The organism is Ancylobacter polymorphus (genome assembly GCF_030813495.1).
Classification (GTDB): domain Bacteria; phylum Pseudomonadota; class Alphaproteobacteria; order Rhizobiales; family Xanthobacteraceae; genus Ancylobacter; species Ancylobacter polymorphus.
This window is the reverse complement of record NZ_JAUSUI010000008.1, coordinates 112,545-170,215: the sequence shown is the minus strand read 5'-3', so window position 1 is coordinate 170,215 and position 57,671 is coordinate 112,545. Positions and strand designations below refer to the sequence as shown.

The following is a 57,671-nucleotide window of genomic DNA, read 5'->3' as shown; positions in this document are numbered from 1 at the left end:
AGCGAACCGGGCTTCGTTGATACAACCATCTTCGCCCAGCCGAACCGGACTCGGCACCTCTGGCTCAAGCGACTGGTGGAAGGCGGGAACTGCCTTTGCCACCCCTCCGTCCTCCTGCGGCGCGAGGTCTATGCCGAATGCGGTTTCTATGACGAGTATCTGCGCCAGGTGCCCGATTATGATCTGTGGCTACGTCTGCTACAGAAGCACCCGATCCACGTAATGCCCGACCGGCTGGTCCGCTTTCGCCTGCACGGGAGCAACACGTCGGCACAGACGCCCGCAGCCGTGGAACGTGACGCGCGCGAGCGCCGGTTCATCATGCGCCGGTTCTTCGAGGAACTGAGCGTTGAGAACTTCAACGGCGCCTTTCTCGACGGATCGGGGAAGGAGGCCGCGCCGGCTTCGCCGAGCGATCATCGTGTCAATCCGCCCGATGTCTGGCGCTATCTGCTCGCCTATCGGGGCCCCCAGGAAGACCCCTTCGGGGATATCGCCCTGGAGGCGGTGTATCGCGCGCCGGCCGAACTGCGGCGGTCGGTGATCGACGCGCTGGATTTCCATCGCGCCACGGGAGCCCCGGGACGCGCTTTGCCGCCGCCGCCGCCGCCGCCGGCCCCACCGCCGCCTCGTCGGCCGCGCGGTTTCATTCGGAGCCTGCGCCGCCGGTTAGGCCTCCGCACGGCAGCGCGCCAAAGCTGAAACGCCCCTGTCACCCCTGTTTACATCTGCAAGGCTACTGCCATGGTTGATATCCGTAAACTGGCCCAGCTGGCCGAGGCCATTCCTGCGGATCTCGGCGGCGGCAGCACGCTCGACAAGCTCTATGTGATGGCCGGCCTCGCCGCCCGCCTCGATCTGAGCACCTATGTCGAAATCGGCGTCTATCGCGGGCGTAGCCTTTTGCCACTGGCCTGGTCCTTCGCCGCGCGCGGCGGTCACAGCTACGGCATCGACCCCTATGCGCGCACGGCATCTCGCCAGGCGGACATGCCGTCGGCCATTGCCGAGGAGGTGAGCGCCTTCATCGAGTCCACGGACTATGACGCGTTGCACGGCGACTTGCTGCGCCAGCGGGACGCAATGCAACTGGGCGGATCCTGCGAACTGCTTCGCGAAACCTCCACCCGGGCGGTCGAAATCCTGCGCGCGCGCGGCGTCAGGGCGGGCATGGTCCACATCGACGGTAACCACGACCGGCACCAGGTGCTCGCCGATGTCGAGGCCTATCTCACCCTCATGGACGAGGGCTCGGTCATGGTGGTCGACGACATCGACTGGCCATCGGTCGGCGATGGCTTTGCACATGCACGCGAAAAGCTGACGCCTTTGTTCGAGACTGCAACCTATGCGGTGCTCATCCGCTCAAACGACGCGGCGCACGTCCGCAACCTCGCCGCCTTCTGCGACTCGCTGGAGCGACACGCCCTGCGTTTCCTCGCGCCAGGGCCGGCTCCCAAGGTGTCGGTGCCCATCATCACCTACAATCACGAGCGATTCATCGGCCAGGCGATCGAGAGCGTTCTCGCCCAGCAGACGGATTTCGAGGTCGAGATCGTCATCGCCGAGGATTGCTCCACCGACGGAACGCTGGCGGTGTGTCGCGCCTATCGCGACCGATATCCCGACCGCATCCATCTGATCGAGCGGCCGGTGAATGTGCGCACCTCGACCAATTATCTCGAGACCTACAGGGACTGCCGGGGGGAATACGTCGCCCTTCTCGAAGGCGACGACTTCTGGATCGATCCCCACAAGCTGCGCAAGCAGGTGGCGTTTCTCGACACCCATCCCGACTATGCCATCTGCTTCCACAACGTGCTGCTGTCCGGCGACGACGGAACGCCCGGGCAACCGCTGTTCACCACGCTACCCGAAACCACCACCGCCGCCGATCTGTGCCGGGGCGATTACATCGCCACCGCCTCCTGCATGATGCGCAACCACCTCGTGGAGATACCGGCGTGGATGTACACGCTGCTCGCCTGCGACTGGCCTTTCGACATATTGAATGCCGAGCGCGGCAAGATTGGCTACATCGACGAGCCTATGGCCGTCTATCGCCGGCATGCTGGCGCCGTCTGGTCGTCCCTCTCCATGCGAGAGCAATTGATAACGTCGATGAGGCTCGGCCTCCTGCTCGATCGGCGCTTCGGCTTTCGCTACCGTGACTCCTTCACCTATTTCCTCGATGCCGTTAGGAAGGCGTTTACTGTCGAGCTCGACCGCGAGATTCGAAATGCGCCGGGGCCGATGACAGCTCTGCCTCCCCCGCCCCCGGCGAAGCAGAGACGCCGAGGGCGTGTATCGACCGCACGAAAGGCGCTTCAGCAACGCTGGCGGCAATGGCTCTCACCCGTCGACAAAACTGTCCGCGCCGGGGAGACTTCACCCGTCGAGAAAGCCGTCCGCGCCGAAGAAGCCGGCGCGACGCCCTCCGAGGTACTCGACCTTCTCATCTTGGACGATGCCTATCCGCACCCGCAATCATCCTTCCGGCGTGAGGAGTTCGACACCTATCTTGCCCTGTTCGAGCGGGCGCGCGCGTTCTCGACGGGTTCTGCGTTCTCCTTCTTCAAGGACAAGCGTTCCATCGAGGAACTGATCGCCGAGCACGGCGAAGGCGCGCCGCTTTTGCGCGGAATGGTGCGGCCCATGGCGGAGTTGCCCCCTCATCTGCGCGCCCGTTGCGGTTTCACCGTCTTCGCCAACAACAGCTGGGTGAACCTCGACTATTTCGAGGCGAACGCCATTCCGTTCGTCTTCACGCTGTATCCGGGCGGCGGCTTCCTGCTCCGGGACCCGACGTCGGACTGGCGCCTGCGCCGCATCTTCTCCAGCCCGATGTTCCGCAAGGTGATCGTGACGCAGAAGATTACGCTCGACTATCTCGTCGATAATGGCTTCTGCCCACGGGAGCGCATCGAATTCATCTATGGCGTGGTCACGCCGGCGACAAATCTAGACGCCCCCTCGCCCCTGCCCCGTTATGGCGAAGGCAAGCCGCGCCTCGACATCTGCTTTACCGCGCACAAATATACCCCGGACGGGCGCGACAAGGGGTTCGACATCTTCCTCGATGTCGCCCGCGCGCTGGCCGCGCGGTTTGACGACTGCCATTTCCATGTCGTCGGCGGCTTCGGCCCGGAGGACCGGCCCCTCAATGGGCTGGACGGACGGATCACTTTCTATGGCAATCGCGAGCCGGACTGGCTGCGTGACTTCTACCGCGACAAGGATCTGATCCTGCTGTGCAACGTGCCCTTCCTCCTTCTCCCCGGCGCCTTTGACGGCTTTCCCACCGCCTGCGGCTCGGACGCCATGCTGAGCGAGGTGGCGCTGTTCTGCACCGATCCACTGCATCTCAACGGCGCGTTCGAGGATGGCCGCGACCTCGTGCTGGTGCCGCACGACACGGCGGCGATCGTGGAAAAGCTGAGCTGGTACCGCGCCAACCCTTCGGCCTTGCGCGCACTGGCCCGCAGCGGTCGGACCAAGGCGGCGCGCGTCTACAGCTTCGAGGCGCAGCTCGCCCCGCGCCTCGCCCTTCTGCAGCGGCAGATCATCGGGGAAGAGCTGCCAGCCGACCGCGCTGTCGAACAGGCATAGCGGCGGCGGAACGGAGGGGCGCTCTTCGCGCCAGTTGTGGATCGGAACGACGCGCCGCGCGCCAGGGAGCCACCCGTGACTGGCCTGCTGCCTCCAGCTTCATGAGAACACCCTAACCGGTGTCCACGAAACCGGCAGCGGGACAGTGCACGAGGCCAACCGTAGGATCGAGGCGCCCCGCATCAATGCACGCGCCCAGTGTCAAGGCGGGGTCAGGCTTCGCACTCTGCGGATCATATAGCTGAACAGGAAGGCGCACGCCTCCCGCGCCAGCGCCGCAAGCGAAACGGCGAAACCGGGAACGACCAGGAGCGGCGCGCAGGCGAACAGGTTGCGCGCATAGAGGAGATGCACATTCACCCGGCGGATGGCTGCCGCAGCGAGAACTGCAATCTTCGGCCCGGCCGACGGCGCGACGGGATAGTGCTTGGCCGAATATTCGTCGCAGACCCAGCGGCAGCGGTCGGAATAGACGATCCGCCCCGCGCAGAGCGGGGCGATGAGGAAGACATAGCACCAGTTGCGGACAAATCCCCGGTTCGGCCAGACATAGCCCTGAAACGTGCCACGCAGCAGCGCCTCTCGTCGGAACATGCCGTAGAAGAACGCATCGTCCGCCCGCCAGATGAAGTTCATCACCCGCGGCAATCGCATTCGACCGTCATGACGGATCTGCGGGCGCAGGTAGAAATGGGTCGGCGAGAGCGCGAAAATCCACTGCCCCATGGCCCCCACCGCCGTGGCGTCGGCATCGAGGAGTGTCGCCAGATCCTCGATCCAGGTCTCCGAGACGGCGTCGTCATTGGCAAGCCACATGAAATAGGGCGTCCGCGCCTTGGCCAGAACGAAATGGGCATTGCCGAGCAGCCCGAGATTGCTGGGCTGTTCGTAAATCTCCAAGGCTGCGAAGGCGTGGGCGAATGCGTCGATCAGCGCCTGCGGAACAGGCGCGCCCGGCTCGTCATTCGAGACGATGACCTTGAAGCCACGCCCCTGTTGCTGCGCGAGGCTGGCGAGGCAAAGGCGCAGCCGGTCCATGCGCTTGTAGTTCGGAATGCCGACCGTGACGGTGAGCCGCTCATCCGGCAGCCCCGAGGCGAAGCGCGGGACGAGCGCGAGGGCGCCGGCCGGCAGGCGCCAGTCCTCCCGGCGCTGGCGTGGCAAGGGGGGCTGCGGAGAGACAGCCATAAAGAAAGGGCCTCATAATACCTTCTGCGGTACTATGATGATTTTTCCGCGGGCTTCTCAAGACCCGTAGTTACACCTACGCTGCCGGCCTTGCGCACCGGAGATGGCGGGCAGAACGTACTCACTCCACCGGCAGCGCCTGGGCGTGTTTCACCTGGCTCAGCGCGAAGCTCGACTCGATCGAGGCGACGCCGTCGAGCCGGGTCAGCGTCCGCTTGAGGAAGGCCTCATAGGCCGGCAGGTCCTTGACCACGATGCGCAGGAGATAATCCCGCTGCCCGGTCATGAGGTAGCATTCGACGATCTCCGGCCAGCGGGCGATCGCCTTGGCGAAGCGGTCGAGCTCGTCCTCGCGCTGGCGCTCCAACCGGATCGAGGCGAAGACGCTGACCGGCAGGCCGGCCTTGTCCTGATCCACGACCGCGACATAGCGCTTGATGACTCCCGAGGCTTCGAGGTTGCGCACCCGCCGGGCGCAGGGCGAGGGCGAGAGGCCCACCGCCTCGCTGAGTTTCTCCATCGTCATATGCGCGTCCTGCTGGAGAAGGGCGAGGATCTTGCGGTCGATGGCGTCGATCTTGGCTTCTAGCATAAATCATCCTGAATAGGCTTAAAATCAGCGGTTTCAGCCACGATAGATCGCCCGCACGACCCTGAATAGCTCCAACCACCTGCATCCCGTGCGTAGGCTTCTGCCATGGATGAGCCCGGAGCGCCGACCATGGCTGCAAGCGCCGAACGCCGTGCCGACGACATCGCCATTCTCGCCGAGCTGGAGCGCAAGATTCTCTGGCTGGCGACCTGGACCATCCACAACGCCAATCATGTGCGTCCCAATGCGGACGGGCTGAAGGTGGGCGGCCATCAGGCTTCCTCCGCCTCGCTCGCCACCATCATGACCGCGCTTTACCTCAAGGCGTTGCGCCCCGAAGACCGGGTGGCGGTGAAGCCGCATGCGAGCCCGATCTTCCACGCCATCCAGTATCTTTTCGGCGCGCAGACGCGCGAGAAGCTGGAGAATTTCCGCGGCTTTGGCGGTGCGCAGTCCTATCCCTCCCGCACCAAGGACATTGACGACGTCGATTTCTCCACCGGCTCGGTCGGCCTCGGCGTGGCGCAGACCTTGTTCGCCTCGCTGGTGCAGGACTATCTCGCGGCCAAGGGGATGGGGAGGGGTCCCGAGGGCAAGATGGTGGCCCTCGTCGGCGATGCGGAGATGGACGAGGGCAACATCTTCGAGGCGCTGCTGGAGGGCTGGAAGCACGGCCTGCGCAACACTTGGTGGATCGTCGACTATAACCGCCAGAGCCTCGACGCCGTGGTGCGCGAGGGGCTGTGGGAACGGTTCGAATCCATCTTCCGCAGCTTCGGCTGGGATGTGGTGATCCTGAAATACGGCCAGTTACAGCAGGCGGCGTTCAAGGAGCCCGGCGGCGCGGCGCTCAAGCGCTGGATCGACACCTGCCCCAACCCGCTCTATTCGGCGCTGACCTTCCAGGGCGGCAAGGCCTGGCGCAAAAGGCTGATGGACGAGATCGGCGACCAAAGCGAGGTCACCGCGCTGATCGAGCGGCGGACGGACGCGGAACTCGCGGCGCTGATGGGCAATCTCGGCGGCCACGATTTGCCCTCGCTGATCGAGGCTTTTGAAGCGGCGCGCACGCATGACCGGCCGGTGTGCTTCATCGCCTACACCATCAAGGGCTTCGGCCTGCCGCTCGCCGGCCACAAGGACAACCATGCCGGGCTGATGACCCCGGCGCAGCTGGAGGGCCTGCGCGCCAGCCATGGCGTGCGCGAGGGGCATGAGTGGGATCGCTTCGAGGGCCTCATCACCCCGCCGGCCCGATTGCAGTCCTTTCTCGACGCGGTGCCGTTCCGCCAGCGAAGCACGCGCCGACACCAGCCGCCAAGGATCGACGTGCCGGCGACGCTCGATGTGCCGCTGCAGCCCGCCATGTCCACCCAGCAGGGCTTCGGCCTGCTGCTCAACGAGATCGGCAAGCGCGAGGATGATTTCGCCCGCCGCGTCGTCACCACTTCGCCTGACGTGACCGTCTCGACCAATCTCGGCGCCTGGGTCAACCGGCGCAAGCTGTTCGCGCGCGAGGAACTGGCCGACACCTTCAAGAAGGAGCGGATTCCCTCGACCTATAATTGGGAATTCGGCCCCGCCGGCCAGCACATGGAACTCGGCATCGCCGAGATGAACCTGTTCACCCTGCTCTCGGCGCTCGGCCTGTCGCATTCGCTGTTCGGCGAACGGCTTCTGCCCATCGGCACGCTGTACGATCCCTTTATCGAGCGCGGGCTCGATGCGCTGAACTATGCCTGCTATCAGGATGCCCGCTTCATCCTCGCGGCGACGCCCTCCGGGGTGACGCTGGCGCCGGAGGGCGGGGCGCACCAGTCCATCGCCACGCCGCTGATCGGCATGGCGCAGGACGGGCTGGCGAGCTTCGAGCCGGCCTTTGTCGACGAGCTCGCGGTCATTCTGCGCTTCGCCTTCCAGCACGCGCAGACGGAAGATGGCGGCTCGACCTATCTGCGCCTGTCCACCCGGACCATCGAGCAGCCGCGCCGGACGATGGACGCGGCGCTGGCCGCCGACATCGTGGCCGGCGGCTACTGGCTGCGCCGGCCGGGGCCGAACGCGCAGGTGGTGATCGCCTATACGGGCGCGCTGGCGCCGGAAGCCATCGAGGCGGTGGGGCTGATCGCCGAGGACCGGCGCGATGTCGGCCTGCTCGCCGTCACCTCGGCCGACCGCCTGCATGCCGGCTGGACGGCGGCGCAGCGCGCCCGCGAAGGCGGCGATGCGGGCGCGCGCGCTCCTGTGGAGACGCTGCTCGACGCCGTGCCGCCCGGCTGCGCCATCATCTCCGCCGTTGACGGCCACCCCGCGACGTTGGGCTGGCTCGGCTCGGTGCATGGCCACCGCGCCCGGGCGCTGGGCGTGGAGCATTTCGGCCAGACCGGCACCATCGCCGATCTCTACCGGCATGTCGGCATCGACGCGCAGGGCATGGTGCGCGCGGCGCAGGCGATGGTGCCGGGCCGGCCGATCCGGCATCTGCGCGCCGTGGGCTGACGCCACCAGCCGGACATGACGCCCGGCCCGCTTCCCAAGGCCGCCCGCACAGCGTAACAAGGCGCCGGGCAATGCTGCGACCGCGATGTCGCGGCAGCGGAGGACGGGCGTGGCGCAGCGGCGCATTTTCATTACCGGCACTGCCGGCTTCATCGGTTTCCATCTCGCGCGCCTGCTGCTGGCGCAGGGCTGGCGCGTCCACGGCTATGACGGGATGACGGACTATTACGATGTCCGGCTCAAGCAGCGCCGCCACGCCATGCTGGCACAGAACGAAGGCTTCGCCGCCACCGAGGCGATGCTGGAGGATTTCGCCACGCTGAAGCGCACGGTCGAGGACTTCCAGCCGGATGTCATCGTCCATCTCGCCGCGCAGGCGGGGGTGCGTTACAGCCTGGAAAACCCGCGCGCCTATATCGACGCCAATCTCATCGGCACTTTCAACGTGATGGAATGCGCGCGGGCGGTGCCGGTGCAGCACCTGCTCATGGCCTCGACCTCCTCGGTCTATGGCGCCAATGAGGACATGCCGTTTCGGGAGACGGAAAAGGTCGACACGCCGCTGACCCTCTACGCCGCCACCAAGAAGGCGACGGAGGCGATGGGGCATTCCTATGCTCATATCTATGGCCTGCCGACGACCATGTTCCGCTTCTTCACGGTCTATGGCCCCTGGGGCCGGCCGGACATGGCGCTGTTCAAGTTCACCCGCGGCATCCTCGAAGGCACGCCGATCGACATCTACAATCACGGCGACATGTGGCGGGACTTCACCTATGTCGACGATCTGGTGCACGGCATCGGGCTGCTGATCGACGCGGTGCCGTCTTTGCCCGGCGCGCGCGACGAAGCCATACCCGGCGACAGCCTCAGTCCCGCCGCGCCCTTTCGCGTGGTCAATATTGGCAATTCGAACCAGGTGCGCCTGCTCGACTTCGTCGAGGCGATCGAGGCCGAGCTCGGCGCCAAGGCGATCCGCAACTATCTGCCGATGCAGACCGGCGACGTGCCCGCCACCTGGGCGGATGCCAGCCTTCTGCACGCGCTCACCGGCTTTCGCCCGAACACCCCCTTCCGGGAGGGGGTGGCCCGCTTCGTGGCGTGGTACCGCGACTATTACGGATAGCGATATGAGCCGCACATGCTGACCCAGACTCTCGACACGGCGCGTCTCGGCGTGATCGGCCTCGGCTATGTCGGCCTGCCGGTGGCGGTGGAGTTCGGCAAGCACCTGCCCGTGGTGGGCTTCGACATCAACTCCGCCCGCATCGAGGCGCTGCGGCGCGGTGTCGACGTGACCCGGGAGGTGAGCGCGGACGAGCTTTCGCAGGCCTCTCACCTCAGTTTCGCCCACGATCTCGACGCGCTGCGCGCCTGCACCACTTTCATCATTACCGTGCCGACGCCGATCGATGCGCATAAGCAGCCAGACCTGACGCCGCTGATGCGCGCGTCCGAGACGGTGGGCAAGGTGCTGAAGCGCGGCGATGTGGTGGTGTATGAATCCACCGTCTATCCCGGCGCCACGGAAGAGGACTGCGTGCCGGTGCTCGAGCGCGTCTCCGGGCTCAGCTTCAACCGCGACTTCTTTGTCGGCTACAGTCCCGAGCGCATCAACCCCGGCGACCGGACGCACCGCCTGACCAGCATCCGCAAGGTGACCTCGGGCTCGACGCCGGAGGCCGCCGCCTTTGTCGATGCGCTCTATGCCAGCATCATCGAAGCCGGCACCTTCCGCGCCGAAAGCATCCGCGTCGCGGAAGCGGCGAAGGTGATCGAAAACACCCAGCGCGACCTGAACATCGCCCTGATCAACGAGCTGGCGGTGATTTTCGGCCGTATGGGCATCGACACCGAAGCGGTGCTGAAAGCGGCGGAAACCAAGTGGAACTTCCTGCCGTTCCGTCCGGGACTGGTGGGGGGGCACTGCATCGGCGTCGACCCCTATTATCTCACCCACAAAGCGCAGGCGGTGGGCTACCACCCGGAAGTCATCCTTGCCGGGCGCCGGCTCAACGACGGCATGGGCGCCTATGTCGCCGCCCAACTGATCAAGGCCATGCTCCGCCGCGCCATCCAGGTGACCGGGGCGCGCATTCTGGTGATGGGACTGGCGTTCAAGGAGAACTGCCCCGATCTGCGCAATACACGCGTGATCGATGTCGTGCGCGAACTGCGCGATTTCGGCGCCGTGGTCGATGTCTGCGATCCCTGGGTCGACCCGGAAGGGGCGCGGGAGGAGTTCGGGATCGCGCTCGTCGCCGAGCCGGCCGCCGCAACTTACGACGCCATCATCGTCGCCGTTGCCCACCGCCAGTTCGCCGCGCTGGGGGCTGAGCGGATCCGCGCCCTAGGCAGGCCAGACCACGTCCTTTATGATCTTAAATATCTTTTTCCGAAGAATGCTTCGGATTTAAGACTTTAACGGTTGAGTGACGGTGCGGTAATGAAGAAGTTTGCCTTGATTGGCGCTGCCGGTTTCGTGGCACCCCGCCACATGCGGGCGATAAAGGACACGAACAACTCGCTGGTCGCAGCACTAGACCGCAGTGATTCGGTCGGCATCATCGACAGCTTCTTTCCCGAGGCAAACTTTTTCACCGAATTTGAGCGCTTCGACCGACACATCGACAAGTTGCGCCGGCAGGGGGAGGGCATCGACTATGTCGCCATCTGCTCCCCGAACTATCTGCACGACAGCCATATGCGCTTCGCCCTGCGCGCGGGCGCCGACGCCATCTGCGAGAAGCCGCTGGTGCTCAATCCGTGGAACATTGACGGGCTGAAGGAGATCGAGGAGGACACCGGGCGGCGGATCAACTCCATCCTGCAGCTGCGCCTGCACCCGGCCATTGTCGCCCTGCGTGAGCGCATGAGCGCCGCCCCCACCGACCGCAAGGTGGAGGTGGACCTCACCTACATCACCTCGCGCGGCAACTGGTATCTGCGCAGCTGGAAGGGCGAGGACGACAAATCGGGCGGCATCGCCACCAATATCGGCGTCCATTTCTACGACATGCTCCACTTCGTCTACGGCAAGCTGCAGCAGAACGTCGTGCATCTGCGCACGCCGACCAGGGCCGCGGGCTATCTCGAATATGAGCGGGCACGGGTGCGCTGGTTTCTCTCGGTCGATTTCAGCGATGTGCCGGAGGCCGAACGCGCCAAGGGCAAGCGCACCTTCCGCGCCATTACCGCCGATGGCGCGGACATCGAATTCTCCGAAGGCTTCACCGATCTGCACACGCGCTCCTATGAGGAAATCCTCGCGGGCCGCGGCTTCGGTCTGGAGGAGAACCGGGTCGCCATCGAAACCGTGGCGCATATCCGCTCGGCGCCACTCGTGAACGACAGCGACATGCATCCCTTCGCCCGGCGCGTGTCGTGACGGGTTATACGGTCCATCCGAGCGCCATCGTCGACGAAGGCGCGCAGATCGGCGACGGCAGCCGGGTGTGGCACTTCGCCCATATATGCGCGGGCGCACGCATCGGGCGCCACGTGTCGCTCGGCCAGAATGTCTTCGTCGGCAATAAAGTGTCGATCGGCGATCGCTGCAAGATCCAGAACAACGTGTCGGTCTATGACAATGTGACCCTGGAAGAGGGCGTGTTCTGTGGCCCGTCCATGGTGTTCACCAATGTGCATAACCCGCGCGCGCTGGTGGAGCGCAAGAGCGAATACCGCGACACGCGGGTCCGGCGTGGCGCGACGCTGGGCGCGAACTGTACCATCGTCTGCGGCGTCACCATCGGCGAAGGTGCCTTCATCGGAGCCGGGGCCGTCGTGACCCGCAACGTACCCGATTTCGCGCTGATGGTGGGCGTGCCTGCGCGACAGATCGGCTGGATGAGCGCTTTTGGGGAGCAGCTCGAACTGCCTCTCGCGGGCACCGGCGAAGCCGTATGCCCCCATACAGGCGACAAGTATACTTTACGTGGCTCCATTCTGACCCGCGCAGTGGCGGGAAGCTGATAGGCATCGTGCGGGCGTATTCTTTAACTTAGCACTGATGGGGTAGATGCCCCTTGATCCGAGACCAATTTCTGGACCGCCGGAAGCTGGAGTTTCCGGCCTGCTTCACGGCGGTGGGCTGGGTGCGCCGCCGGGGTTCTGCAGCGAGATCGGGGGCTTGTGGCCGATGGCGCCGTGCGGCCGATCCTCATTGCAGTATCTGAGCCAAGCCTCCATCTTTTCGGCCGCGTCCGCAAGCGTCTGGAACCAGTGCGTGTTCAGGCACTCACTCCGGAAGCGACCGTTGAATGCCTCGATGAAGGCGTTGTCGGTGGGCTTGCCGGGCCGTGAGAAGTCCAGCGTCACCCCCTTCGCATAGGCCCACCGGTCGAGGTCACGGGAGATAAATTCCGAGCCCTGATCGACCCGGATGGTCCGCGGATAACCCACCTTGGCGCAGGCCCGTTCGAGGGTGGCCACCACGTGCTCGGCCCGATAGCTGAAACGCGGATCGGCCACTGGCGAGAAGCGCGAAAAGGTGTCGACGACCGTCAGCACCCGGATCTTGCGGCCGGTGGCAACTGGTCGTGGACAAAGTCCATCGCCCAGACATCGTTCGGCCGTGTGGCCGGCGCCCGATCCTCCCGCAACTTCGCTTTCACCCGACGCTTCGGCGTCTTGTTGCGCAGTTGCAGGCCTAACTCGTTGTAGATCCGACGGGTTCGCTTCTGGTTGATCACCCAGCCCTCCCGGCGCGGCAGCACTTGCACGCGTCTGTAGCCATAGCGGACACGCGTTTCACAGATCGTCCTGATGCGGGCCGTCAATGGGGCCTGGTCGGGCCGGCAGGATCTGTGGTGGTAGGTGGACCGGTCGAACTCCAGGGCCGCACAGGCCCGGCGGATCGACACCTGCCACTCGCCACACATCATGCCGACGAGCTCGCGCTTGCGACCAGGCCTCAGATTTTTCGGCGGATAGAAGGCCGTTAAGAAATCGATCCGGTGGATCGATTATAGGCCGGATGATCCTGCAGCATCTCCCGGTCGAGGGAGAGGTCGGCGACGAGCTTGCGCAGCTTCGTGTTCTCATCCTCGACCTGCTTCAGCCGACGCATCTCGAGCGGGGCGAGCCCCTCGTATTTCTTCTTCCAGCTGAAGTACGGCGGCTGGCGCGTATCGCGAACCGCACATGCCAGCTTCGTGCTCGACGCGCTGGAGCAAGCCCTGCATGAACGACGGCCCATCCATCGCGGCGGCCTGGTGCACCATCGGCGACAGCCATAACAATGCTCTCGCCGAGACGATCAACGGGCTCTACAAGGCGGAGCTGATACACTGCCGCGGACCCTGGCGGAGCTTCGAGGCCGCCGAGTTTGCCACGCTTGCACAGGTCGACTGGTTCAACAAACACCGGCTGCTAGAGCCTGTCGGCAACATCCCGCCGGCCGAGGTCGAGGCGCGTTATTATGCCATGCTGGAGCAGGCAGCCATGGCGGCGTGCCTCAAACGAAATGGCCTCCGGGGAAACTCGGCGCGGTTCAGTTTCCAACGGACACTGCCCCAAATTCGCCAGCGGACGGGGCTCGCGTCATTGCTGATTTCATAATTCAGGGCATAAGCTCCGAGCGCGTCGAATCAGGAACCAGCATCTGCATTCGGTTCCCGGCGCTTGAGATCGCGCGCTGGCTTAACTTCAGGCTGTAGAGCGGCTTATGGCTGGGAAGCCGGGGGGCACACATAGATGCAGCGTGAATGTGTTCTGATCACCGGCGGCACGGGCTCGTTCGGCCGCACCATGCTGCAGGACCTGCTTGCCAGGGGGTGTCCAGAAATCCGCATCTTCAGCCGCGACGAGGAAAAGCAGGACATGCTGCGCAACACCCTGCGCAGCGGCAATGTGCGATTCTACATCGGCGATGTGCGCGACCGCGACAGTGTCGACCGGGCGATGGCGGGCGCGACGCGCGTCTTTCACGCGGCGGCACTCAAGCAGGTGCCTTCCTGCGAGTTCTTCCCGATGGAGGCGGTGCGGACCAACATTCTCGGCTCGGAGAATGTGGTGCGCGCGGCGGTGGCGGCGGGCGTGCGCTCGGCGGTGTTCCTCTCCACCGACAAGGCCGTGTTCCCGGTCAACGCCATGGGCATCTCCAAGGCGATGATGGAGAAGCTCGCCCTGGCCATGGCCCGCTCCATCGGCCCCGGGGCGGCGACCACGGTCTCGCTGGTGCGCTATGGCAATGTCATGGCCTCGCGCGGCTCGGTGATTCCGCTGTTCATCCGGCAGATCAAGGCCGGGACGCCGATCACCATCACCGAGCCGAGCATGACGCGCTTTCTGATGCCGCTGCGCGATTCGGTGGCGCTCGTGCATCATGCCTTCGAGAACGCGCATCAGGGCGACCTGTTCGTGCGCAAGGCGCCGGCCTCCACCATCGCCGATCTCGTCGCCGCGCTGAAGGAACTGTTCGGCCGCCCCGATCACCCGGTCGAAATCATCGGCTGGCGCCATGGCGAAAAGCTCTATGAGACGCTGGTCAGCGCCCAGGAGCTGACCCAGAGCGAGGACATGGGCGAGTATTTCCGCGTGCGGATGGACGGGCGCGATCTGAACTACCGGCCCTATTTCTCCGAGGGTGACACCGAAACGATCGGCCAGCACGATTACCACTCGCACAACACTGAGCGGCTCGGCGTCGCAGAGGTGAAGGCGCTGCTGCTGACGCTGCCGGAGGTCGTTGCCGAGCTTGAAGGCGCGATGTCGTGAGCCGCGCTGGCGCGGCGGCGCTTCGGGACAGGAGGCATCCGACTCCATGAAGGTGGTCATTCTCGGCGCGCTCGGCATGCTCGGCAATGGGGTGGCGCGGGTGCTGGCGCGCGAACCAGGGCTCGACGTGATCGCCGTGACCCGCCGGCCGGACGCGGCCGTCCAACTGCCCTTTCTCCCTCCCGGCGCCGTGCGGTGGCTGGCCGACATCCACGATCTCGACGGGTTGCGGGCCCTTCTCGCCGAGTGCGGGGCCGATGTCGTCGTCAATGCGATCGGCGTTATCAAGCAGGTGTCCGGTGCCGAGGACCCGCTCCTCGCCCTGCCGATCAACGCCGTTCTGCCGCACCAGCTGGCGCGCCTGTGTGGGGAGGCGGGCGCGCGCCTCGTGCATGTCAGCACCGACTGCGTCTTCGACGGCGTGCGCGGCCATTACAGCGAAGACGACGTGGCGAATGCCACCGATCTCTACGGGCGAAGCAAGCTGCTCGGCGAGGTCGATCAACCCCACGCGCTCACCCTGCGCACCTCGCTGGTCGGCCATGAACTCGGAAGCTATCATTCGCTGATCGACTGGTTCCTCGCACAGGAAGGACCGGTCTACGGTTTTACCCGCGCAATTTTTTCCGGGGTCACGACCGTGGAGTTTGCGCGGGTGCTGGCGCGTCATGTTCTGCCGAATGCCGGACTGCGCGGGCTGTATCACCTCTCGGCGGCGCCCATCAGCAAGCACGACCTGCTTCGTCTCGTCGCCCGCGTTTATGGCAAGTCGATCGAGATCATACCGCGGTCCGAACCGGTGATCGACCGCTCGCTGCGCTCCGATCGATTCCGCGCCGCGACCGGTTACGCGCCGCCCGACTGGCCCACGCTGCTGCAGGAACTGCACGATGTCTATGCACAGCGCGAGGAAGACGGCATCCGGCCATTCTCTGGGATAAAATAATGCTCAAGGTCATGACGATATTGGGCACACGGCCCGAGATCATCCGCCTGTCCCGCGTCATGGCGCGGCTCGACGCCTATTGCCAGCATCGCCTCGTCCATACCGGACAGAACTATGATTATGAGCTGAACGAGGTGTTCTTCGAGGATCTCGGCGTGCGCCGGCCCGACCATTTCCTCGGTACCGGCGGCGGCTCGCTCGGCGAGACGCTGGGCAAAATCCTGATCGAGAGCGAGAAGGTGCTCGCCGCCGAGCGGCCTGATGCGGTGCTGATCCTCGGCGATACCAATTCGGCCATCTCCGCCCTGATGGCGCGGCGGATGAAGATCCCCGTCTACCACATGGAGGCCGGCAACCGCTCCTTCGACGGCAATGTGCCGGAGGAGACCAACCGCCGGCTGGTCGACCACATCGCCGACTTCAACCTCGTCTATACCGAGCATGCGCGGCGCCACCTCATCGCCGAGGGGTTGCCACACCGGCGCATCTATCTCACGGGCTCACCCATGCGCGAGGTGCTGGAATATTACCGCCCGCGCATCGAGGCCTCTGACGTTCTGGAGCGGCTCGGCCTCGCGCCGCGCGGCTATTTCATCGTCTCGCTGCACCGCGAGGAGAATGTCGACCGCGCCGACCGTCTGGGCGAACTCGTCGGCACGCTGTCCGAACTGGCAATTCGCTACGACAAGCCGGTCATCGTCTCCACCCATCCGCGCACCCGCAAGCGGCTGGAGGCGGCCGGGCTGGTGGCGGATGCGCGCGTGAGCTTCATGAAGCCCTTCGGCTTCCATGACTATAACCGGCTGCAGATGAAGGCCTTCTGCGCCATTTCCGACAGCGGCACCATCGCCGAGGAAGCCTCGATTCTCGGCTTTCCCGCCGTCACGCCGCGCGACGCGATCGAGCGGCCGGAGGCGCTGGACACCGGGGCGATCCTCATGACGGGCCTTTCCGGCGCGGCCATCCTTCGCGGCGTCGATCTCGCCACCCGCCTCTTCGCCGAACGCACGGCAGCGGGCCTGCCTTATCCGGTGCCGGAGGATTACCAGGTGACCAACACGTCCGAGCGCGTCGTCAGCCTTCTCCTGGGAACCGCGCCGCTGTCCAATGCCTGGGACGGCATTCGCGGGAACGACCTCGCGTGACACAGGTGCCCCCGGTGTCGCCGGCCCGCCCGCGTCTGCTCTATGTGACGCAATGGTTCGATCCGGAGCCGACCGCCAATAAGGGCTTGGCCTTTGCCGAGCGGCTGCACGCTCTCGGCTTCGAGGTCGAGGTGGTAACGGGTTTTCCGAACTATCCCGGCGGCAAGGTCTATGAGGGCTACACGATCCGGCCGATGGACCGCCGGCAGGTGGGCAACGTCCTGCTGACGCGGCTGCCGCTCTATCCCAGCCACGACAGCAGCCGCATCGGCCGCAGCCTCAACTATCTCAGCTTCTTCGCCTCTGTCCTCGTCTACCTCACCTGCTTCGCCCGCCGCAGCGATGTCATCCTCGCCTATCATCCCCCGATCATGGTCGCGGTCGCGGCGGCGCTGGCGGGGTTTGTCCGCCGCATCCCGGTCGTGGTCGATGTTCAGGACATGTGGCCGGACACGCTACGCGCCACGGGAATGATCAGCAGCGAGCGGCTTCTCGCGCTGATCGGCCGGGTCTGCCGCTGGACCTGGCGGCGGATGGACCGGGTCATCGCCCAGTCGGAAGGGTTTCGCCGGCTGCTGATCGAGCGCGGCGTCGCGCCTGCGCGCGTCCGGGTGATCCATAATTGGGGCGACCACATCGAGACCGGCGGGGTTGCCCCCGCGCCGCCCGCCGCCTTTGCCGAGCCGGGTCCGTTCCGCGTGCTGTTCGCCGGCAATCTCGGCCGGGCGCAGGGGCTGGACACGGTGCTCGATGCGGCGGCGCATCTCGCGCAAGCGCATCCGCGGATCGCGTTCTGCCTCCTCGGCGACGGGCTGGAGACGGAGCGGCTGAAGCAGGCGGCCGCCGCGCGCGGGCTGGCCAATGTCCAATTCTTGCCGCGCGTGGCGAAGGCGGAGGTGGGCCCGTGGCTGGCGGCGGCGGATGTGCTGCTGGTCCATCTCAAGGACGATCCGCTGTTCGCCATCACCGTGCCGTCGAAGACGCAGGCCTATCTCGCTGCCGGCCGGCCGATCCTCATGGCCGTGGCGGGCGATGGGGCTGACATGCTGCGGGCGTCCGGCGCCGGCCTCGCCGTGCCGCCGGAGGATTCCGCGGCGCTGGCGGCGGCCGTGCTGCAACTCGCCGCTCTCGACCCCGCCGAGCGTGCGCTGATGGGCGAACGCGGGCGGGCCTTCTATGAGCGGGAACTGTCCTTCGACAAGGGAACGCAGGCTTTTGCCGAGGTCCTCTACGCCGCCATCGCCGACTATGGCAAAGACATGTAGCCAGGAGGGGCAACGTCAGACACCTTCTCGCGCTTCTCGCCGGCGGTCGATCCCCGCTTCAGCTATCGGGCCGATCATGTGGTCGCGACCCAGGAAATGGTCTGATCTTCCCCTGAAAAAGTGGACCGGGTTAGCCAGCCCTCGCCTGTGGGAATGTAGGTGAGCTACGCCAGCCAGACCTGGTTCGGGGCCTGGGTCATGAAGTTGCGGGCGAGCCCCTTGGGAGCGATCGGAAAGCAATGGCGGCTGGCGGTCGTCCGCGTGCGCCGTGGCAAGGCCGCCAGCCCGCGGATACTGGCGCGGCGCATCAGCCGCTCGACCCGGGAACGGCCCACGCGCCGACCGTGCCCCCGCAGCACCGCATGGATCAGGCGGGTGTCATCGGTGAGTGCCCGGTTGGTCTGCGCGCGCGAACTCTCCGGCCGGGCGCGCCAGGCATAATAGCCGCTGGCGGACAGCCCCAGGGCTTCGCACATCACACGGACTGGCCACACAACGCGATGCTCATCGACGAGCCCGAACGTCATCGGGAGGCCGCTCCGAAGATGAGCGCGGCTTTTTTAGGATATCGCGCTCCATCCGCAGGCACTCATTCTCCCGCCTGAGCCGGGCATTCGCCGCCGCTAGGTCGGCCGGCGACGGGACCGCCACCTGCGGGATCGGGCGCCGCGCCGGCCCCGTCGCCTGAGGGGCGAGGTCTCTCACCCACCGCCGCAGAACCGTCTCGTGCCACCCCAGCTCCCGCACCACCTGTAAGGTGGAAACCCGCTGAAGGCCACCCGCTCAACGGCCTCCCGCTTGAACGCCTCCGGAAACACCCGACGCCGTGTGCCCAACGAACACTCCTGTGAAGCTCGCAAAAGCTAACATGGGTGTCCACTGAACGGGGGAGGATCGGATCGAGGCGCACTATGACGCTGTGGTGGCGGCACCCGGCCCGGGTCAGAACGCCACGATCAACGACGTTCGCGCGAGCCTGGCGAAGCAGGGTCTGGCCTTCGCGTCGGCACGATCCAACGCTTCTTCGCTCGGCACGCCATCACGCGCAAAAAGACCGCACACACCGCCGAACAGGACCGCGTGGAGGTCCTCATTCTGCGCGAACGACGGTTCGAGGATCAGCTGGACCTTGAACCCGACTGACTGGTGTTCATCGACGAGACCTGGGCCTCGACCGACATGGCGCGCCGCCATGGGCGCTGCCGGAGCGGCGAGCCGCTTCGGGTGAGTGTGCCGCGTGACCATTGGAAGGCCACGACCTTCGTCGGCGCGCTGACACTTCACGGCGTCATCGCACACCTCCGTGCTGAATGGGCCGATCAACCGCGACACCTTCGAGATCTATCTCGACAAGCTGTTGATCCCGGAACTGCGCCCCGACGACATCATCGTCATGGACAACCTGTTCGGATTGCGCTCTAGGTGCTTACGATGCGATTTTTTCCTGTACCACGGCGACGCCCTTCTCCAGCCGGATGATCTCGTCGCAGCCTTCGAGCGTCGTCAGCCGGTGGGCGATGATGAGGATGGTCAGATCCCGATCCAGCCGGTCGATGGCCTGCATCACCGCGCTTTCGGTGTCGTTGTCGAGCGCGCTGGTCGCCTCGTCGAACACCAGCACCGAGGCCTGCTTGTAAAGCGCGCGGGCGATGCCGATGCGCTGGCGCTGCCCACCGGAAAGCTGGATGCCGCGCTCGCCCACCCGCGTCTCGTAGCCCTGGGGAAGGCCCGCGATCACCTCCGCCAGTTCCGCTTGCTCGGCCGCGCGGCGCACACGTTCATGGTCGATCTCGGACGGGCGCACACCGAAGGCGATGTTCTCGGCGACGCTGGCATCGGAGAGGAAGATCGCCTGCGGCACATGGGCGATGTGGCGCTGCCAGGCATGGCGGTTGGTGGCCGTCAGCGGCACGCCGTCGACGCGGATTTCGCCCTGCGTCGGCTCAAGCAGCCCGATGATGATGTCCATCAGCGTCGACTTGCCGCTGCCGGTCTTGCCGGCAATGCCGACCCGGGCGCCGCGGGGAATGGTTAGGCTGACATCGACCAGCGCCAGCCGCCCGCCCTCGCTGTAGCGATAGCCCACGCGATCAATGACCAGGCTTTCCCGGAAGGCGATCGACACGTCCGGGGAAGGTTCGGGCGGCACGGTCCGCCGCAGCAATTCCTCAAGGTCGAACAGCGCCTGCCGGTTGCCGACCGTGGTCGCCCAGCCGGAATAGATCTGCTGCAACAAGGGAAGCAGCCGCTGCGCGCCGAGCGCCAGCGCGCCCAGAACCGGCAGCGCCTGCGTCAGCCCGCCAGCGCTCAGCGAGGTCGCGCAGGCGACGATGGCGACGACGACGATCCCAAGCCCCTCGATGATGTAGCGCGGCGCGGTAGCGGCGAACGCCGTCGAGGTGCGCGTATCGCGGATTTCGGCTTCCGCACGGTCGTAGGACTCGGTGAAAACCGACTGCGAACGGTCCAGCAGAATGTCGCGAATGCCGCCGATGCCCTCCTGCATCACCTTGACTCGCTCACTTTGGGCGCGGGCGGAGAGCAGGCTGTTGCGTTGCAGACTGGCGCGACTGACCATGGAGGTGACGATGTAAATGCCCGTCAGCGCCAGCCCGGAGGTCATCGCCACCCGCGGGTCGATCCACACCAGCCCGCCGACGATGAACAGAGAGAGGACGCCCGCCACAATCACGTTCATGAACGGAAGGAGGATATCACTCGTCACCTGATTGGCCTTGCCAACCGCCGCGAGTATCTCGCTGGAGTTCCGGCGGGTGTGATAGGCGTAATCCTGATGCAGCGTCTGGAAGAACAGCCGCGAGCCGAGCTCGCAGGCGACGCCGAAGCTGAAGCTCAGCGTCTTCTTCATCAATAACAGCCGGATCCCGGCGGCCAACAACGCGCACAGGCAGAAGAAGGCGGTGGTGATGATCATCCAGTTGGCCGGCGTGTCGGCGCCGATGCGCGCGAACAACCCCGCCAGAAACGGAAAACGGGCGATCGACTGCGGGTCGGCGATGATCGACAGGAAAACGACCACCGCGCCGAGATTAAACAGTTCGGCAAACGCTCCGATCAGCATCAAGCCGATCAGCGGCAGGAAGGAACGGCGTCGCGCTGGACTGAGCTCACGGAACAGAGTGCGGCCAGCCTGCAGCAGCGACGAGGCGGAGGAGGACCGTTTCATGCCGGCCTCACCCGCTCTTCAACATGCGACATCCATCCGCTCCTGCTGCTGGCGCCCCGCACCGAACCGTTGCCCAGGCGCCGGGGCCTTGCCGGCCGAAGGAGCACGCGGTACCATTGTAAAGAGTTCTCCGAATGCTCGCGTCTTGCGATAGGCCCCCGGCAACCGAAGGGTCTTCTGGCACGAGGAGGCCAGGGAGGCAATCGCCGGCGCCAGCAGCCTGGCCTGCGGACATACGCCGTTGCGGAGCCCCCGCCCGGCCTTCCAGCGCGTCGCGCCAGCAACGTGCCAAGTTCACGCCGTGGCGCTTGACTGAGCCGGGGCGCCGGTCAGCGGGGTGCTTTCAGGCGCCTCACAGCAGGGATTAACGATGGCTCCGGATGGCTCGTAGCCGATCGGTATTTCATGAAGCAGGTGGCGGATCGCCGGAAGATCATGTCTCTCGCACACCGCCGACAGGCGGCCGAGAAGCCCCTCCAGCGCCGGCCAGTCCATCGCCATCTCCGTCGCCGTCATGATGCGCGGATGCGCGGTCGGATGCGCCCCGTCGCCGACCAGCAACTCCTCGAACAGCTTCTCGCCCGGCCTCAGCTCCGTGAAGCGAATCTCGATGTCGCCCTTGACCCGGGTTCGGGAGGCGCCGCCCGCCTCGGAAACGACCGGCCGGAGCCCGCTCAGCCGCACCATGCGGGAGGCTAGATCGACGATGCGCACCGGCTCGCCCATGTCGAGAATGAACACATCGCCGCCCCGGGCCATGGCGCCCGCCTGAATCACAAGCTGCGCCGCCTCCGGGATCGCCATGAAATAGCGGGTGATGTCCGGATGCGTGACCGTGATCGGGCCGCCCGCCTCAATCTGCTTGCGAAAGAGCGGGATGACTGAGCCGGACGAGCCGACGACATTGCCGAAGCGGACGATGGCGAACACGGTCTCGCCCGGTAGCCCGCTTTGTGCCTGGCAGATCAACTCGGCGATGCGCTTGGAGGCGCCCATGATGTTGGTCGGCCGCACCGCCTTGTCGGTTGACACCAGGACAAACGCCTTCACCCCCGCGGTCTGCGCGGCCTCTGCCAGCGCCAACGTCCCGAAGACATTGTTGCGCAGCCCCTCCACGGGGTTCCGCTCCACCAGCGGCACATGCTTGTAGGCGGCGGCATGAAAGATGGTGTCGACGGCAAAATGGCGCAGCGCGCCTTCAAGACGCGACCGGTCGCGCACGGAGCCGAGCAGCGGGACGATCACCGTCTCCGGCGATTCCGCCTTTGCAAGGTCCCGCAATTCCTCGTCAATACTGTAAAGTGAGAACTCCGACAGCTCGAGCAGCACCAGCCGCGACGGACGCTGGCTTAAAATCTGCCGGCACAACTCGCTGCCGATCGAGCCGCCCGCCCCCGTCACCATGACGCTCTTGCCGCGGATATTGGCGTCGAGCAGGTCCTGCCGGGGCGGCACCAGGTCGCGGCCGAGCAGATCCTCAATCGCCACTTCCCGGATCTCGCTCAACTCCGCCCGGCCGGACACGATGTCGGAGAGGCCGGGAACGGTCTGGACGCGCAGACCCAGCGGCTCCAGCCGCTCCAATATGTTGCGACGCTGGCGGCGCGTGGCGCTGGGAATGGCCAGCAGCACGCATTCGACCCCGTGTTCCGCCACCAGGCTCGGCAGGCGGGCGGGCGAAAAGACGCGCAGCCCGCCAATGTCGCGGCCCTGCAGCTCCGTCGCGTCGTCGACGAAGGCGACGGGAGCATAGTCGCCGCCATGTTCCAGCGTGGCGAAAAGCTGGCGTCCGGCGCTGCCGGCGCCGAAAATGATGACCCGCGCCTTCAGCCGCGCCAGGCGATGGCGATACAGCGCGCGCAGGCCGAACCGCGCCCCGCCGAGGAGCCCCATCGCAAGCAGCCAATAGATGGCGGGCACCGAACGCGGCAGGAACAGGCCGAAGCTCTTGGCCGACAGCAGCAGAAGCAGCGCCGAAACGGCAAGGCCGAAGGCGAGCACCTGCACCGTGCGCCCGGCGACATGGCGCACCACGGCCCGGTAAAGGCCCATCAGGCGAAACAACAGCAAGGTGCAGGGCAGGACGAGCGCAAAGGCAAGCCAGCTGGGGGGCGACAAGGCAGGGGTGAAGCCGTCCAGACGCAGCGCCATCGCCAGAAAGAAGCTGACGGCAAGAAGCGCCGCGTCCACCAGCATCAGCACGGCGCGCTTCCGCGAGCGGCTGAGTCCGATGAGATAGTTGAGAAAGCGTCCGGTCATGCACTCACCCCTTCAAGCCGCCACTTTCCGTACGAAAATGCAGCTCCGTCCGCCTCTGGCGACACTCACTTCTACCCGAAAGCCCGCGCCATCACCTCTGCGGCCGCGTCTGCCGTGCGCTTGATTTCATCGTCGGTCAAGGTCGGGTGCACAAGAAACAGTATGCTCGTATCCCCCAGCTCTCGTGCCACCGTAAATCTCTGAGACGGCCGCCAGCCAGTACCCTCGAATGCGCGCTCCAGATAAACTTCAGAACAGCTTCCGTGGTAACATGGAACGCCAAGAGCGTTTATTTCCGAAATAATGCGGTCGCGCGACCACTCCCGATGCAACCTACTAGGTTCCACGTAAACGTAAAGTTTGTAGTGAGCGTGAACATCTCCTAGCTTTCCGGACGAGTCGGAATCCGGCAGGCGCAGGCCCTGCCCGGCAAAGGGCCCCAGCGCGTCGGTGAGGATACGCGCATGGGCGCGGCGCGTGGCCACCCACGTGTCAATATGGCGAAGTTGCACCCGCCCGATCGCCGCCTGCATTTCGAGCATGCGCCAATTGGTGCCGAAGCTCTCGTGCAGCCAGCGGAAACCCGGCGGGTGCTGGCGGTTATACACCGCGTCCCAGCTCTTGCCGTGGTCCTTGTAAGCCCACATGCGCGACCAGAGTTCCTCATCGTCAGTGGTGACCATGCCGCCTTCGCCGCCGGTGGTCATGATCTTGTCCTGGCAGAAGGACCAGGCGCCGACATGGCCGATGGAGCCGACGCTGCGCCCGCGATAGCGGGCGCCATGGGCCTGGGCGCAATCCTCGATCACTTTGAAGCCATGGCGCGCCGACAGCTCCATGATCGGATCCATATCGCAGGGCCACCCAGCCAGATGCACCAACACGACGGCGCGGGTGCGCGGAGTGAGCACTGCGGCGATGGTGTCGGCGGTCAAGTTGCCGCTGTCGCGGTCGACCTCGGCGAAGACCGGCGTCGCCCCGGCATTCACCACGCAAGATACCGAAGCGATGAAGGTACGCGGGGTGACGACAACCTCGTCGCCGGGCCCAATTCCGAGGCCGCGCAGGGCGAGATCGAGCGCCAGCGTGCCGTTTGCGAGAGCGATGGCGTGGCGGGTGCCGACCCAGGCGGCGAACTCCTGCTCAAAAAGCCGGGCTTCCTCTCCGGTCCAGTAGTTCACCCGGTTGGAGGCAAGGACCCGCTGCACCGCCGCCATTTCCTCAGGCGTAACGCTGGGCCAGGGGGAGAAGCCGGTGTTAAGCAAATCCCACCTCTTGACGGCGCGGAAGACGACGGGCCGGCACGCCGGCATAAGTGCCAGCTTCCAGAAGATCCGACACGACGGCAGCGCCGACGCCGATCGTGACCCCATCACCGATGCGAATATTCTGGCGAACGGACGCGCCGGTCCCGATCCAGGAACCGGCACCGACGGTCACCCTGCCCGAGAGAGTCGCGCCCGGCGCAATGTGCGTGGCCGTCCCAATGTCGCAATCATGGTCGATCCGCGCGCCGGTATTGATGATGGCCGCCTCCGCGATACGGGCTCCCGAGTTGATAATGGCGCCCGCTGCCACAAACACGCCTTCGCCGATCGTCGCGCCCCGGCTGATGATGGCGGAGGGATGGATGAGGGTCGGCGTTGAAAACCGCGACTGACGGAGTTGTTCGAACAACGCCAACCGTCGCGCGCCATCGCCCAGTGCGGCGATGGCGCAAGGCCACTCACCGGCAAGGCCTGGCAGAAGCGACAGAGCTCCGAGAACAGGGAAGGCAAGCCGGCGCTCCTCACGCGGCGGATTGTCATCGAGGAAGGCGACCTTCTTGTAACCCGCCTCCACCGCGGTATCGGCGACCACACGCCCATGCCCGCCGCAGCCAAGTATAAGGAGTGCCGCGTTCATGTGGGCTGACCGTCAGTCGGTTTAAACTCGGTAGCGGTAGCAACCCCGTCGCCGCTAATCCCATCACGCTTGAGAACTTTGATCACAGTGAGGGCGATGATCCGAATATCAAGCGCGAAGCTGCGATTATCGACGTACCAGACGTCCATGGCAAATTTCTCGTCCCATGAAATCGCGTTGCGCCCGTTCACCTGCGCCCAGCCGGTGATGCCCGGGCGCACCTCGTGGCGGCGAGCCTGTTCCGGTGAATAGAGCGGCAGATATTCCGTCAGCAAGGGGCGCGGCCCGACAAGGCTCATCTCGCCCTTGAGCACGTTCCAAAGCTCGGGGAGCTCATCAAGGCTGGAGGCGCGCAGAAAGCGACCGAAGCGGGTCAGGCGCTCGCCGTCGGGCCGCAATCGCCCGTCGCTGTCGCGCGCATCCGCCATGGTGCGGAATTTGATGATCTCGAACGGCCGCCCGTGCAAGCCGGGCCGCGTCTGCCGAAAGAGCACCGGCGTGCCTAGCCGGGCACGGACGAGACACACAAGAACGACAAGAACCGGCGCCAGAACGACGAGCAAGAATGTCGCGACGACAATGTCGAACGCCCGCTTGATCATGTCCGTGCTCCCGCGCCGGGGGACCGCATCGGTCGGCGCGCCGGCGCGGCGCGCGCGGGCGTGACGAAAGGACCGGGCGTGCACGCCTGCCGCGTGACCCGCGCCAGCGCCGCGGCCGGCGTCATCAGCGCGCAGCAGGCGGCGAAATAGGACAGCATGGCGGCGGTGCGCAGGGGATAATCAACGAAGGAATGCAGCATCAGCAGCAGCACCGCCAGCGAGGCGCATTGCTGCAGCACCAGCAGCCGCGTCGCCCCCCTTTCATCCGGAGCGATCCACAGCCGGCACACGCGCGCGCCGAACCAGACGAGGAACAGCAGCGCCAGCAGCCCGCCCGCGAGGCCGGTCTCCAGAAAGAACTCCACCCAGTCGTCATCGGCGCGGTTGATATATTGCGTGCCCGTCTGCCAGCGCAGAAACAGTCCGGCGAAAGCCTGTAGTAACGGTGAGGGCATCGACACGAAGGATACATCCGCCGTTGGCGCGAGCCGTCTGGACAATGTCCAGCTCGCCGCCAAGGGAAAGACGAGATAGTTCAGCAGGAGCGCCGCCGCCGTCTTTCCATGAGGGAAGGTATAGACTCGACTGATACGTATGCCCTCCCAGTTTTCCTCACGGCGTGAGGCATTTGAATACCCTTCAAAAAACACACCCGCAGGATAGTTCGGTACGCATGTAAAAACGTGGACATCATGACCGCGCGCGATAAGATCGCGAGCGATCGCGGTATTTGAGAACTGCTCAGGGAAAAAATACTGGGATATGAAAGCTATTTTCATAAGAATCGAGAATTCACCTATTGTCTAGCATTCGGCGAGAATCGTGAGAACCATGACGCGCGGAAACGAGAAGATAAGGCTCGCGATAGCAGGAGCCACAGGATTTATCGCACGCGGCCTGCTGACCGAACCACCGGGTAATGCCCTTCAGTACCGTGCCGTCTCGCGCCATCCTCGCCCCGACTGGGTGCTGCCAGCGACCGAGTGGGCCACCGTTCCCTCCTATGCCGACCGCGCCGCTCTTGAAAGCGCCTTCTCGGATTCGAAGTTCATCCTGCATCTCGCCGACGCCCCCTCGCGTCTGGCTGCACGAGACGCACAAGGCGGCCTGCGCAACGCGGACGCCATCATTGCCGCCGCCCGCGCAACGGGCATTGAGGGGATCATCCTCGCCAGCAGCGTGTATGCACGCGAGGGCCGGGGCTCCTACGGTGCGGCCAAGCAGGCCATTGAACAGCGGTTTCTTGCCGCCGGCGACCTCAAGACCGTAATCCTGCGGCTGCCGCCGGTCTATGGCCCCGGCTGCAAGGGCGGCTTCGCGGCGCTGGCGCGTCTTTCGCCAAAGCCGATTCCGCTGCCGCTCGGTGGGGCGCGCGCACCTCGCGCCTACCTCTCTCGCACCAATCTTGTCTCTTTGTTCCGTGCCATCGCCTTGGCGGGACCCGAGCGCTGGAATGCCGCCGCCGGCCGCGTTTTCGAGCCTTGGGACGGGCAGGCTGTCTCCACACGCGACCTGGCCAAGATGATAGGAGGCACCCTCAACCGCTCGCCACTTTTGATTCCAGTGCCGCCAGCGCTTCTGCGCGCGATTGGCACGGTCACAGGCCGGCAGGAACTGGTGGCCGGGGTCATAGACGGGTTGGAGATGCCCCCCTTGCATCACCTCACCGCCGCCTTTGACTGGCGTCCCGTCGAGCAGATGCCGCAAAGCCTTTCCTTTCTCGCCAAGGGCATTAGCAACGCCTAGCCGCATCGCCACGGCCGCCGCCCCGGGCGGTTTTGACGAGATAGCCGAGATCCGACGCTAGCGCGATCTCCATGAGATAAACGGCATCCGCTTGCGCCAGTTCCACCGGCGTTGACATGTCGATGCCAGCAATCTGCGCCGGGCCGGTAATGCCCGGCCGCACGTCATAGACGCCACGCCGGGCGCGCTCGGAAATCAGCACCTCCTGGCTCGGCAGGCAGGGGCGCGGCCCGACAAAGCTCATGTCACCGCGCAAGACGTTCAGCAGTTGCGGCAGTTCGTCGACTTTGGTCCTGCGCAGGAGTGCGCCGAGGCGAGTGATCGCCGCCGGCGGCACCTCGTGGCTGGGGTGGTTGCCGGTATCGGTCGCCATGGTTCGCAGCTTGTACAGGACGAACGGACGGCGATTTCGCCCTACCCGCCTCTGCCGGAACAGCGCGGGGCCGGGACTTTCCAGCCGGATGGCAAGCATGCAGCCAAGACAGACGAGACCCGCCGGCACGGCCAGCGCCAGCGCCAGCGTCACGTCGAGCAGGCGCTTGCCCCCCTTGACGTAGAAATCAGACATGCGCGGCAACCGTTTGGTCGGGGGGAAGCACCCGGCAGAAGCCCCCCGCACGGCGGGCGGACGGGGGCCCCGCGCGATCCGGCGCTGCATAGCTCCAAGGCGCGGTCCGCTTCATCATGCCCGTGCTCCCGCGCCGGGGGACCGCATCGGCCGGCGCGTTGGAACGGCGCGCGTGGGGGCGGCGGGAGTGACGGGGTCACGCGCCTGCCGCGTGACCCGCGCCAGCGCCGCGGCCGGCGTCATCAGCGCGCAGCAGACGGCGAAATAGGCCAGCATGGCGGCGGTGCGCAGGGGATAATCGACGAAGGAATGCAGCATCAGCAGCAGCACCGCCAGCGAGGCGCATTGCTGCAGCACCAGCAGCCGCGTCGCACCCCTTTCATCCGGAGCGATCCATAGACGGTACACGCGCGCGCCGAACCAGACGAGGAACAGCAGCGCCAGCAGCCCGCCCGCGAGGCCGGTCTCCAGAAAGAACTCCACCCAGTCGTCATGGGCGCGGTTGATATATTGCGGGCCCAGCGTCGCCGCGCCTTCATAGACCGGGAACACGGCGGTGAAGGTGCCGAGCCCGGTGCCGAAGGGCAGAGCTTCCAGCGCGGCCTGCAGCGTGGTCTCGGTGAGGGTCGCGCGTATCTGGTCCACGAGGCCGCCGCCGAAACGGCCGAGAAAGCGGTCGGCGCCGAGTTGGCCGACCAGCAGCGCCAGCCCCACCAGCACGGCGAGCACGAGGCTGCGCACCCGCCGGGGGGCGGCGGCGCGCCCGCGCAGAACAGAGAGGATCAGCGGCGCCATCACCACCACGCCCGCCAGCCCCAGCAGCAGCAGCAATATACCCGCGCGCGAACGGGCGAGAGCAATGCCGGCCATGATGAGCAGGCCGAGACAGAAGGCACCGGCGAGCCAGATCACCTTGGGCGTGCTCGGGCCCCGATCCCCCAGCACACCGTCGCCACGGCCGACCAACCAGGCGACGCCGATGAGGAAGGTCACATAGAGCTGCGCGGCGAAATGGTTGCGGTTGGCGAAGAAGCCCACCGATTCCGAACGGTTGCTGATCTCGAAGAAGCGCAGCGCGCTGGCCGGGCCCTGCATCACCTGCAGAACGCCGAGGAACAGCGCCAGGAAGCCGAAGACCAACGCCCAGCCGGAAAAGCGCAGGCGGCTGTCCTCGTCGAGCAGGGCGACCAGAAGAAACAGCGCCAGCGGCGGCAGCACGGCGGGGAGCGCGGCGAGGCTCGCCGCCGGGTCGACGGAGGAACTGCCGGTCCAGGCGACGCCTTCCAGCCCCTGCCCGCCGGCGGCGAGAAGGCGGGCGGAGATGCCTCCCCAGCCCGGCGCGCCGAACAGCGGAAAGACCTGCGCCAACGCGATGAGCACGCCGACCACCGCGATCGCGGCGCCGCAGGCGAGTCCGAGGGTGAACCGCAGGCGGCCGGGGGACACCGTCAGGCGATCAAGCCAGAGCCACGCCGCCAGGGCGAGAAAGGGGAGTGAAAGGAACTGCAGCAACACGTCGGCGAGATAGCCCGTGCGCGTGGCCCCGCCGAGCACGATATTCGCGAACAGCAGGAGGACCGACGCGCCACACGCCACCCCCCCGTCGCCATGTGGCTTCAGAAACAGGGCCAATTGCCTCTTTCACGCGCCTGGGTCACGCCACCTGATCAGGGGCTGACCGGGAAGATGATCCCATTCTTACTGTCATTGTTGGAGAGGGCAATCGCTGCCGCGATGCCGCCGCCGACCGCGACGGTGCCGATCACCAGCCCGGTCGAATTGTCCAGCGCCACGCCGCAGCCGGGGACGCGCAGCGTCTCGGTCGTGGAAGACGGCACGGTCACGGTGCGGTCATTGCCGAAATCGACCACGGCGCTGCCGGGGCCCTGCACCGCCACCTTGTCGCCGCCCTTGAGCGAGGCACCGACGACACCCGGGGTGAAGCCCTGGCCCTTGTCGACCAGAACCGTACCCACCGCCTCGGCGAGCGTGCCCGTGGTCTGGCAGGCATCCGCCGCCGCCGAACCGATCATGCCCAGCGAGAGGAGACCCGCCACCGACGCATACGCCACACAACGCTTCATTTTGCCCCGCCTTACGAAACGTAACCACTGGCCCGCGAACCTTACCTGATGTTACTGGGTTTGCTCCCCGAAATCAAAACCGCAGGAAAGACGTGGTTTCCAGACCGTCTCTTATCCCGCTTCCTCGCGCAAGGAATGCCGAGATTTCCCTACGCATCCAGGACTTTCGCCCGACCTTCGCCGCTGCCGCCCCCTGTGGGCAAAACCAGGGTCGACGCAAGGCGGTCGGCGCCAGCGGCCCGGCGGCACGTCCGCGCTCCTTGCTGAAAGCCTTCCCCCGCCTTATCTGCACAGCTGTGGCAGGGTGGCGCCGGCCGTTGGCATGGCTCGCGGGGTGCGGCCGATTGACCGCCCGCAAGGACGCTCCGGCTGGCCGCATGCACAGATGGGCCCCATGATCGACCTGCATAACCATATTCTGCCCGGCATCGACGACGGCGCGGCCGATTACGCCGTCTCGCTCGAAATGGCGCGACTGCATGTCGCCCAGGGGGTGGAGATCGTCGCCTGCACACCGCACATCCTGCCCGGCGTCTATCACAATGAGGGCCCGGCCATCCGCCAGGCGGTGGACGATCTTCAGCGCGTGCTCGACGAGGCCGGCGTGCCGCTCATCCTTATTCCCGGCGCCGACAACCACATCGTGCCGGATTTCGCCGGCGAGATCGGCCGCGGACGGCTGCTGACGCTGGGAGATACCCGCTATGTGCTGGTGGAACCGCCGCACAATGTCGCCCCCGCGCGGCTGGACGACTTGGTCTTTACCATTCTTTTGGCGAATTATGTGCCTATCGTGACCCACCCGGAGCGGTTGAAGTGGATCGAGGAGAAGTACGATCTGATCGAACGCATGACCGCGCGCGGTGTGTGGATGCAGATTACCTCCGGTTCGCTCACCGGCCGTTTCGGGCGTCGGCCCAAATACTGGGCGGAGAAGATGGTCAGCGAGGGAAAGGCGCATATCCTCGCCAGCGACGCGCATGATACGGTGAAGCGTCCGCCGGACCTTGCGGAAGGCCGTCGGGCGGCCGAAGTGCTGGTAGGGACGGCGGAAGCCACGCGGCTGGCGGTGCAATGCCCGCGCGATATCGTTTTGGACAGGGCGCCGGCCGAGTGTGCGTCGACAGGGGTGGGGTTCAATGACGCTGGGCGGAACGAGAGCGACGATTTCCGCACGCATCGCGGCGCTGATGATGGCGGCGGTCTTCTTGGCCGGCTGCGTCGCCTCGTCGGGCGATAATCCTTCGCCCTCCGCCTCGGCGGCGAACTATACGGATTCGGCCGAGGCGACGCCCGCGACCCGCGCGAGCGCTGCGGCAACGCGTCCGGCGACGACGCCCGCGACCGCGAGCACCCCGGTGGCCGCACAGCCGGCGAGCCTGCCGGCGGGCGAGGCGGCAGCGGTGAGTGCCTTGACCGCCGTCAGCACGCCCGGCTCGGACGGTTACCGCGTCGGCCCGCTCGACGTGCTGAACATCACGGTATTTAAGGTTGAGGACCTGACCAAGACGGTGCAGGTGTCGGAAAGCGGCAGCTTCGCTTTCCCGCTGGTGGGCGATATCCAGGCGGCCGGCCGCACGGTAAGCGAAATCGAGAAGGACCTCGCCGCCAAGCTGGGCAGCAATTACCTGCGCAACCCGCAGGTGACGGTGCTGGTGAAGGAATATAACAGCCACCGCATCACGGTGGACGGAGCGGTGAACAAGCCGGGCGTGTTCCCCATGCAGGGGCCGATGTCGCTGCTGCAATCCATCGCCATGGCCGGCGGCATGCAGGAAGTGGCGGAAGGCACGATCCTGGTGTTCCGCCGCGTTGACGGCAAGACAGCGGTGGCCAAGTTCAGCGTCGCCGATCTGCGCTCGCAGAAGGCCAGCGACCCAGACCTTCAGGCGGGCGACATCGTCACCATCCCCAGTTCCGACCTTAAGATCGGCATGCGCTACATTTTCCAGTCTGTGCCGCTGTTCAATGCGTTTATGCTGTTGTAGCCCAACCAGAGCGAGCAGCGGGATGCGCCTCAAGGGAAGCATAAACGGATGATGGGTGAGGGGTTGGAGAGCGGACGGCCGGGCGCGGGCGATCGCAACCTTCCGGTTGTGCAGGAGAACCGGAATCTCCCCGCCGCGCGAGACAGCTACGGCTATGGCTACGGCGCCGCCGCCTATGCCGGGCCGGAAACGCAGCACGAGTCCGAAATCGCCGCCGCGATCTATTACGTCATCGGCATTGCGCTGAAATGGCGCACGCTGATCCTCAGCAGCGCCGGCGCCTGCGTGGTCATCGCACTTGTCTACAGCTTCCTCGCCACCCCGCTCTACACGGCCAATGTCCGCATCCAGATCGATAGCGAGGCGAGCAAGATCGTCGACGGGGGCACCATTTCGCCCACCGAACGCGGCGGCACCGAATTCCAGAAGACGCAATATGAGATCTTGAAGAGCCGCGCCATGTCCGAGCGGGTGGTGGCGGCGCTCGGCCTCGATCAAAATCCCGATTTCGCCGCCTCCTCGCCGGGACTGATCGGCAGTATTCTCGGGCTGTTTTCCGGCCCCTCCGAGCCTGCCGACCCGGCCGTGGCGCAGGAGCGCGCGGTCCGACGCAGCGTCAACCGGGTGAAGGGCGATGTCAGCATCCGGCCGGTGCCCTCCTCGCGCCTTGTCGACATCAGCTACACCGATGAATCGCCGACCCGCGCGGCGTCGATCGCCAATGCCTATGCCGACGCCTATATCGCCTCCAATCTCGACAAGCGTTTCGAGGCCAGTTCCTACGCCAAGGTGTTCCTCGAAGACCAGATCAAGCAGCTGAAGTTGCGACTTGAGGAGTCCGAGCGGGCGGTGATCGCCTTCTCGGAGAGCGAGAACATGGTCCAGACCAATGACAAGGTGTCGATCGCCGAGAACAATCTCGCCGCCGCCAATGCCGCGCTCGGCCAGCTCATCTCCACCCGGATCCGTGACGAGGAGAACTGGAAACAGGTGGACGCCGCCACCGGCATCAACCTGCCGCAGCTCTTGACCAACAACGTCATTGACGGGCTGCGCACCCAGCGCAACGAGCTGCGGCGGCAATACGAAGAGGGGCTGGAGACCTTCAAGCCCGGCTACCCCGCCATGGTCGAGATCTCCAACAAGATCGCCGAGATCGACCGCCAGCTCGCCGCCGAAGTCGCCGCCATCCGTGGGTCGCTGAAAGCCGCCTACGAGTCCTCCGCCAATCAGGAAGCGCAGATGCGCCAGCGGATCGAGGAACTGCGCGGCGAGGTGCTCGACCTGCAGAAGAAGAGCGTGCGCTACGGCATTCTCCAGCGCGAGGTCGATTCCAGCCGCAACCTCTATAACGACCTGCTGCAACGCTATAAGGAAGTCGATGTCGCCAGCGGCGTCGGCACCAACAACGTCTTCATCGTCGACCGCGCCCTGCCGCCGGGCGGCCCCTCGCACCCGCGCACGATGCTTCTGCTGGCCGGCGGGCTGATGCTCGGCCTCATCGGCGGCTTCGGCGCGGCCTGCCTGATCGAACTGCTCGACGACCGCATCCGCACCCCGGAAGACGCGGAGAAGGCGACCGGCCTGCCGATCCTCGGCATCGTGCCGCGCGCCGAATTCCCCAATGGCATCGTCGCCGAACTGAGCGATCCACGCTCGGCCATCGCCGAGGCCTACCGTTCGCTGGCGACCTCGCTGCAATTCGCCACCGAGACCGGCCTGCCGCGCACACTGGTCGTCACCAGCGCCGGCGCGGCGGAAGGCAAGTCGAGCACCGCCATCGCGCTCGCCCGCCACTATGCCATCACGGGCAAGCGCGTGCTGCTGATCGACGCCGATCTGCGCCGCCCCTCGGTGCACAGCAAGCTCGGCTATGACAATTCGGTGGGGCTGAGCAACTGCCTCACCGGCATGTCGACCCTGCACGACGTGGTGCAGGCGACCGATCTCGACACGCTCGATTTCCTCGCCTCCGGCCCACTGCCGCCCAATGCGGCGGAAATTCTCGGCGGCACCCATGTGTTCTCGCTGATCTCGGTCGGGCTGGAAATCTACGACCTGCTGATCTTCGACAGCCCGCCCATGCTTAGCATCGCCGACGCCCAGCTGCTCGGCGCCGCCGCGCAGGCGACCATCTTCGTCACCGGCTCGGGCGACGGGCGCCGCGCCATCGCCCGCAACGCGCTGCGCCGGCTGCAGATCGCCCGCGCCGCCACCATCGGCGTCGTGCTGACCAAGTTCGACACGCGCAGCGCCCATTACGGCTATGGCTATGGTTACGGCTACGGCTATGGGTACGAATATGGGCAGGGCACCGACACCGGCAGCCCCAGCCCCGGCACGCGCGGGCTCGACAGCGTGAAGGCCCTGCTGCCGAAATTCGGCCGCCGCGACGCCAAGACCGACCATTCCGAAGCGGCCTGACCCATGGCGGAGCCCGACGCGCTCGACGCCGCGCTCGCCTTGTTCAAGGACCCGGTGAGGGCCCGCGGCCTTCCCGGCCGGCCGCTGCCGCCGGATGTCGGCCGGCTGCTCGCCATCGCCGTCGGTGAGGAAGAGGCGCTCGCCGCCGCCAGCCGCCGCAGCGGCTTCACCCGGCAGCCTTTGCAGGAGGCCGCCGGCTTCTTCATCGAACAGGCGCTGCTCTGCCGCGACGCCGACAGCTACCGCGTGCTCGGCGGCGGGCCGCAGTCCACCCATGAGGAGCTGCGGCACAATATGGCGCTGCTGATGCGCTGGCTGCATCCCGACCTGCAGGCGCAGCGCAGCGGGCCGCTCGACCGGGAAGTGTTCGCCGCCCGCGTCTCCCGCGCCTGGGAGGACCTGAAGACGCCGGAGCGGCGCGAGGCCTATGAGCTGCGCCGCCCGCCCGCGCCGAGCGCCGGCACGCGTGCCGGCGCGGGCCGCGCCTCGGCGTCGACCGGCGCCCGCACCAAGGGCGCCGTGCCGGGGGGTGGCAAGCCGGGCGGCACACGGCCCAATGCGAGCAAAGTGCCTTCCGGCACCACACGGTCGTCGAAGGCCGGGACACGCGCGCCGAATGGCGGCGGGCCGGGCACGAACGGCTCCCGTTCCGGCGGCACCGGCGCGGGCAGTGGCCTTTCGCGCCGGCCGCTGCCGCTCAGCGTTCACCGCCTTGAGGAACCCTCGCTGTGGGTCCGGCTCTGGGGCCTGCTCTGGGGTCGCCGATGAGCACGCCGAAACACCGGCGCCGGCCCTCGCCGCGCCCGCGATCCTCCGCGCTACGCTTTTATTGGCTACGCTTTTCCTGGCTCCGCTTTTCATGGCCTCGCTTTGGCTGGCTGCGGAATGCGCGCCTCGCCATGGCGGTGCATCCCGTGCGCAGCGCGGCACTCGCCGCCGGGCTCGTGGCTCTCGCCGTGCTCATCGCCACCACCTCGCTGCCGATGGCGCTGGCCGAGCGCCACCCGCAGCTGGCGCTGTGGCTCTATCCCGACCATCCGCAGGCTTTGCTTGCCCTGGCGCGGCAGGAACGCGCGCGGCTCGCCGCGGCCACGACGCGGGCGCAGGAAGAAGCGGCGGCTCAGGAAGCCGCCGCCCAGCAAGCCGCGGCGCAGGCGGAGCAGAAGGGCAAGATCGCCCAGGAGAACCCCGACCGCGACGGCGAAGCCGCCCCCGTTGATGAGGCACCGCCGGCCGAGGACGCGCTGGCGCAGGCGGAGCGCGAGCACGCCGCCTCGCTCGCCGCACCGGCGCGCACTGACGCCGAGGACGCACCGGACGAAGCCGCCGGCCCGGCCCTACCGCCCGCGGCGGCGGAACTGCCCGCCATCCGCGCCGGCCTTCGCGATCTCGCCGCCCGCATCGCCGCCGCCGCGCCGCTGGAGCCCTCGGCCCGTCGGCTGCTCGGCGACACCACCGACGATCTCGACGCCAGCCGCCAGGCGATGCTGGACGCGGTCGCCCGCTCGCGCCGCGAGACCGTGGCCGCCTTCTGGCTGATGCATCAGGATTACGAGCGTAAGGACTATCAAGGCGTGGTCGCGCTGGCGGCGGTGCTGCTGCAAACGCGGCCGGCGCTCAACCAGTACACGCTGAGCTACCTCAATTCGCTGGCGCTGGAGCCGGAAGGGCGCGCGGCGCTGGTGGCGGCGCTGGTGCGAAACCCCGGCTGGCGCGCGATGTTCCTGCGCAGCATGGGGGCGAAGCTCGCCGCCTCGGACGCGCCGCTGGCGCTGATCCAGGCGCTGAAGGAGGCCGGCAGCCCGCCGAGCGAAGCCGAGTTGATCCCGCTGCTGCGGGCGCGGATGGCGGCGGAGAAGCGGGCCGAGGGCGCCTATAATATCTGGCTGCAAATGCTGCCGGCACAGGAGGTGCTGCAGGTCCGGCCGGTGAACAATCTCGATTTCGCCCGCGACCCCAGCGCCCTGCCCTTCAACTGGAACCTGCCGCGGCCGATGAACGCCTTCATCGATCTGCAGGCGCGCAACGACACGGTGGACGGGCGCGTGCTGCGCATCCGCTTCGGCGTCGGCCGCATCCGGCTGGGGGCGATCGAGCAGGTGACCTTCCTGCGACCCGGCCGCTACCAGTTCTCCGGCGAGCAGAAAGGGCTGATGTCCTCCAAGCGCGGCATGGTCTGGCAGGTGCTGTGCTATCCCGGCGGGCCGGTGGCCGGCCAGTCGAGCCAGCTGATGGGCGCGCCGCGCGTGTGGCGGCCGTTCGCCTTCGACATCACCATTCCCAATAATGGCCGCTGCGATGCCCAGCGGCTGCGGCTGTTCCACGATTCGCGCTCGACCTCGGAGCAGTTCGCCTCCGGCGAAATCCAGTTCCAGTCGCTGCGGATCACGCCGGTGGAAGCGGCGACATCCGGCGGCTGAGCCACGGGCCGCCGACCCGCGGGCGCCCTGCCTGCCCTTGCCTAAAATCAAAGCCCCGGCCGGTGCGGCGTCTAGGGTATGTCCGTAGGGCCGGCGCCGTTCTGGCGACGCCGGGCATCATCCGTGCGGGACAGACCCATGAGCAAAACGAGCGACGAAACGCCCGCCCCTCTCTCCCGCAAGGTGTATGAGCGCGAACTCAAGCGCCTGCATGGCGAACTGGTCGCGCTGCAGGAATGGACCAAGGCGACCGGCGCCAAGATCTGCATCCTGTTCGAGGGCCGCGACGGTGCCGGCAAGGGCGGCGTCATCAAGGCCATCACCGAGCGGGTGAGCCCGCGCGTGTTCCGCGTCGTCGCCCTGCCGGCGCCGAGCGAGCGCGAGAAATCGCAGATGTATGCCCAGCGCTACCTGCCGCATCTGCCGGCGGCGGGCGAGATCGTGATCTTCGACCGCTCCTGGTACAACCGCGCCGGCGTCGAGCGGGTGATGGGTTTCTGCACCGAGGCAGAGGCGGAAAAGTTCCTCGACACCATTTCCGCCGTCGAGCGCGTCGTCGTCGAATCCGGCGTGATCCTGTTGAAATACTGGCTGGAAGTGAGCCCGGAGGAGCAGACCCGCCGGATCGAGCAGCGCATCAACGACCCGCGCAAGATCTGGAAGCTCTCGCCGATGGACCTCGAATCCTATGGCCGCTGGTACGATTATTCCCGCGCCCGCGACGCCATGTTCACCGCTTCCGACAGCGCCTGGGCGCCCTGGTATGTGGCGCGGTCCGACGACAAGAAGCGCACGCGGCTCAACGTCATCAGCCATTTGCTGTCCAAGGTGCCCTATGAGGCGCCCAAGCGCGACAAGATCACCCTGCCGAAGCGGCAGAAGCCCAAGGGCTATGTCGAGCCGGAGGATGTACGCCACCACGTCCCGGCGGTTTTCTGAACGCCCATCCGCCGTCGGCAACAACAGTCACAGGAGCGAAACGAATGACCGAGATCCCCGGCCCGCACGAGAAACTCGGCGATGAGAGCTTCATGTCCGCCGCCGATCTGCGCGGCTATATGGACAAGATCGCGCTGGCGAAGATGAACGAGGCGGTGGAGGCGATGGACCATGCCCGCCACGCCAAGGAGGAACTGGCCAAGCGGCTCGCCGAACCCATCGACCTGACGCCGCAGAAGCTGCACGAACTGGCCGAGACGCTGCTGGTGAAGATGCGCGCCGCCGCCGAGCGCGGCGAGACCGAGATCATGGTCATGCGCTTTCCCAACTCGCTGTGCACCGACCATGGACGGGCGATCAACAATGCCGAGCCGGGCTGGCCGGACACGCTGACCGGACGCCCGCGCCAGGCCTATGAAATCTGGCGCGACCACCTGAAAAGCGCCGGCTACGGGCTTTCCGCCCTCATCGTGGAATGGCCCAACGACATGCCCGGCGATGTCGGCATGTACCTGACCTGGGGCAAGCGATAGGGTGGCGACACCCGCAGAGGGGCCGCACAGAAGGGGGATCCCGTCGTCCGCCTATTCCGCGTCGGCGACGATCAGTTCCACCCCGGCCTCGTTGAGGGCGCGCCTCATCGCCTCGGAGGGCGGCACATCGGTCACCAGCCGGTCGATGCGCGCCAGCGGCGCGACCTCGAACACCGCGCCGCGCTCGAACTTGCTGTGGTCGGCCAGCACGGTGACGCGGTCGGCGCGCTCGATCATCGCCTTCGCCACCTCGGCCTCCTGCAGGTCGAAATCCATCACCGCATGGGCGTCGATGGCGCCGATGGTGAGCACGGCGTGGCGGGTGCGGAACTTGCCGATCTGCTCCAGCGCCAGCGGGCCGAGGCTCTCCCCGGCATCGGCGCCATAGGCCCCGCCGAGCAGGAACACCTTGTGGGTATGGGTCGCCGCCAGCGTCGCGGCGATGCGCGGCGCATTGGTGATGGCGACCAGCGCCGGCCGCGTCGCCAGCGCCTCGGCGAAGGCGATGGTGGTGCTGCCGGTGTCGATGAACAGCGAATCCTCCGGGCCGAACAGTTCCCGCGCCGCCAGGGCGATGCGCTTCTTGCCCGCCGCGTTCTGCACCATGCGCTGGGCGAAAGGGCGCTCCTCGTCGGGCTCGGCGCCCGGCGCGGCGAGCGCCCGCGCCCCGCCATGATAGCGGCGCAGATGACCGGTGGATTCAAGGCGCGCGAGATCGCGCCGCACCGTCTCGCGCGAGACGCCGAGGCGGTCGGACAGCGCCTCCACGGTCAATTCGCCCGCGGCGGCGACCAGAGCGACGATGTCCTGATGGCGCGAGGAAAGTGCCAAGCCTGTCTCCCAACGAGCCGCGCCGGGCGCCGCTCCGTGCCGCCCCTGCCCGTTCGGCCATCGAGGCATTCAGGATCGGTTATGCCAGAGCGGGAGGGCGGTCAATACGGCCAAGCTTGACCGAATAACGGGCGACACTCCAGGGGATTCCGCGCAGAACCTCGATTTAGTCAACAAATACGGGCCGCGACCGACCGTTCGGACTTCTTGTTCACAAATTCAGCGACCGAACGGGCAATTAGGTCAAAAAACGGGCTTCCCTTTGCGCGCTATTACGTTAGAGTGATTGCAAGCGCGAAAAAATCAAGCAAGCACAACATTAGTGCAATGCAGCGCGAGGGGACTGAATTGAACCGGGCAGCACCTGCCGGGCGCGCGCCCGGCCGATGGCGGCAGCGCCGCATCCCGCATCGCCCTGCGCTGGCGCCGGCCGGCGCGGCGTGGATGCGGGCGCGCGTCCTGCCGCCCGGCAAGGGGCGCCCGGCCAGCCATGGAGACACCGCGTGCAGGTGGAAGGCGTGAAGCGGAGCGGGGGCGGCTGGCGGCTGATCGCCGCCTATGTCCGCGTGACGGACAAGCTCTCGGACTATGTCGGCTATCTCGCCGCCTCACTGGTCTTCGCCATGGGCGGGGTGCTGATGTTCGATGCGGTGACCCGCAACCTCATCAAGATGCCGGTGCACTGGGCGGTGGAACTGACCCAGTTTATGCTCGCGGCCTATTACTTCATGGGCGGTCCGTTCACGCTCAAGAACAATGAGCATGTGCGGATGGACCTCTGGTATTCGACCCTGTCGGAGCGCGGCAAGGCGAAGATGGACCTCGCCACCGTCTGGTGCCTCATCTTCTATCTCGGCGTTCTGCTCGTCGGCTCCATTTCCAGCCTGCAATACGCCATTGCCACCAATGAGAAGCGCTTCTCGATCTGGAATCCCTCGGTGATTCCGATCAAGGCGCTGCTCACCGTCTGTCTCGTGCTGATGCTGATGCAGGCCTTCGCGCTGGTGTTCAAGCATATCGCCACCCTGCGCGGGGAGAAGCTCTGATGTCCTATGAGACGATCGCGCTCCTGATGTTCGCGTCGATGGTGCTGGCGCTGATCAGCGGCCAGCTGGTCTTCGCCGGCATCGGCTTCGTCGCCTCCGCCGCCGCGCTGCTACTCTATGGCCCCGGCGCCATCGATCTGCCGTTCAACCAGGTGTTCAAGCTGTTCAACTGGTACGCGATGCTGACCCTGCCCATGTTCATCTATATGGGCTACGTCCTCGCGGAATCCGGCATCGCGGAGGATCTGTATCGAGCGCTGCATGTCTGGTTCGGCCGCTTCACCGGCGGCCTCGCCATCGGCACCATCTTCCTGATGGTCATCATCTCGGCGATGAACGGCCTCTCCGTCGCCGGCATGGCCATCGGCGCCACCATCGCTTTGCCGGAAATGATCCGCCGCGGCTATGACAAGGTGCTGATCTCGGGCGTCGTCCAGGGCGGCTCCTCGCTCGGCATCCTCATCCCGCCTTCGGTGGTGCTGGTGCTCTACGGCATGATCGCCCGCCAGCCGGTCTCCAAACTCTGGTTCGCCGGCGTCGGGCCGGGCCTTTTGATGGCCGCGCTGTTCATTCTCTACATCTATGTCCGCGTGAAGCTGAACCCGAAGCTGGCGCCGGAGCTCACCGACGATGAGCTCAACATGCCGCTGCGCGAAAAGCTGGCGCTGGCGCGGGCGGGCATCATTCCCTTCGCCATCTTCTTCTTCATGACCGGCCTGTTCGTCTTCGGCGTCACCAGCCTGGTGGAAAGCTCGGCGGTCGGCGCCACCACGGCGACGCTGGCGGCGCTGGCCAAGCGCCGGCTCAACTGGCCGGTGCTGCGCGACACCGCGCTGAAGACGCTGAACGTCTCCTGCATGTTCATGTGGCTGATCCTGGCCGCGCTCGCCTTCGGCACCGTGTTCGACGGGCTCGGCGCGGTGAAGGCGGTCGAGTTCCTGTTCGTCAAGCAGTGGGATCTCAATCCCTGGACCATCATCATCATGATGCAGCTGAGCTTCATCGTCATGGGGATGTTCCTCGACGACACCGCGATGCTGGTCATCGTCGCGCCGCTCTACATCCCGCTGGTGAAGGCGCTCGATCTCGGCTTCGACAACCAGCTGATCTGGTACGGCATCCTCTACACCATCACCTGCCAGATCGCCTACATCACCCCACCCTTCGGCTACAACCTGTTCCTGATGCGCTCGCTGGCGCCGAAGGAAATCTCGCTGGTCGACATCTACAAGTCGATCTGGCCCTTCGCCGCGATCATGCTGTTCACCATCGTCATCCTGATGGTCTTCCCGCAGATCGCGCTCTGGCTTCCCGAACACATGAAGGTCAAAGGCTGATCAACGGCCTTGTCCACGCTTTCCCCCTTCCAGAGGAGAACAAGATGACTGACGAGACCAAGAAGCCCTTCCCGAAAAAGGTCGATCCCGCCGCCGACGCCATTCTCGCCACCCGCCGCAGCTTCCTCGGCAAGGCGGCGCTCGGCACCGGCGCGGCGCTCGCCGGCTCGACGCTGGCCGCCCCCGCCGTCATCGCCCAGGCCGGCACCATCAAGTGGCGCCTGCAGACCTATTCCGGCGCCCCGCTCGGCGCCCATGTCATCAAGCCGCAGATCGATGCCTTCAACGCCGCCGCCAATGGCGCGATGGAGATCGAGCTTTATTACGCCGACCAGCTGGTGCCGACCTCCGACCTGTTCCGCGCCTTGCAGACCGGCACGCTCGACGCGGTGCAGTCGGACGAGGCCACCATGGCCTCGCCGGTCGATATCGCTGTCTTCGGCGGCTACTTCCCCTTCGCCACCCGCTACAGCCTCGATGTGCCGGCGCTGTTCCGCTATTACGGCCTCAAGGAAATCTGGGCCGAGGCCTATGCCGAGGTGCCGAACGTCACCTGGCTGTCCACCGGCGCCTGGGACCCGCTGCACATCTTCACCGTCAACAAGCCGATCAAGAGCCTCGCCGACATGGCGGGCCTGCGCGTGTTCGGCGTGCCGACCGCCGGCAAGTTCCTGTCCAAATACGGCCTCGTGCCGGTGACCATCCCGTGGGACAACGTCGAAGTGGCGCTGCAGACCGGTGAACTCGACGGCGTGGCCTGGTGCGGCTTCACCGAGGCCTATGAAGTGGGCTGGGCGGATGTGTGCAACTACGCGCTGACCAATTCGGTCACCGGCGCCTGGTTCGGCAGCTACTTCGCCAACACGCCGAGCTGGGAGAAGGTGCCGGCGCATCTCAAAGAGCTGTTCCTGATGAGCATCGACCAGTCGCACTATTACCGCGATGTCTGGTACTGGGGCGGCGAGGCCAAGCTGCGCGTCGAGGGCAACAAGATGGAGCTGACCTCGCTGCCGCCGGCCGAATGGGCGCAGGTCGTCGCCGATTCCAAGGGCTTCTGGGACGAAGTCGCCTCCTCCAGCCCGCGCGCGGGCAAGGTTGTCGCCGCCTTCAAGAAATATGACGAGACCATGCAGAAGGCCGGCTACCCCTATCGCTGAGCCTTCCCTGCCGCCCTTCGCCCCGCCGCTCCCGCAGCGGCGGGGCCCCGAGCGCCCGTCCCCCAGCGCTCACTTTGACCTGCCAGCCAGGCCCGACCGGCCCGCTGCGGCCGTGCCGACGAGGAAAGGAGCCGCATGCTCCCCGCAACCGCCCCCACCCTCTCACCCCCCGGCGAAACCTTCGACGTCGCCGTCATCGGCGCCGGCGTGGTCGGCTGCGCGGTGGTGCGCCGCCTTGCGCTCGCCGGCGCCAAGGTGGTGCTGATCGAGAAGGGCAGCGACATCCTTTCCGGCGCCTCCAAGGCCAACAGCGCCATTCTGCACACCGGCTTCGACGCCCCGCCCGGCAGCCTCGAACTCGATCTCATCAAGGCGGGCCGCGCGGAATATCTCGCCATTGCCGGTTCGCTCGGCCTGTCGCTGGTGAAGACCGGCGCGCTGGTCTGCGCCTGGAACGACATTGAGGCGGAAAAGCTGGAGGCCATCGCCGCGCAGGGCCGCGCCAACGGCATCGCGGCGCTGGAGCTGCTTTCCGGCCACGCCGCCCGCGCCACCATGCCCGGCCTCTCCGAGCGGCTGGTCGCGGCGCTGGAGGTGGCGGACGAGCACATCATCGACCCCTGGACCGCGCCGCTCGCCTATCTCACGCAAGGCGCAAAGCTCGGCGCGCGCCTGCTGCGCCATGCCGAGCTGACCGAGGGCCGCTATGACGGCACATGGCATCTTTCCACCACCGCCGGTGAGTTGCGCGCCCGCGCCGTGGTCAACACCGCCGGGCTCTATGGCGACATCGTCGATGCGCGGCTGGGCTTTACCCCGGAATTCGAGATACGTCCGCGCAAGGGCCAGTTCGTGGTGCTGGACAAGGCCGCCGCCGCGCATGTGCCGCGCATCGTGCTGCCGGTGCCGACCGAGATCACCAAGGGCGTCGTCGTCTGCCCCACCGCCTTCGGCAATGTGCTGGTCGGCCCCACCGCCGAGGAACAGGACGACCGCGTCCGCGCCACGGTGGAGAAAGCCACGCTGGAAGCGCTGCTGGCACGCGGGGCGGAGATCGTGCCGGCGCTGGCGGGCCTTCCGGTCACCGCCGTCTATGCCGGCCTGCGCCCGGCGAGCGAGAGCAAGGCCTATCGCGTCTTCTGCCGGCCGGAAAGCCGCGCCGTCACGCTTGGCGGCATCCGCTCCACCGGGCTCAGCGCCGCGCTCGGCCTGGCGCAGCACGCGCTGCGGCTGATCGAGGGTTTCGGCCTCGGCCTCGCGCCGGTGGAGACGTCGCCGCCGGTGTGCCTGCCCAACCTCACCGAGACGCTGCCGCGCGACTGGCAGCAGCCGGACCATGGCGAGATCGTCTGCCATTGCGAACTGGTGACGAAGCGCGAGATCGAGGCGGCGCTCGCCTCCGAGGTGCCGCCGGGCGATTTCGGCGGGCTGCGGCGGCGGACCCGTGCCGGCATGGGCCGCTGCCAGGGCTTCTACTGCAATGCCCGCCTCGCCGAGATCACGCGCGGCCATCTGGCCGAACCGCTGGCTGTGGAGGGCGCCGCATCATGAGCGAAGCGGATGTCCTCATCGTCGGCGGCGGGCCGGCCGGGGTCGCGGCGGCGCTGGAACTGCGCCGCCAGGGCGTCGCCCGCGTCGTCTTGCTGGAACGCGAGCCGCATCTCGGCGGCGCCACCCGCCATTGCAGCCATTCGCCCTTCGGCATGCGCGAATTCGGCCGGGTCTATCTCGGCGCGGCCTATGGCAGGCGGCTGGAGACGGAAATCGCCCGCGCCGGGGTCGCGCTGCGCACCGGCCATTCCGTGGTGCGGATCGAGCCGGGCGGCCAGCTTCACGTCACCTCCCCGCGCGGGGTGGAGACGCTCGCGGCACAGCGCGTGCTCATCGCCACCGGAACGCGCGAGACGCCGCGTTCCGCCCGCCTCGTCTCCGGCGACCGGCCGGTGGGCGTGGTGACGACCGGCGCGCTGCAGGCCTATGTCGCCTTTCACGGGCTGATGCCGTTCCGCCGTCCGCTCATCGTCGGCTCGGAGCTGGTCAGCCTTTCCGCCGTGCTCACCTGCAGGAGCCATGGCGCGCGGCCGGTGGCGATGATCGAGCCGGGCCCGCACCCGCTCGCCCCAGCGCCGCTCATGGCCTTTCCCCGGCTGCTGGGCGTGCCCTTCCATGCCGGGGCGGACCTCGTCGACATCCGCGGGACGACGCGGGTGGAAGAGGCGACGGTGCGACTCGCCGACGGCACGGTGCGCGCTTTCGCCTGCGACGGCGTGCTGTTCACCGGCCGCTTCACCCCGGAATCGACGCTGCTGCGGCAATCCACGATTGGGGTCGACGCCGGCAGTTCCGGCCCGGCCATCGACCCGTTCGGCCGCACCGCCGACCCCCATGTCTTCGCCGCCGGCAATCTGTTGCGGGCGGTGGAGACCGGCGGCTGGTCCTTCCGCGAAGGCCGCGCCGTCGGCCGCGCCATGGCCGAGGATCTGGCGGAAGAGCGGGCGCGCGGCAGCGCGCCGGGCGACCTCATCCCCGTCACCTTCGACCCGCCGATCAAGCTGGTGGTCCCCGGCCTCATCCGGCGCGGGGCGCACGCGACGCCCGCCTTCGCCGATTTCCAGCTGCGCTTCCTGCGCCGGGCGCGCGGCCGGCTGGTGCTCCTCATCGACGGGCGGGAGACGTGGTCGGCGCGTGGGACCTGGATGCCCGAGCGGCGCATCCTCGTGCCGATCCCGCGCGACGCGCACACCGCCGACGCCGTGCATGTCCGCTTCGAGGAGGCCGCCTGATGCGTGTCGCCGCCATCGACCAGGGCACCACCTCCACACGCTGCCTCGTGGTCGAGGCGGATGGGACAGCGCGCGTCACCGGCAGCCTGACCCATGCCCAGCGCCACCCCGCGCCCGGCTGGGTGGAGCACGACCCGGCAGAACTGCTGCGCAACATCCGCGCCCTCATTGCCGCCGCCGGCGCGGTGGACGCGATCGCCCTCGCCAATCAGGGCGAGAGCTGCCTCGCCTGGGACGCGGTGAGCGGGGACGCGCTCTCCCCCGTCATCGTCTGGCAGGATGCGCGCTCCACTGAGAGCCTGGCCGCCCGCCCGGCGAAGCAGGCCGCGCGGGCCAAGGCGATCAGCGGCCTGCCGCTCGACCCGTATTTTTCCGCCTCCAAGCTCGGCTGGCTGATGGAGAATGTGCCCGCCGTCGCCACGGCGCGGGCGACGGGGCGGCTGCGGCTCGGCACCACCGACGCCTATTTTCTCGACCGGCTCACCGGCATCTTCGCCACCGACCTCGCCACCGCCTCGCGCACCGGCCTGCTCGACCTGTCCACCGGGCGCTGGAGCGCGGAACTGTGCGATCTCCACGGCGTGCCGCTGGAATTCCTGCCGCCGATCCGTGCCGTCGATGCCGGCTTCGGGACGATCGACGGCGTGCCGCTGCGCGTGTCCATCGTCGACCAGCAGGCGGCGCTGTACGGCCATGGCTGCCGGGCGCCGGGCGACGCCAAGATCACCTTCGGCACCGGCGCCTTCCTGCTCGCCATCGCCGGCCCGGAGCGGCCCGCGCCGGAGGGGCTGCTGCCGACCATCGGCTGGCAGCGCACGGGCGAGGCACCGGTCTTCGCCATTGAGGGCGGGGTCTATGACGCGGGGGCGGCGCTGGAATGGCTGCGCCGGCTCGACCTCTACAGCGAGACGGCCGAACTCGACGGCTTCACCGGCCCCTCCGCGCTCAGCCGCGGGCTGGTGTTCGTGCCGGCGCTCTCCGGCCTTGCCGCGCCCTATTGGGACCGCAAGGCGGCGCCGCTGTTCATCGGCATGGAGGCGGCGACCGAGCGGCGCGACATGGTGCGGGCCGCGCTGGAAGGCATCGCTCTGCTCACCGTCGGGCTGATCGAGGCGGCGGAGCGTGCCGGGGCGCCGATCACCGAAATTTCCATCGATGGCGGCCTGTCGCAGAGCGGCTATTTCGCCCGCTTCCTCGCCACCGCCAGCGGGCGGGTGGTGAAGGTGCCGGCGCTGCACGAGATGACCGCGCTCGGCCTCGCCGCGCTGTGCGGCGTGGATGTCGGCGCCGCGCGCGGCGGTGATCGCCATTTCGCACCCGACGATTCGGTAAGCCCGCAGGACCGCGCCCGGTTTGCCGAGGCGGTGGCGAAAAGCCGGGGCTGGCGGACGTAGGGCGCCCTCAGAACACGAAATCCACCGAGGTCAGCAGCCAGCAGCCGCGCGCCCATTCAATGCGGTTGCCGGCGGCGTCGGTGTTGATGGAGCTGGTGCGGAACACCGGCGTGCCGGGCGTCAGCGCCAAAAGATTCGCCTCCTCCGCCGTGGCGAAGCCGCCGCTGATCCGGGTCTCGGCGCGGCGGTACTTCTGGATGCCATGGGCGATGAACACATCCGTCACCGACTGGCGGCGGGAATAGACGGTGGCGAAGTCCGGCAGCAAAGCGGCGGGAAACACCTTGGTGCTGATATAGATCGGCTGTCCGTCGGCTGAACGCACGCGGCGCAGCCGCACCACCGGCGCACCGAGCGGCAGATGCAGCTGCTCGGCGGCAGCCGCGTCGGCGAATTCCTCTTCCAGGAGCGTCGTCGTGGTGGTGACCGCCTTGCCGTCGGCACGCAGGCTCTCGGCGAAGCGGCTGCCGTCGCGCACCACCAGCGCCGAGGGCAGGCTGCGCACGAAGGCGCCCACCCCCTTGCGCGCGGTGAGGTGGCCTTCCTGCTGCAGTTGCTGCAGCGCCCGGCGCAGCGTGATGCGGGTGACGCCGAGCTTTTCCGCCAGATGCACCTCGCCCGGCAGCTGGCTGCCCGGCCGCAAATAGCCGCTCTCGATCAGCGAGAGGATGTAGTCGTAAATCTGCTGCCAGATCGGGGTGTCGCGGCGCGGGCGGAACACCAGCCCGTCAAAGCCGGATACATCGCTTGCCGCTCCGGCCTGCGCCTTCACGCTTCGGTTCACGCCCTCACTCCGCCGCCTGTGCCGCAACCGCGACCGGCCGATGCTCCACCGCCCGGCGCGCATAGACGATACGCCCTTCGACCAGCGTCGCCACCACTTCCGGATGCGCCATGTCCGAGGCATCGACAAGGATCAGGTCCGCCCGCTGCCCCGGCGCCAGCCGGCCGCGATCCTCCAGACGGGCGACGCGAGCGGGGTTGGCGGAGATGAGCGGCCAGTGCCGCGCCAGCGCGTCGCGGTCGCCCGCCGCCAGGGTGAAGGCGGCATAGAGCGGGGACGGGTAGTGATAATCGCTGGTCAGCACGGTGCAGCGCCCGGCGGCCACCGCCTCGCCCGCGCTCTGCGCGCCATTATGGCTGCCGCCGCGCACCACATTGGGCGCGCCAAGGATCACGTCCTCGCCGGCGTCGCGGGCGGCTTGCGCGGTCTCGGGGTTCATCGGGAATTCGGACGCCACCGCGCCCAGCGCGCGGAAGCGGGCACGCTCGTCCGGCGAATTCTCGTCATGGGCGAGCAGCACATTGCCATTGGCCCGCGCGCTGGCGGCGAGGCTCACAATGGCGGCGGGCACGTCCTCGCGCGCGCCCCACACGCGGTCCAGCAGCGCGCGGTAATCGTCCTGGCTGAGGCCGGAACGCTCCGCCATCTGGCCGATCTTGCGGGCGATGGTGCCCTTCAGCACCGAGCCTGATGTGTGGTCGTTGAAGGCGAGGATCGGCGCGGGGTCGAGCGCCAGCCAGCCGCGCACCTCTTCCATCGCCTCCAGCGCGAAGGTCTCCCAGCGCAGATGCAGGCGGGTGTCGCAGGCGAGGCCGCCGCGAAGGGCCATCAGCGTGGCGACGAAGGCGCGCGCCGCTTCCACCGAGCGCAGGCCCGGCTCCCAGGAAATGGTGACGCCGTGAAAGGCGGTGGTGATGCCGTTGGCCACGAGCTGCCGGTCAGTGTCGCGCAAGGCGAGCGTGGTGTCGAAGCGCACCCCCGGGCGCGGCATGATGTGGCGCTCGAAGGCGTCGCCGTGAATGTCGACGATCCCCGGCAGCACCAGCAGGCCCGACGCGTCGATGACCCGCGTGGGCACTCCGCCGGCGGCGTCATCGGCCAGAAGCGCGCCGCGCAGGGCCAGCGGCTCCGCGCTCCACCGGCCGTCCACCAGCGCCAGCCCGTTCTCGATACGCACACTCATCGCCGTACTCATGGCTGCCTCGTCATCTCTGGGTCACTGTCACGTATGCGTCATACGCTGTCTATACAGATAATCGCAGTCCACAGTTCCTGTCTATACAGCAAAGGGCACAAAATGTTTCGCAAGCTTGTTTCCGCTCTCGCCATCACCGTGGTGACCGCCTTCGCCGCAAGCGCCGAACCCGTGCGTTTCGCCGTGACCGACATTGAAGGGCTGGAGGCGCTGCAGCAGGAGTTCGGCGGCTTCCAGAAGGAGCTGTCGAAGCTCACCGGGCTCGACATCGAGCTGATCCCGGTCAGCTCGCGCACCGCCGCCGTCGAGGCGATGAATTCCGGCCATGTCGAGCTCGTGCTCACCGGCCCGGCCGAATATGTCGTCATGAAGCAGCTCAGCGACCCGCGCATCGTCGTCGCCTGGCAGCGCCCGGATTATTTCGCGCAGGTGGCGGTGCTGGCCAACGGGCCGATCCGTTCCGTCGAGGACCTCAAGGGCAAGAAGGTCTCCTTCGGCTCGGTCGGCTCCACCTCGCAGCATCTCGGCCCGGCACAGGTGCTGGCCGATTTCGGCATCATGTACGGCAAGGATTATGAGGGCGTCATCATCTCCCGCAATGTCGCGGCGGAAGCGCTGATCCGCGGCGACATCGCCGCCATCGGCCTGAACTATGGCCACCTCAATGCCATCCGCAAGGCGTTCCCCAACGCCGCCTTCGCCGTCGTCGCCCGTGGCCGCGACCTGCCGAACGACATCCTCGTCGCCCGCAAGGACATTCCCGAGGAAGTGTTCGTGAAGGTGCGCGAGGCCTTCCTCAAGCATGGCAACGAGCTGATGAACGCCGTGCTCAAGGGCGAGGACAATCAGAAGTTCAAGGGCGGCATCTTCATCACCGACGTGAAGGACAGCGATTACGACTATGTCCGCTCGATGTACCGCACCATCGGCATCGAGAACTTCGGCAGCTTCATCAACTGACGCCCGTCCCGACGCGCCGGGCGGGCCCTGCCCCGTCCGGCGCTTCTGTGTTTTCCGCGATGGAGGCCGCCATGGAGCGCGTTCCGATCGAGCCCGTTTCCGTGCCGCATCTCGCCGGCCTCAGCCCGGCCGACACCGGCAATCCGCCGATCGGCCCGCTGGTGAAGGCGCCGGCGCCGGTGCTGGCCCCGCAGATCATCGGCGCGCGCGGCCTCGCCAAGACCTATCCCAACGGGCAGCGCGTCTTCGCCGGCGTCGATCTCGACATCCGCGCCGACCAGCGCGTGGCGCTCATCGGCTCCAATGGCGCGGGCAAATCCACCCTGCTCAAATGCCTGATCGGCCTGCTGCCGACGACGCTCGGCGAGATCACCACGCTGGGCGAGCGCTTCCTGGCCGCTTCCAGCGCCGCGCAGCTGACCCGGCTGCGGCGGCAGATCGGCTTCGTGTTCCAGAATCACGGGCTGGTCGGGCGGCAGAGCGTGCTCACCAATGTCATTCAGGGCAAGCTCGGCCTGCCCGGCAGCTGGCGCGCCTTCCATCACGCGCTCGCCCCGCAGCACTGGCGCGAGGAGGCGATGGCGGTGCTGGCCGAGGTGCGCCTCGCCGACAAGGCCGGCGCCCGCGCCGACCAGCTGTCGGGCGGACAGGCGCAGCGCGTCGCCATCGCCCGCGCGCTGATCCGCCGGCCGCGCCTGCTCATCGCCGACGAGCCCGCCGCCAGCCTCGACCCGGCGGTGGGGCGCGACATCATGCGCATCTTCTCCGATCTCGCCCGCGATCACGGCATTACCCTCGTCTACACCACGCACGACATGCAGCACGCGCTCGACTATTCCGACCGCATCGTCGCCCTGAAAGGCGGCAAGGTGCATTTCGACCGGCCCACCGCGCGGGTGACCGCGCGCGACATGGAGGGCGTGTTCCATGGCTGACGCCGCCGCCGCCCCCGCCGCGCGCCCCCTGCCGCCCTCGCGGCTTCCGTCGATGTCGCCGCTGACCTTCACACTCATCGTGGTCGTCGCGGCCCTCTTCCTCGCCTCCATGGGGCAGGTCGCGCCCTCGCCGGAAAAGCTCGCCAACGGCCTGCCGCGCATGGCCGAGCTGGTCGGCCGCATGCTGCCGCCCAACACCGATCCCGGCTTTCTCCAGCGCATGGGCTGGCGCATTCTGGAGACGCTGCAGATCGCGCTGGTCGGCACCGTGTTCGGCGTGCTCATCAGTCTGCCCATGGGCTGGCTGGCCGCGCGCGGCATTTCCCCGCTCGGCGCGCTGCGGCATTTCCCGCGCGCGCTGGTGTCGCTGTTCCGCACCGTGCCCGATCTCGTCTGGGCGCTGCTCTTCGTCTCGACGCTCGGCCTCGGCGCGGTGGCGGGCACCATGACCATCGTCGTCGACACGATCGGCTTTTGCGGCCGCTTCTTCGCCGAGGCGATGGAAGAGGCCGACAAGAAGCCGCAGGAGGCGCTGCACGCCATCGGCGCCAACCGCGTCAGCGTGCTTCTGGGGGCGATCCTGCCGGATGTGATGCCGACGCTGATCAACTCCTCGCTCTTCGCGCTGGAAAAGGCGGTGCGGGCCTCGGTGGTGCTCGGCCTTGTCGGCGCCGGCGGCATCGGGCAGGAACTGAAAGTCGCGTTCGACCTGTTCCAGTACCGCAACGCCTCGGCCATCATCCTCGCCATCTTCGTCATCGTGCTGGCGATGGAATTCCTCACCGACCGGCTGCGGGCGAAGTTCCAGTAGACCCCCGCGGAGGGTGCTTTCCGCGGCGCGAGGGGGTAAGTGTCGCGCCTCTAGCGACAGGTGCCCACTCGTGACATCCCTCCTCCTCCACATGCGCCCCATCTTCTTCGGCACCGTGCTCGGCATTGGCGGCCTCGCCAATGGCTGGCGGGTGGCGAGCCGGCTGTGGGGCGCGCCGGTGCTGATCGGCGAGGCGCTGGCGGTCACCGCCTTCGCCCTCTGGGCGCTGTGGAGCGTGCTCTACGCGCTGAAATGGCGGTTCCACACTGACGCCGCGCGTGAGGAAATACGCCACCCCGCCCAGGGGCTCATCGCCGCGCTGGCGCCGGTTTCCACCCTCATCGCCGCCATCGCCATCGGCCCGCATGTGCCGCTGCTCGGCTGGGGCCTGTTCATCGCCGGGGCGGCCGGGGTCGCGCTCTATGCCGCCTGGAGCGTCGGCGGCCTGTGGCAGGGCGGGCGGGCGCCGCAGGAAGTGACGCCGATCCTCTATCTGCCCACCGTCGGCGGCGGGCTGGTCGCCGGCATCGCCAGCGCCACCTTCGGCCAGCCGGCGCTGGGCTGGATGTTCTTCGGCATGGGCCTGTTCTCCTGGCTCTCCATGGAATCGGTGTTCCTCACCCGTCTGTTCCAGCACGGGCTGCCCGCCACCGCCCGGGCGAGCCTCGGCATGGAACTGGCGCCGCCGGCGGTGGCCTGCGTCGCCTATCTCTCGCTGGCGCCGGGCCCGGCGGACCGGGCGGCGCTGGCTCTGTTCGGCTATGGCTGCTTTCTCGCGCTGGTGATGCTGCGGCTGGTGCCCTGGCTGCGCCAGCAGCCCTTCGGCCCCGGCGCCTGGGGCTACACCTTCGGCGTGGCCAGCCTGCCGCTCGCGGCGCTGAAGCTGGTGGAACAGGGCGCCGGCGCGCCGGTGACGCAGATGGCGCTGGCGCTGTTCGTCGCCGGCAATCTCATCATCGGCTGGATCGCGCTGCGCAGCCTTGTCGGCGTCATCGGCTTCTTTCGCCGCAGGCCGGGCTGAGCCGCGCTCAGCCCGCCGCCCCGCGTTCCGCGATCAGGAACGGCGCATCCGGGCCGAGCGCGTCGAGCACCCGCCAGCCCGACTCGCGGAGTTCGGCCGGCACCCTCACCTCGCCCGCATCGGCCGGCAGGCGCGTCGGCACGACGACGCGCACCGCCTCCTCGCCGCGCCAGCGCTCGAAGCCGAACCAGCCGAGGCGGCCGGGCTCCATGTCGAGCGGCCGGTAGTCCCCGCCCGTCAGCGCGCCGTTGCGCTGGCGCAGCGCCAGCAACGCCCGCGTCAGCCGGAAATACTCGGCGTCGCCGGCCTCATTGGGGTCGTCACCGCGCAGCGCCGCCTGCCGCGCCGTCCAGTCGACCGGGCGGCGATTATCCGGGTCGACCAGCGAGAAGTCGCGGAATTCCGTTCCCTGATAGAGGTCGGGCGTGCCCGGCAGCGTGTGCTGGAGGATAAGCTGGGTGAGGCCCACCAGCCGCCCGGCCGGGGCGATTGCCGCCAGCAGCGCCTCCAGTCGCGCGCGGAACCCCGCCGCCTCCGGCGCCTCGATCAGCCCGGCGGCGAAAGCGAGGCAGGCTTCCTCATAAGGCGCGTTCGGCGTTTCCCAATTGCTGTGGCGCTTGGCTTCGCGCAGCGCCTTGGTGATGTAGCCCGCCATGCGCTCCGTAGTGATCGGCCAGGCCGAGACCAGCGTCTGCACGATCATATGCGCATCGAGCGGGTCCGGCATCGCCATGCCCGTCTCCTCACCGATATGCGGCGCGACAAGCTCCCGCGCCTCTTCGGTGAAGGCGAGCCAGTGCTCGGGCTGGTGGCTGAGCGCCGCGAGGCGCGCGCGCGGGCCGGGGCCGCGCTTGGTGTCGTGGGTGGCGAGCGGGATGAGATCGCTTAGCCCCGCCTGCGCTCGCGCCGCGTTCAGCGCGTGCATCTCCTGCGCCGTGCGCGAGGGATGGTCGAGACTGCCGCCCACCTCATTGGCGCAGAGCAGAACGGGATAACGGTACAGCTCGGTGTCCTCGAACCCCTTGGCCATGGCCGGGCCGCTGAGCTGCTGGAAGCGCGAGCGGAACTCGTGGTCGCTCGGCCGTTCCGGGTGTTCCAACCGCTGCAGCAGCAGCCGGGCGGCGGCGGCAGTGAGGGGGTTCTCGGTCGCCTCGATCCGGGCGCGGATCTCCTCCCAGATCGCGAGGTCCTCCTCCGCATGGCCGTCGGGCGTCGCGTAGGAGCGGTAGACCGGGCAATGGGCGAGCAGCGCCACCACACCGTCGCGGATCGCGGTGTCGGTGAGGTCGCCGGCCTGCATCGCCGCGTCCAGTCCCTCGCGCGCCAGGGTCGCCAGAATGTCGACCTCGGCCTTCAGGCTGGCGTCCAGCACCTGCCGCTTGGCCGATGCGAGCCGCTCGGGGAGCGCGCCGATGAGCAGATGGCGCGCGCGCAGCGCCTCCTCGAAGCGGCGATAGCCCTCGGGTTCGACGCAGAGCGCGTTGATGTCGTTCAGCCGCTCATAGCCGGTCGTCCCCTCGATCGGCCACGGTCGCAGCACCTCGCCCGGTTCCAATATCTTCTCGACGAGGAGCGGCACGTCCTCGCCCACCACTGCCCGCAGCCGCGCGCAATAGCCGGCGGGGTCCACCAGCCCGTCAATGTGGTCGATGCGCAGGCCATGGACGAGCCCGCGCCGGATCAGGTCCAGCGGCAGGCGGTGGACGAGGTCGAACACCTCGGGGTCCTCGACGCGGACGCCGGCAAGGTCGGTGATGTTGAAGAAGCGGCGGTAATTGAGGTCATGCGCCGCCGTCCGCCACCAGGCGAGCCTCCAGTGCTGGGCTTCCAGCAGGGCGGCAAGGTCCGCTTGCGCGAGCACGGCGTCGAGCGCGGCGCGCTCGCTTTCGCCAAGGCCGGTGAACACGGCCCGCGCCGCGCCAAGCCCGGCATCGCGGTGCGAAGTCTCCACCCGCTCGAACGCGGCGGCGGCCGCCTCAACTCCCACCACGCGCAGCATTTCGGCCACGCTCATTGCCCGCAGCGGAAAGCGATGCTCGGCATAGGCGACATGGATCCGCCCCAGCGCGTAATCGGCCTCCAGCGACAGGCTGCCCGCCTCCAATGTGGCTTTGAGCGGATCGCCGAGCAGCGGCAGCAGCAGCCGGCCGCTCTCCCATTTCACATCGAACACGCGGGCGGCGGGCGAACCCGGCCCGCCTTCCAGCATGTCGTTCCAGAACGGGTTGTGGCTGGACGCCGCCATGTGGTTGGGCACGATGTCGAGCAGCACACCCATGCCGCGCGCGGCCAGCGCGGCGGCGAGGCGCGCGAACCCCTCCTCCCCGCCAAGTTCGGGGTTGATGCGGGTCGGGTCGGCCACGTCATAGCCATGGGTCGAACCGGGCACCGCCATGGTGATCGGCGAGGCGTAGAGATGGCTGATGCCGAGTTCGGCGAGATAGGGAACCAGCGCCTGCGCATCCGCGAAGGTGAAGCCGCGATGGAACTGCAGGCGGTAAGTGGCGCGAAGCGGCTGGGTCATGCGGGCGCGAGGCTCCAGACGGCGGCGGCGAAGGGGCCGAGGGTGAGCTTGCCCTCGGCTTCATGGATCACCCCGCCGGTGCTGGCCCCGGCCGGCATGCCGGCAATGCCGGTCATCGGGTCGAGCGTGGCCGCCTGCCGGCCGCCATTCAGCACCATCACCAGCGTGCCGGCGTTGAAGTGCCAGGCGACGCGCAGCGCCTCGCCGCTGCGGCTGAGTTCGCTGCCGCGATAGAAGCTCGCTGCCAGCGGCCACACCAGCCGGCGGCGCTCATCCGCCAGCCGGCGGAAAATGTCGAGTTCCGCCCGCGCCTGCGGGGTGCGGAAATCCTCCGCCTTCAGCTTGGCGGAGATGAAGGTGGCTTCGCTCAGCGGGTCGGGGAAGCTCTCGCCATGGGCGTCGAAGAAATCGGCGAATTCGCTGCGCCGACCATTGCGCACCGCCTCGGCGAGATCGCCCTCGAAATCGCAGAAGAACGGGAAGGGCTGCGACAGCAGCGCCTCCTCGCCCTGGAACAGCAGCGGAATGGCGGGCGAGAGCATCAGCACGAAGCGCAGGAAGGCGAGCCACTCCGGCGCCAGGCTCGCCGCCAGCCGGTCCCCGAGCGGGCGGTTGCCGATATGGTCGTGGTTCTGGGCGAAGGCGACGAAAGCGTCGGGGGCGAGTTCCGTGCTCACCGTGCCGCGCGGCTGCCCGCCCTCGCCGGGATAGGGCTCGCCCTGGAACACGAAACCCTCACTGAGCGCCCGGCCGGCGGCGGCGACGGGATCGCGCGCATAGGGCGCGTAATAGCCGGTGCGCTCGCCGCTCGCCAGCACATGGAAGGCATGGTGCCAGTCGTCGTTCCACTGCGCGTCGTAGAGAGGCTCGTCGCGCGTCATCCAGCCGGCGATGTTGTCGTGGTTCTCCAGAACCAGCCAGGCATCCGGCTTCACCGCCCGGCAGGCGGCCGCGATCTCGCGCAGAAAGGTCTCGGCGCCCGTGGTCGCCAGCGCATGCACCGCGTCGAAGCGCAGCCCGTCAAAGCCGAACTCGGCGAGCCAATAGGCGGCGTTCTCGCTGAAGAAGGCCCGGACGATGGGGTTCTCGAGGTCGATCGCCGGGCCCCAGGGGGTGTCGATATCCTCGCGGAAGAAGGATTTGGCATAGAGCGGCAGGTAATTCCCGCTCGGGCCGAAATGGTTGTAGACGACATCGAGCATCATGCCGAGGCCGCGCTCATGCGCGGCGTCGATCAGCGCGCGCAGGTCCTCCGGCGTGCCATAGGCGGTGTCGGGCGCGTAGAGCAGCACGCCGTCATAGCCCCAGTTGCGGCGCCCGGCGAAATCGGCGACCGGCAGCAGTTCGATGACCGTGAAGCCGGCGTCGCGGTAATGGTCCAGCCGGTCGATCAGCGCGCGGAACGTGCCTTCCGGCGTGGCGGTTCCTACATGCACTTCGGCGATGATGGCCTCGTGCCAGGGCCGCGACGGGCCGGGCGCGCGGGAGGGGGGCGGCGCCGGCACGAGGCTCCAGCCATCGGCATCCTCCGCCTGCCCGCGCGAGGCGGGATCGGGCACGGCGAGGCCCGCCTGCCCCTCGCCGAGGCGGAAGCGGTAGCGCGTGCCGGCCTCGAGCCCGTCAACCGTGGCGGTGAAGAAGCCGTCGGCGCCCTTGTCCATCGCCACCGGCCCCGCGCCGTCGATCTCCAGGCTGACGGTGGCGGCCTCGGGGGCGAACAGGCGGAAGCGTGTGGAGGTGGCCTCGATCAGCGGCCCGAAAGTGCTGTTCATGCCCGCCATTCCCACACGATGAGAGTACGGGCCGGCACGCCGAACGTGCCGCCGCCCTCGAGGCTCGCGCCTTCAAGGTCGTCGCCGGTGGCGAGGATCGCCTCCCAGCGGCCGGACTGCACCGGCGGGGCGACGAAATCGACATCGACATGCGAAGCGTTGAGCATGATCACCAGCGAGGGCTCCTCCGGCAGCACCGGCGCGAGGCGCAGGGTGATGCATTTGGAATGCGGGTCGACCCAGTTCTCCTCGGTCATCCGCGTGCCGCCATTGTTGAACCAGGCAACATCCGGCTGGCCCATCGCGTTGCGCGAGCCGGTGAGGAATTCCGGCCGCGACAGGCAGGAATGGGTTTTGCGCAGCTGGGCGAGGCGGGCGACGAAGTCCGGCAGTTCCGGGTCGTCATTCGACCAGTCGACCCAGCCGATCTCATTGTCCTGGCAATAGGCGTTGTTGTTGCCGCCCTGCGAGTTGGACCGCTCGTCGCCGGCCAGCAGCATGG

At 67.3% G+C, this 57,671-nt stretch carries 46 protein-coding genes and 4 pseudogenes (2 of these 50 cut by a window edge); 31 read left to right on the top strand and 19 right to left on the bottom strand.

From position 1 onward, the window contains the following. Together J2S75_RS18290 and J2S75_RS18285 are read left to right on the top strand one after the other, a co-directional pair. Nucleotides 1-702, top strand: partial view of a glycosyltransferase gene (locus tag J2S75_RS18290; protein ID WP_307021998.1) — the 3' portion only. It extends 402 nt beyond the left edge of the window; the window shows 702 of its 1,104 coding nt (coding positions 403-1,104); its start codon lies off the left edge, out of view; the stop codon is at nt 700-702. 42 nt (nt 703-744) lie between these two features. Beyond that, complete coding sequence (locus J2S75_RS18285) at nt 745-3,609, top strand: glycosyltransferase (RefSeq protein WP_307021996.1); 2,865 nt, start codon at nt 745-747, stop codon at nt 3,607-3,609. A gap of 201 nt (nt 3,610-3,810) precedes the next feature. On the opposite strand, the gene J2S75_RS18280 is transcribed toward J2S75_RS18285, so the two are convergent. Both J2S75_RS18280 and J2S75_RS18275 read right to left on the bottom strand, forming a co-directional pair. After that, nucleotides 3,811-4,797, bottom strand: coding sequence for a glycosyltransferase family 2 protein (locus tag J2S75_RS18280; protein WP_307021994.1), 987 nt, complete (start codon nt 4,795-4,797; stop codon nt 3,811-3,813). A 121-nt stretch (nt 4,798-4,918) separates the two neighbouring features. Beyond that, complete coding sequence (locus J2S75_RS18275; protein WP_307021991.1) at nt 4,919-5,389, bottom strand: Lrp/AsnC family transcriptional regulator; 471 nt, start codon at nt 5,387-5,389, stop codon at nt 4,919-4,921. A 129-nt stretch (nt 5,390-5,518) separates the two neighbouring features. Between J2S75_RS18275 and J2S75_RS18270 the strand changes: the two genes are divergently transcribed. The 5 genes from J2S75_RS18270 (at nt 5,519) to J2S75_RS18250 (ending at nt 11,863) form a co-directional block, all read left to right on the top strand. After that, nucleotides 5,519-7,888 carry a thiamine pyrophosphate-binding protein gene (locus J2S75_RS18270; protein WP_307021989.1) on the top strand — a complete coding sequence of 790 codons (2,370 nt, stop codon included), beginning with the start codon at nt 5,519-5,521 and terminating at the stop codon, nt 7,886-7,888. Between the two features lie 109 nt (nt 7,889-7,997). Then, nucleotides 7,998-9,014: an NAD-dependent epimerase/dehydratase family protein gene (locus J2S75_RS18265; RefSeq protein ID WP_307021987.1), complete on the top strand. Its 1,017-nt coding sequence runs from the start codon at nt 7,998-8,000 to the stop codon at nt 9,012-9,014. A 15-nt stretch (nt 9,015-9,029) separates the two neighbouring features. After that, nucleotides 9,030-10,313: a Vi polysaccharide biosynthesis UDP-N-acetylglucosamine C-6 dehydrogenase TviB gene (tviB, locus tag J2S75_RS18260; RefSeq protein WP_307021985.1), complete on the top strand. Its 1,284-nt coding sequence runs from the start codon at nt 9,030-9,032 to the stop codon at nt 10,311-10,313. A gap of 21 nt (nt 10,314-10,334) precedes the next feature. After that, a complete protein-coding gene (locus tag J2S75_RS18255; RefSeq protein WP_307021983.1) occupies nt 10,335-11,276 on the top strand; it encodes a Gfo/Idh/MocA family oxidoreductase in 942 nt (313 codons plus the stop codon). Next, nucleotides 11,273-11,863, top strand: coding sequence for an acyltransferase (locus J2S75_RS18250; protein ID WP_307021981.1), 591 nt, complete (start codon nt 11,273-11,275; stop codon nt 11,861-11,863). The genes J2S75_RS18255 and J2S75_RS18250 overlap by 4 nt, the downstream gene beginning before the upstream one ends. A 105-nt stretch (nt 11,864-11,968) precedes the next feature. Here the strand turns inward: J2S75_RS18250 and J2S75_RS18245 are convergent. Continuing rightward, nucleotides 11,969-13,088: pseudogene (locus J2S75_RS18245) on the bottom strand (IS3 family transposase). On the opposite strand from J2S75_RS18245, the pseudogene J2S75_RS18240 reads away from it, so the two are divergent. The 5 genes and pseudogenes from J2S75_RS18240 to J2S75_RS18220 all read left to right on the top strand — a co-directional run. Beyond that, nucleotides 12,991-13,450: pseudogene (locus tag J2S75_RS18240) on the top strand (transposase domain-containing protein); the annotation flags it as partial. The pseudogenes J2S75_RS18245 and J2S75_RS18240 overlap by 98 nt on opposite strands. Before the next feature lie 135 nt (nt 13,451-13,585). Further along, nucleotides 13,586-14,608: a polysaccharide biosynthesis protein gene (locus J2S75_RS18235; RefSeq protein ID WP_307021979.1), complete on the top strand. Its 1,023-nt coding sequence runs from the start codon at nt 13,586-13,588 to the stop codon at nt 14,606-14,608. 46 nt (nt 14,609-14,654) lie between these two features. After that, complete coding sequence (locus J2S75_RS18230; RefSeq protein ID WP_307021977.1) at nt 14,655-15,554, top strand: dTDP-4-dehydrorhamnose reductase family protein; 900 nt, start codon at nt 14,655-14,657, stop codon at nt 15,552-15,554. Beyond that, nucleotides 15,554-16,699 (top strand): non-hydrolyzing UDP-N-acetylglucosamine 2-epimerase, encoded by a 1,146-nt coding sequence (gene wecB, locus J2S75_RS18225; RefSeq protein WP_307021975.1) that lies wholly within the window; start codon nt 15,554-15,556, stop codon nt 16,697-16,699. Before J2S75_RS18230 ends, wecB begins: the two co-directional genes overlap by 1 nt. Further along, nucleotides 16,696-17,964 (top strand): glycosyltransferase family 4 protein, encoded by a 1,269-nt coding sequence (locus tag J2S75_RS18220; RefSeq protein WP_307021973.1) that lies wholly within the window; start codon nt 16,696-16,698, stop codon nt 17,962-17,964. The genes wecB and J2S75_RS18220 overlap by 4 nt, the downstream gene beginning before the upstream one ends. Before the next feature lie 167 nt (nt 17,965-18,131). Here J2S75_RS18220 and J2S75_RS18215 read toward each other — a convergent pair. Then, nucleotides 18,132-18,800, bottom strand: a pseudogene (locus tag J2S75_RS18215) (transposase); the annotation flags it as partial. Nucleotides 18,801-18,859: 59 nt separating this feature from the next. Here J2S75_RS18215 and J2S75_RS18210 point away from each other — a divergent pair. Then, nucleotides 18,860-19,369: pseudogene (locus J2S75_RS18210) on the top strand (transposase); the annotation flags it as partial. Nucleotides 19,370-19,390: 21 nt separating this feature from the next. Here J2S75_RS18210 and J2S75_RS18205 read toward each other — a convergent pair. From J2S75_RS18205 to J2S75_RS18180, 6 genes are all read right to left on the bottom strand, one after another. Then, nucleotides 19,391-21,151, bottom strand: coding sequence for an ABC transporter ATP-binding protein (locus tag J2S75_RS18205; protein ID WP_307021971.1), 1,761 nt, complete (start codon nt 21,149-21,151; stop codon nt 19,391-19,393). Between the two features lie 294 nt (nt 21,152-21,445). Continuing rightward, complete coding sequence (locus tag J2S75_RS18200; protein WP_307021968.1) at nt 21,446-23,410, bottom strand: polysaccharide biosynthesis protein; 1,965 nt, start codon at nt 23,408-23,410, stop codon at nt 21,446-21,448. Between the two features lie 71 nt (nt 23,411-23,481). After that, entirely contained in the window at nt 23,482-24,675 is a 1,194-nt protein-coding gene (locus tag J2S75_RS18195) for a DegT/DnrJ/EryC1/StrS family aminotransferase (RefSeq protein ID WP_307021967.1), read from the bottom strand. Next, nucleotides 24,668-25,315, bottom strand: coding sequence for an acetyltransferase (locus J2S75_RS18190; RefSeq protein ID WP_307021966.1), 648 nt, complete (start codon nt 25,313-25,315; stop codon nt 24,668-24,670). Before J2S75_RS18190 ends, J2S75_RS18195 begins: the two co-directional genes overlap by 8 nt. Then, entirely contained in the window at nt 25,312-25,917 is a 606-nt protein-coding gene (locus tag J2S75_RS18185; protein WP_307021964.1) for a sugar transferase, read from the bottom strand. Before J2S75_RS18185 ends, J2S75_RS18190 begins: the two co-directional genes overlap by 4 nt. Further along, nucleotides 25,914-26,696, bottom strand: a complete 783-nt coding sequence (locus J2S75_RS18180) for a glycosyltransferase (protein ID WP_307021962.1) — start codon at nt 26,694-26,696, stop codon at nt 25,914-25,916. The genes J2S75_RS18185 and J2S75_RS18180 overlap by 4 nt, the downstream gene beginning before the upstream one ends. Before the next feature lie 52 nt (nt 26,697-26,748). Between J2S75_RS18180 and J2S75_RS18175 the strand changes: the two genes are divergently transcribed. Then, nucleotides 26,749-27,663, top strand: a complete 915-nt coding sequence (locus tag J2S75_RS18175; protein ID WP_307021960.1) for an NAD-dependent epimerase/dehydratase family protein — start codon at nt 26,749-26,751, stop codon at nt 27,661-27,663. On the opposite strand, the gene J2S75_RS18170 is transcribed toward J2S75_RS18175, so the two are convergent. The 3 genes from J2S75_RS18170 to J2S75_RS18160 all read right to left on the bottom strand — a co-directional run bounded on the left by J2S75_RS18170 (nt 27,650) and on the right by J2S75_RS18160 (nt 30,303). After that, on the bottom strand, nt 27,650-28,231 hold the full coding sequence (locus J2S75_RS18170; protein ID WP_307021958.1) for a sugar transferase: 582 nt from the start codon (nt 28,229-28,231) through the stop codon (nt 27,650-27,652). The genes J2S75_RS18175 and J2S75_RS18170 overlap by 14 nt on opposite strands. 114 nt (nt 28,232-28,345) lie before the next feature. Beyond that, entirely contained in the window at nt 28,346-29,827 is a 1,482-nt protein-coding gene (locus tag J2S75_RS18165) for an O-antigen ligase family protein (protein ID WP_307021956.1), read from the bottom strand. Between the two features lie 71 nt (nt 29,828-29,898). Beyond that, a complete protein-coding gene (locus tag J2S75_RS18160; protein WP_307021954.1) occupies nt 29,899-30,303 on the bottom strand; it encodes a hypothetical protein in 405 nt (134 codons plus the stop codon). 406 nt (nt 30,304-30,709) lie between these two features. On the opposite strand from J2S75_RS18160, the gene J2S75_RS18155 reads away from it, so the two are divergent. The 7 genes from J2S75_RS18155 (at nt 30,710) to J2S75_RS18125 (ending at nt 38,619) form a co-directional block, all read left to right on the top strand. Beyond that, on the top strand, nt 30,710-31,555 hold the full coding sequence (locus J2S75_RS18155) for a tyrosine-protein phosphatase (protein ID WP_307021952.1): 846 nt from the start codon (nt 30,710-30,712) through the stop codon (nt 31,553-31,555). After that, the gene (locus J2S75_RS18150) at nt 31,455-32,303 is read left to right on the top strand and encodes a polysaccharide biosynthesis/export family protein (RefSeq protein ID WP_307021950.1); all 849 of its coding nucleotides are present in this window, start codon (nt 31,455-31,457) and stop codon (nt 32,301-32,303) included. Before J2S75_RS18155 ends, J2S75_RS18150 begins: the two co-directional genes overlap by 101 nt. A 48-nt stretch (nt 32,304-32,351) precedes the next feature. Then, entirely contained in the window at nt 32,352-34,727 is a 2,376-nt protein-coding gene (locus J2S75_RS18145) for a GumC family protein (RefSeq protein WP_307021948.1), read from the top strand. 3 nt (nt 34,728-34,730) lie between these two features. Then, nucleotides 34,731-35,495, top strand: coding sequence for a J domain-containing protein (locus J2S75_RS18140; RefSeq protein ID WP_307021946.1), 765 nt, complete (start codon nt 34,731-34,733; stop codon nt 35,493-35,495). 131 nt (nt 35,496-35,626) lie between these two features. Continuing rightward, nucleotides 35,627-37,147: a hypothetical protein gene (locus tag J2S75_RS18135; protein ID WP_307021943.1), complete on the top strand. Its 1,521-nt coding sequence runs from the start codon at nt 35,627-35,629 to the stop codon at nt 37,145-37,147. A gap of 138 nt (nt 37,148-37,285) precedes the next feature. Further along, nucleotides 37,286-38,086: a polyphosphate kinase 2 gene (gene ppk2 / locus J2S75_RS18130; RefSeq protein ID WP_307021941.1), complete on the top strand. Its 801-nt coding sequence runs from the start codon at nt 37,286-37,288 to the stop codon at nt 38,084-38,086. Nucleotides 38,087-38,130: 44 nt separating this feature from the next. Next, entirely contained in the window at nt 38,131-38,619 is a 489-nt protein-coding gene (locus tag J2S75_RS18125; protein WP_307021939.1) for a hypothetical protein, read from the top strand. Nucleotides 38,620-38,670: 51 nt separating this feature from the next. Here J2S75_RS18125 and J2S75_RS18120 read toward each other — a convergent pair whose 3' ends face one another. After that, nucleotides 38,671-39,450 (bottom strand): DeoR/GlpR family DNA-binding transcription regulator, encoded by a 780-nt coding sequence (locus J2S75_RS18120; protein WP_307021937.1) that lies wholly within the window; start codon nt 39,448-39,450, stop codon nt 38,671-38,673. Nucleotides 39,451-39,953: 503 nt separating this feature from the next. On the opposite strand from J2S75_RS18120, the gene J2S75_RS18115 reads away from it, so the two are divergent. From J2S75_RS18115 to J2S75_RS18090, 6 genes are all read left to right on the top strand, one after another. After that, nucleotides 39,954-40,496, top strand: coding sequence for a TRAP transporter small permease subunit (locus J2S75_RS18115; RefSeq protein ID WP_244450479.1), 543 nt, complete (start codon nt 39,954-39,956; stop codon nt 40,494-40,496). Further along, complete coding sequence (locus J2S75_RS18110) at nt 40,496-41,833, top strand: TRAP transporter large permease (protein ID WP_307021934.1); 1,338 nt, start codon at nt 40,496-40,498, stop codon at nt 41,831-41,833. Before J2S75_RS18115 ends, J2S75_RS18110 begins: the two co-directional genes overlap by 1 nt. Nucleotides 41,834-41,877: 44 nt before the next feature. Next, entirely contained in the window at nt 41,878-42,990 is a 1,113-nt protein-coding gene (locus J2S75_RS18105) for a type 2 periplasmic-binding domain-containing protein (protein ID WP_307021932.1), read from the top strand. A 135-nt stretch (nt 42,991-43,125) separates the two neighbouring features. After that, nucleotides 43,126-44,541, top strand: coding sequence for an NAD(P)/FAD-dependent oxidoreductase (locus J2S75_RS18100; protein ID WP_307021930.1), 1,416 nt, complete (start codon nt 43,126-43,128; stop codon nt 44,539-44,541). Further along, a complete protein-coding gene (locus J2S75_RS18095) occupies nt 44,538-45,773 on the top strand; it encodes an NAD(P)/FAD-dependent oxidoreductase (RefSeq protein ID WP_307021928.1) in 1,236 nt (411 codons plus the stop codon). Before J2S75_RS18100 ends, J2S75_RS18095 begins: the two co-directional genes overlap by 4 nt. Then, nucleotides 45,773-47,167 (top strand): FGGY family carbohydrate kinase, encoded by a 1,395-nt coding sequence (locus J2S75_RS18090; protein WP_307021926.1) that lies wholly within the window; start codon nt 45,773-45,775, stop codon nt 47,165-47,167. Before J2S75_RS18095 ends, J2S75_RS18090 begins: the two co-directional genes overlap by 1 nt. Before the next feature lie 7 nt (nt 47,168-47,174). On the opposite strand, the gene phnF is transcribed toward J2S75_RS18090, so the two are convergent. Both phnF and J2S75_RS18080 read right to left on the bottom strand, forming a co-directional pair. Beyond that, on the bottom strand, nt 47,175-47,951 hold the full coding sequence (gene phnF, locus J2S75_RS18085) for a phosphonate metabolism transcriptional regulator PhnF (protein ID WP_307021924.1): 777 nt from the start codon (nt 47,949-47,951) through the stop codon (nt 47,175-47,177). Between the two features lie 4 nt (nt 47,952-47,955). After that, a complete protein-coding gene (locus J2S75_RS18080; protein WP_307021922.1) occupies nt 47,956-49,146 on the bottom strand; it encodes an alpha-D-ribose 1-methylphosphonate 5-triphosphate diphosphatase in 1,191 nt (396 codons plus the stop codon). Between the two features lie 102 nt (nt 49,147-49,248). Here J2S75_RS18080 and J2S75_RS18075 point away from each other — a divergent pair, with 102 nt between their 5' ends. The 4 genes from J2S75_RS18075 (at nt 49,249) to J2S75_RS18060 (ending at nt 52,873) form a co-directional block, all read left to right on the top strand. After that, complete coding sequence (locus tag J2S75_RS18075) at nt 49,249-50,106, top strand: PhnD/SsuA/transferrin family substrate-binding protein (RefSeq protein WP_307021920.1); 858 nt, start codon at nt 49,249-49,251, stop codon at nt 50,104-50,106. 71 nt (nt 50,107-50,177) lie between these two features. Continuing rightward, nucleotides 50,178-51,041: a phosphonate ABC transporter ATP-binding protein gene (locus J2S75_RS18070; RefSeq protein WP_307021918.1), complete on the top strand. Its 864-nt coding sequence runs from the start codon at nt 50,178-50,180 to the stop codon at nt 51,039-51,041. Beyond that, complete coding sequence (phnE, locus tag J2S75_RS18065; RefSeq protein WP_307021916.1) at nt 51,034-51,852, top strand: phosphonate ABC transporter, permease protein PhnE; 819 nt, start codon at nt 51,034-51,036, stop codon at nt 51,850-51,852. The genes J2S75_RS18070 and phnE overlap by 8 nt, the downstream gene beginning before the upstream one ends. A gap of 70 nt (nt 51,853-51,922) precedes the next feature. After that, on the top strand, nt 51,923-52,873 hold the full coding sequence (locus tag J2S75_RS18060) for an SLAC1 family transporter (protein WP_307021915.1): 951 nt from the start codon (nt 51,923-51,925) through the stop codon (nt 52,871-52,873). A 7-nt stretch (nt 52,874-52,880) separates the two neighbouring features. Here the strand turns inward: J2S75_RS18060 and treY are convergent, their stop codons facing one another. The 3 genes in view from treY to glgX are tightly spaced (each overlapping or abutting the next) and all read right to left on the bottom strand, a layout consistent with a single transcriptional unit that may run on beyond the window. After that, the gene (gene treY, locus J2S75_RS18055) at nt 52,881-55,397 is read right to left on the bottom strand and encodes a malto-oligosyltrehalose synthase (protein WP_307021913.1); all 2,517 of its coding nucleotides are present in this window, start codon (nt 55,395-55,397) and stop codon (nt 52,881-52,883) included. Continuing rightward, nucleotides 55,394-57,169: a malto-oligosyltrehalose trehalohydrolase gene (treZ, locus tag J2S75_RS18050; RefSeq protein ID WP_307021911.1), complete on the bottom strand. Its 1,776-nt coding sequence runs from the start codon at nt 57,167-57,169 to the stop codon at nt 55,394-55,396. The genes treY and treZ overlap by 4 nt, the downstream gene beginning before the upstream one ends. Further along, a protein-coding gene (glgX, locus tag J2S75_RS18045) for a glycogen debranching protein GlgX (RefSeq protein WP_307021908.1) crosses the window boundary here: on the bottom strand, nt 57,166-57,671 show its final stretch. 1,558 nt of this gene lie beyond the right edge of the window; the window shows 506 of its 2,064 coding nt (coding positions 1,559-2,064); the start codon falls outside the window, past its right edge — the gene reads right to left on this strand; its stop codon occupies nt 57,166-57,168. Before glgX ends, treZ begins: the two co-directional genes overlap by 4 nt.

What these genes read in the sequence shown, in the direction of transcription:
- J2S75_RS18135 (WP_307021943.1), top strand. Translation starts at nt 35,627, where the DNA reads ATGGCGGTGCATCCCGTGCGCAGCGCGGCACTCGCCGCCGGGCTCGTG.
- J2S75_RS18180 (WP_307021962.1), bottom strand. Translation starts at nt 26,696, where the DNA reads ATGAAAATAGCTTTCATATCCCAGTATTTTTTCCCTGAGCAGTTCTCA.
- J2S75_RS18155 (WP_307021952.1), top strand. Translation starts at nt 30,710, where the DNA reads ATGATCGACCTGCATAACCATATTCTGCCCGGCATCGACGACGGCGCG.
- J2S75_RS18280 (WP_307021994.1), bottom strand. Translation starts at nt 4,797, where the DNA reads ATGGCTGTCTCTCCGCAGCCCCCCTTGCCACGCCAGCGCCGGGAGGAC.
- phnE (WP_307021916.1), top strand. Translation starts at nt 51,034, where the DNA reads ATGGCTGACGCCGCCGCCGCCCCCGCCGCGCGCCCCCTGCCGCCCTCG.
- J2S75_RS18285 (WP_307021996.1), top strand. Translation starts at nt 745, where the DNA reads ATGGTTGATATCCGTAAACTGGCCCAGCTGGCCGAGGCCATTCCTGCG.
- J2S75_RS18150 (WP_307021950.1), top strand. Translation starts at nt 31,455, where the DNA reads ATGACGCTGGGCGGAACGAGAGCGACGATTTCCGCACGCATCGCGGCG.
- J2S75_RS18275 (WP_307021991.1), bottom strand. Translation starts at nt 5,389, where the DNA reads ATGCTAGAAGCCAAGATCGACGCCATCGACCGCAAGATCCTCGCCCTT.
- J2S75_RS18095 (WP_307021928.1), top strand. Translation starts at nt 44,538, where the DNA reads ATGAGCGAAGCGGATGTCCTCATCGTCGGCGGCGGGCCGGCCGGGGTC.
- J2S75_RS18145 (WP_307021948.1), top strand. Translation starts at nt 32,352, where the DNA reads ATGATGGGTGAGGGGTTGGAGAGCGGACGGCCGGGCGCGGGCGATCGC.
- J2S75_RS18175 (WP_307021960.1), top strand. Translation starts at nt 26,749, where the DNA reads ATGACGCGCGGAAACGAGAAGATAAGGCTCGCGATAGCAGGAGCCACA.
- J2S75_RS18205 (WP_307021971.1), bottom strand. Translation starts at nt 21,151, where the DNA reads ATGAAACGGTCCTCCTCCGCCTCGTCGCTGCTGCAGGCTGGCCGCACT.
- J2S75_RS18235 (WP_307021979.1), top strand. Translation starts at nt 13,586, where the DNA reads ATGCAGCGTGAATGTGTTCTGATCACCGGCGGCACGGGCTCGTTCGGC.
- J2S75_RS18100 (WP_307021930.1), top strand. Translation starts at nt 43,126, where the DNA reads ATGCTCCCCGCAACCGCCCCCACCCTCTCACCCCCCGGCGAAACCTTC.
- treZ (WP_307021911.1), bottom strand. Translation starts at nt 57,169, where the DNA reads ATGAACAGCACTTTCGGGCCGCTGATCGAGGCCACCTCCACACGCTTC.
- J2S75_RS18125 (WP_307021939.1), top strand. Translation starts at nt 38,131, where the DNA reads ATGACCGAGATCCCCGGCCCGCACGAGAAACTCGGCGATGAGAGCTTC.
- treY (WP_307021913.1), bottom strand. Translation starts at nt 55,397, where the DNA reads ATGACCCAGCCGCTTCGCGCCACTTACCGCCTGCAGTTCCATCGCGGC.
- J2S75_RS18070 (WP_307021918.1), top strand. Translation starts at nt 50,178, where the DNA reads ATGGAGCGCGTTCCGATCGAGCCCGTTTCCGTGCCGCATCTCGCCGGC.
- J2S75_RS18230 (WP_307021977.1), top strand. Translation starts at nt 14,655, where the DNA reads ATGAAGGTGGTCATTCTCGGCGCGCTCGGCATGCTCGGCAATGGGGTG.
- ppk2 (WP_307021941.1), top strand. Translation starts at nt 37,286, where the DNA reads ATGAGCAAAACGAGCGACGAAACGCCCGCCCCTCTCTCCCGCAAGGTG.
- J2S75_RS18185 (WP_307021964.1), bottom strand. Translation starts at nt 25,917, where the DNA reads ATGATCAAGCGGGCGTTCGACATTGTCGTCGCGACATTCTTGCTCGTC.
- J2S75_RS18090 (WP_307021926.1), top strand. Translation starts at nt 45,773, where the DNA reads ATGCGTGTCGCCGCCATCGACCAGGGCACCACCTCCACACGCTGCCTC.
- J2S75_RS18075 (WP_307021920.1), top strand. Translation starts at nt 49,249, where the DNA reads ATGTTTCGCAAGCTTGTTTCCGCTCTCGCCATCACCGTGGTGACCGCC.
- J2S75_RS18270 (WP_307021989.1), top strand. Translation starts at nt 5,519, where the DNA reads ATGGCTGCAAGCGCCGAACGCCGTGCCGACGACATCGCCATTCTCGCC.
- wecB (WP_307021975.1), top strand. Translation starts at nt 15,554, where the DNA reads ATGCTCAAGGTCATGACGATATTGGGCACACGGCCCGAGATCATCCGC.
- J2S75_RS18105 (WP_307021932.1), top strand. Translation starts at nt 41,878, where the DNA reads ATGACTGACGAGACCAAGAAGCCCTTCCCGAAAAAGGTCGATCCCGCC.
- J2S75_RS18140 (WP_307021946.1), top strand. Translation starts at nt 34,731, where the DNA reads ATGGCGGAGCCCGACGCGCTCGACGCCGCGCTCGCCTTGTTCAAGGAC.
- J2S75_RS18170 (WP_307021958.1), bottom strand. Translation starts at nt 28,231, where the DNA reads ATGTCTGATTTCTACGTCAAGGGGGGCAAGCGCCTGCTCGACGTGACG.
- J2S75_RS18080 (WP_307021922.1), bottom strand. Translation starts at nt 49,146, where the DNA reads ATGAGTACGGCGATGAGTGTGCGTATCGAGAACGGGCTGGCGCTGGTG.
- J2S75_RS18190 (WP_307021966.1), bottom strand. Translation starts at nt 25,315, where the DNA reads ATGAACGCGGCACTCCTTATACTTGGCTGCGGCGGGCATGGGCGTGTG.
- J2S75_RS18200 (WP_307021968.1), bottom strand. Translation starts at nt 23,410, where the DNA reads ATGACCGGACGCTTTCTCAACTATCTCATCGGACTCAGCCGCTCGCGG.
- J2S75_RS18255 (WP_307021983.1), top strand. Translation starts at nt 10,335, where the DNA reads ATGAAGAAGTTTGCCTTGATTGGCGCTGCCGGTTTCGTGGCACCCCGC.
- tviB (WP_307021985.1), top strand. Translation starts at nt 9,030, where the DNA reads ATGCTGACCCAGACTCTCGACACGGCGCGTCTCGGCGTGATCGGCCTC.
- J2S75_RS18110 (WP_307021934.1), top strand. Translation starts at nt 40,496, where the DNA reads ATGTCCTATGAGACGATCGCGCTCCTGATGTTCGCGTCGATGGTGCTG.